The organism is Rahnella contaminans, assembly GCF_011065485.1.
Taxonomy (GTDB): domain Bacteria; phylum Pseudomonadota; class Gammaproteobacteria; order Enterobacterales; family Enterobacteriaceae; genus Rahnella; species Rahnella contaminans.
Genome location: NZ_JAADJS010000008.1, coordinates 57672 through 115342, shown reverse-complemented (window position 1 = coordinate 115342; position 57671 = coordinate 57672). Strand labels below are relative to the sequence as shown.

General features: G+C 53.4%; 53 protein-coding genes (2 of these 53 cut by a window edge). 32 read left to right on the top strand and 21 right to left on the bottom strand.

The window, feature by feature from the left end; all coding sequences use genetic code 11:
* Nucleotides 1-1076, top strand: the 3' portion of a protein-coding gene (gene sthA / locus GW579_RS22900; protein WP_152325046.1) for a Si-specific NAD(P)(+) transhydrogenase. 325 nt of this gene lie to the left of the window's left edge; only the last 1076 of its 1401 coding nucleotides appear in the window; its start codon lies off the left edge, out of view; it ends in the stop codon at nt 1074-1076.
* On the opposite strand, the gene oxyR is transcribed toward sthA, so the two are convergent.
* The gene (oxyR, locus tag GW579_RS22895; RefSeq protein WP_152325045.1) at nt 1059-1982 is read right to left on the bottom strand and encodes a DNA-binding transcriptional regulator OxyR; all 924 of its coding nucleotides are present in this window, start codon (nt 1980-1982) and stop codon (nt 1059-1061) included. The genes sthA and oxyR overlap by 18 nt on opposite strands.
* A gap of 160 nt (nt 1983-2142) precedes the next feature.
* Here oxyR and GW579_RS22890 point away from each other — a divergent pair, with 160 nt between their 5' ends.
* The 6 genes from GW579_RS22890 to GW579_RS22865 all read left to right on the top strand — a co-directional run bounded on the left by GW579_RS22890 (nt 2143) and on the right by GW579_RS22865 (nt 8297).
* Entirely contained in the window at nt 2143-2904 is a 762-nt protein-coding gene (locus GW579_RS22890; protein ID WP_165062044.1) for a glutathione peroxidase, read from the top strand.
* Nucleotides 2905-3093: 189 nt separating this feature from the next.
* Nucleotides 3094-4116, top strand: coding sequence for a LacI family DNA-binding transcriptional regulator (locus GW579_RS22885; RefSeq protein WP_165062042.1), 1023 nt, complete (start codon nt 3094-3096; stop codon nt 4114-4116).
* A 114-nt stretch (nt 4117-4230) separates the two neighbouring features.
* On the top strand, nt 4231-5616 hold the full coding sequence (locus GW579_RS22880; protein ID WP_165062040.1) for a Sapep family Mn(2+)-dependent dipeptidase: 1386 nt from the start codon (nt 4231-4233) through the stop codon (nt 5614-5616).
* A gap of 6 nt (nt 5617-5622) precedes the next feature.
* A complete protein-coding gene (locus GW579_RS22875; protein WP_152325041.1) occupies nt 5623-5943 on the top strand; it encodes a PTS fructose transporter subunit IIB in 321 nt (106 codons plus the stop codon).
* 36 nt (nt 5944-5979) lie between these two features.
* Complete coding sequence (locus GW579_RS22870; protein WP_206739027.1) at nt 5980-7215, top strand: PTS transporter subunit EIIC; 1236 nt, start codon at nt 5980-5982, stop codon at nt 7213-7215.
* Between the two features lie 14 nt (nt 7216-7229).
* A complete protein-coding gene (locus tag GW579_RS22865; protein ID WP_165062038.1) occupies nt 7230-8297 on the top strand; it encodes an aminopeptidase P family protein in 1068 nt (355 codons plus the stop codon).
* Nucleotides 8298-8338: 41 nt separating this feature from the next.
* Here the strand turns inward: GW579_RS22865 and argH are convergent, their stop codons facing one another.
* The 3 genes from argH to argC form a co-directional block, all read right to left on the bottom strand.
* Nucleotides 8339-9715: an argininosuccinate lyase gene (argH, locus tag GW579_RS22860; RefSeq protein WP_165062036.1), complete on the bottom strand. Its 1377-nt coding sequence runs from the start codon at nt 9713-9715 to the stop codon at nt 8339-8341.
* A gap of 83 nt (nt 9716-9798) precedes the next feature.
* Complete coding sequence (gene argB / locus GW579_RS22855; protein ID WP_152325038.1) at nt 9799-10572, bottom strand: acetylglutamate kinase; 774 nt, start codon at nt 10570-10572, stop codon at nt 9799-9801.
* Nucleotides 10573-10702: 130 nt separating this feature from the next.
* Entirely contained in the window at nt 10703-11707 is a 1005-nt protein-coding gene (gene argC, locus GW579_RS22850) for an N-acetyl-gamma-glutamyl-phosphate reductase (protein ID WP_165062034.1), read from the bottom strand.
* Nucleotides 11708-11842: 135 nt separating this feature from the next.
* Here argC and argE point away from each other — a divergent pair, with 135 nt between their 5' ends.
* Nucleotides 11843-12994, top strand: coding sequence for an acetylornithine deacetylase (gene argE, locus GW579_RS22845; RefSeq protein ID WP_165062032.1), 1152 nt, complete (start codon nt 11843-11845; stop codon nt 12992-12994).
* A 288-nt stretch (nt 12995-13282) separates the two neighbouring features.
* Nucleotides 13283-15928 (top strand): phosphoenolpyruvate carboxylase, encoded by a 2646-nt coding sequence (ppc, locus tag GW579_RS22840; RefSeq protein WP_152325035.1) that lies wholly within the window; start codon nt 13283-13285, stop codon nt 15926-15928.
* 84 nt (nt 15929-16012) lie between these two features.
* On the opposite strand, the gene metF is transcribed toward ppc, so the two are convergent.
* The 3 genes from metF to metB all read right to left on the bottom strand — a co-directional run bounded on the left by metF (nt 16013) and on the right by metB (nt 20761).
* Complete coding sequence (gene metF / locus GW579_RS22835) at nt 16013-16921, bottom strand: methylenetetrahydrofolate reductase (RefSeq protein ID WP_152325034.1); 909 nt, start codon at nt 16919-16921, stop codon at nt 16013-16015.
* A gap of 241 nt (nt 16922-17162) precedes the next feature.
* Nucleotides 17163-19598: a bifunctional aspartate kinase/homoserine dehydrogenase II gene (locus GW579_RS22830; RefSeq protein WP_152325033.1), complete on the bottom strand. Its 2436-nt coding sequence runs from the start codon at nt 19596-19598 to the stop codon at nt 17163-17165.
* 2 nt (nt 19599-19600) lie between these two features.
* Nucleotides 19601-20761: a cystathionine gamma-synthase gene (gene metB / locus GW579_RS22825; RefSeq protein WP_152325032.1), complete on the bottom strand. Its 1161-nt coding sequence runs from the start codon at nt 20759-20761 to the stop codon at nt 19601-19603.
* Nucleotides 20762-21090: 329 nt separating this feature from the next.
* On the opposite strand from metB, the gene metJ reads away from it, so the two are divergent.
* Nucleotides 21091-21408, top strand: coding sequence for a met regulon transcriptional regulator MetJ (gene metJ / locus GW579_RS22820; protein ID WP_004392248.1), 318 nt, complete (start codon nt 21091-21093; stop codon nt 21406-21408).
* Nucleotides 21409-21576: 168 nt separating this feature from the next.
* Here the strand turns inward: metJ and rpmE are convergent, their stop codons facing one another.
* Nucleotides 21577-21789, bottom strand: a complete 213-nt coding sequence (gene rpmE / locus GW579_RS22815) for a 50S ribosomal protein L31 (protein ID WP_152325030.1) — start codon at nt 21787-21789, stop codon at nt 21577-21579.
* Between the two features lie 200 nt (nt 21790-21989).
* Here rpmE and priA point away from each other — a divergent pair, with 200 nt between their 5' ends.
* The 7 genes from priA (at nt 21990) to rraA (ending at nt 30058) form a co-directional block, all read left to right on the top strand.
* Complete coding sequence (gene priA, locus GW579_RS22810) at nt 21990-24185, top strand: primosomal protein N' (protein WP_152325029.1); 2196 nt, start codon at nt 21990-21992, stop codon at nt 24183-24185.
* 190 nt (nt 24186-24375) lie between these two features.
* Nucleotides 24376-25404, top strand: coding sequence for a DNA-binding transcriptional regulator CytR (gene cytR, locus GW579_RS22805; protein WP_152325028.1), 1029 nt, complete (start codon nt 24376-24378; stop codon nt 25402-25404).
* 80 nt (nt 25405-25484) lie between these two features.
* Nucleotides 25485-26438, top strand: a complete 954-nt coding sequence (ftsN, locus tag GW579_RS22800; protein ID WP_152325027.1) for a cell division protein FtsN — start codon at nt 25485-25487, stop codon at nt 26436-26438.
* A 115-nt stretch (nt 26439-26553) separates the two neighbouring features.
* Entirely contained in the window at nt 26554-27084 is a 531-nt protein-coding gene (gene hslV, locus GW579_RS22795) for an ATP-dependent protease subunit HslV (RefSeq protein ID WP_152325026.1), read from the top strand.
* 12 nt (nt 27085-27096) lie between these two features.
* Nucleotides 27097-28428, top strand: a complete 1332-nt coding sequence (gene hslU / locus GW579_RS22790; protein WP_152325025.1) for an HslU--HslV peptidase ATPase subunit — start codon at nt 27097-27099, stop codon at nt 28426-28428.
* Between the two features lie 97 nt (nt 28429-28525).
* A complete protein-coding gene (locus tag GW579_RS22785) occupies nt 28526-29452 on the top strand; it encodes a 1,4-dihydroxy-2-naphthoate polyprenyltransferase (RefSeq protein ID WP_152325024.1) in 927 nt (308 codons plus the stop codon).
* 120 nt (nt 29453-29572) lie between these two features.
* Nucleotides 29573-30058 carry a ribonuclease E activity regulator RraA gene (gene rraA, locus GW579_RS22780; RefSeq protein ID WP_152325023.1) on the top strand — a complete coding sequence of 162 codons (486 nt, stop codon included), beginning with the start codon at nt 29573-29575 and terminating at the stop codon, nt 30056-30058.
* Nucleotides 30059-30122: 64 nt separating this feature from the next.
* Here the strand turns inward: rraA and zapB are convergent, their stop codons facing one another.
* Complete coding sequence (gene zapB, locus GW579_RS22775) at nt 30123-30362, bottom strand: septal ring assembly protein ZapB (RefSeq protein ID WP_013577585.1); 240 nt, start codon at nt 30360-30362, stop codon at nt 30123-30125.
* A 589-nt stretch (nt 30363-30951) separates the two neighbouring features.
* Between zapB and GW579_RS22770 the strand changes: the two genes are divergently transcribed.
* The 3 genes from GW579_RS22770 (at nt 30952) to glpX (ending at nt 34523) form a co-directional block, all read left to right on the top strand.
* Complete coding sequence (locus GW579_RS22770) at nt 30952-31800, top strand: MIP/aquaporin family protein (protein WP_152325022.1); 849 nt, start codon at nt 30952-30954, stop codon at nt 31798-31800.
* A gap of 45 nt (nt 31801-31845) precedes the next feature.
* The gene (glpK, locus tag GW579_RS22765) at nt 31846-33369 is read left to right on the top strand and encodes a glycerol kinase GlpK (RefSeq protein ID WP_152325021.1); all 1524 of its coding nucleotides are present in this window, start codon (nt 31846-31848) and stop codon (nt 33367-33369) included.
* A gap of 143 nt (nt 33370-33512) precedes the next feature.
* Entirely contained in the window at nt 33513-34523 is a 1011-nt protein-coding gene (gene glpX / locus GW579_RS22760; protein ID WP_104923989.1) for a class II fructose-bisphosphatase, read from the top strand.
* A gap of 68 nt (nt 34524-34591) precedes the next feature.
* Here the strand turns inward: glpX and emrD are convergent, their stop codons facing one another.
* Nucleotides 34592-35785 (bottom strand): multidrug efflux MFS transporter EmrD, encoded by a 1194-nt coding sequence (gene emrD / locus GW579_RS22755; protein ID WP_165062030.1) that lies wholly within the window; start codon nt 35783-35785, stop codon nt 34592-34594.
* A 308-nt stretch (nt 35786-36093) separates the two neighbouring features.
* Here emrD and fpr point away from each other — a divergent pair, with 308 nt between their 5' ends.
* Nucleotides 36094-36840 (top strand): ferredoxin--NADP(+) reductase, encoded by a 747-nt coding sequence (gene fpr, locus GW579_RS22750; protein WP_165062028.1) that lies wholly within the window; start codon nt 36094-36096, stop codon nt 36838-36840.
* A 10-nt stretch (nt 36841-36850) separates the two neighbouring features.
* Here fpr and GW579_RS22745 read toward each other — a convergent pair whose 3' ends face one another.
* The gene (locus GW579_RS22745) at nt 36851-37279 is read right to left on the bottom strand and encodes a DUF805 domain-containing protein (protein WP_165062026.1); all 429 of its coding nucleotides are present in this window, start codon (nt 37277-37279) and stop codon (nt 36851-36853) included.
* Nucleotides 37280-37437: 158 nt separating this feature from the next.
* Here GW579_RS22745 and GW579_RS22740 point away from each other — a divergent pair, with 158 nt between their 5' ends.
* Both GW579_RS22740 and tpiA read left to right on the top strand, forming a co-directional pair.
* Nucleotides 37438-38043, top strand: coding sequence for a DUF1454 family protein (locus GW579_RS22740; RefSeq protein ID WP_165062024.1), 606 nt, complete (start codon nt 37438-37440; stop codon nt 38041-38043).
* Nucleotides 38044-38170: 127 nt separating this feature from the next.
* Nucleotides 38171-38938, top strand: coding sequence for a triose-phosphate isomerase (gene tpiA / locus GW579_RS22735; protein ID WP_104923984.1), 768 nt, complete (start codon nt 38171-38173; stop codon nt 38936-38938).
* A gap of 63 nt (nt 38939-39001) precedes the next feature.
* On the opposite strand, the gene GW579_RS22730 is transcribed toward tpiA, so the two are convergent.
* From GW579_RS22730 to cpxP, 3 genes are all read right to left on the bottom strand, one after another.
* Complete coding sequence (locus GW579_RS22730) at nt 39002-39991, bottom strand: sulfate ABC transporter substrate-binding protein (RefSeq protein WP_165062058.1); 990 nt, start codon at nt 39989-39991, stop codon at nt 39002-39004.
* A 194-nt stretch (nt 39992-40185) separates the two neighbouring features.
* Nucleotides 40186-41172 carry a 6-phosphofructokinase gene (pfkA, locus tag GW579_RS22725; protein ID WP_152325016.1) on the bottom strand — a complete coding sequence of 329 codons (987 nt, stop codon included), beginning with the start codon at nt 41170-41172 and terminating at the stop codon, nt 40186-40188.
* Between the two features lie 345 nt (nt 41173-41517).
* Nucleotides 41518-42027, bottom strand: a complete 510-nt coding sequence (gene cpxP / locus GW579_RS22720; RefSeq protein ID WP_152325015.1) for a cell-envelope stress modulator CpxP — start codon at nt 42025-42027, stop codon at nt 41518-41520.
* Between the two features lie 151 nt (nt 42028-42178).
* On the opposite strand from cpxP, the gene cpxR reads away from it, so the two are divergent.
* The 3 genes from cpxR to trmL are packed head-to-tail and all read left to right on the top strand — an operon-like array spanning nt 42179 to nt 44758.
* The gene (cpxR, locus tag GW579_RS22715) at nt 42179-42880 is read left to right on the top strand and encodes an envelope stress response regulator transcription factor CpxR (RefSeq protein ID WP_013577597.1); all 702 of its coding nucleotides are present in this window, start codon (nt 42179-42181) and stop codon (nt 42878-42880) included.
* The gene (gene cpxA / locus GW579_RS22710) at nt 42877-44247 is read left to right on the top strand and encodes an envelope stress sensor histidine kinase CpxA (RefSeq protein WP_152325014.1); all 1371 of its coding nucleotides are present in this window, start codon (nt 42877-42879) and stop codon (nt 44245-44247) included. Before cpxR ends, cpxA begins: the two co-directional genes overlap by 4 nt.
* A 37-nt stretch (nt 44248-44284) precedes the next feature.
* Nucleotides 44285-44758: a tRNA (uridine(34)/cytosine(34)/5-carboxymethylaminomethyluridine(34)-2'-O)-methyltransferase TrmL gene (gene trmL / locus GW579_RS22705; RefSeq protein WP_152325013.1), complete on the top strand. Its 474-nt coding sequence runs from the start codon at nt 44285-44287 to the stop codon at nt 44756-44758.
* A gap of 59 nt (nt 44759-44817) precedes the next feature.
* On the opposite strand, the gene cysE is transcribed toward trmL, so the two are convergent.
* The 5 genes from cysE to GW579_RS22680 form a co-directional block, all read right to left on the bottom strand.
* Complete coding sequence (gene cysE / locus GW579_RS22700; RefSeq protein ID WP_101079904.1) at nt 44818-45639, bottom strand: serine O-acetyltransferase; 822 nt, start codon at nt 45637-45639, stop codon at nt 44818-44820.
* Nucleotides 45640-45726: 87 nt separating this feature from the next.
* Entirely contained in the window at nt 45727-46746 is a 1020-nt protein-coding gene (gene gpsA, locus GW579_RS22695; RefSeq protein ID WP_165062022.1) for an NAD(P)H-dependent glycerol-3-phosphate dehydrogenase, read from the bottom strand.
* Nucleotides 46746-47216 (bottom strand): protein-export chaperone SecB, encoded by a 471-nt coding sequence (gene secB / locus GW579_RS22690; protein ID WP_013577602.1) that lies wholly within the window; start codon nt 47214-47216, stop codon nt 46746-46748. Before secB ends, gpsA begins: the two co-directional genes overlap by 1 nt.
* 64 nt (nt 47217-47280) lie before the next feature.
* Nucleotides 47281-47532: a glutaredoxin 3 gene (gene grxC / locus GW579_RS22685; protein WP_101079906.1), complete on the bottom strand. Its 252-nt coding sequence runs from the start codon at nt 47530-47532 to the stop codon at nt 47281-47283.
* A gap of 53 nt (nt 47533-47585) precedes the next feature.
* A complete protein-coding gene (locus GW579_RS22680) occupies nt 47586-48017 on the bottom strand; it encodes a rhodanese-like domain-containing protein (RefSeq protein WP_152325009.1) in 432 nt (143 codons plus the stop codon).
* Between the two features lie 305 nt (nt 48018-48322).
* Between GW579_RS22680 and gpmM the strand changes: the two genes are divergently transcribed.
* The 3 genes from gpmM to GW579_RS22665 all read left to right on the top strand — a co-directional run bounded on the left by gpmM (nt 48323) and on the right by GW579_RS22665 (nt 52288).
* Nucleotides 48323-49867, top strand: coding sequence for a 2,3-bisphosphoglycerate-independent phosphoglycerate mutase (gpmM, locus tag GW579_RS22675; protein ID WP_165062020.1), 1545 nt, complete (start codon nt 48323-48325; stop codon nt 49865-49867).
* Nucleotides 49868-50039: 172 nt separating this feature from the next.
* The gene (envC, locus tag GW579_RS22670; protein WP_206739029.1) at nt 50040-51305 is read left to right on the top strand and encodes a murein hydrolase activator EnvC; all 1266 of its coding nucleotides are present in this window, start codon (nt 50040-50042) and stop codon (nt 51303-51305) included.
* Between the two features lie 2 nt (nt 51306-51307).
* Nucleotides 51308-52288: a divergent polysaccharide deacetylase family protein gene (locus GW579_RS22665; RefSeq protein WP_165062016.1), complete on the top strand. Its 981-nt coding sequence runs from the start codon at nt 51308-51310 to the stop codon at nt 52286-52288.
* A gap of 56 nt (nt 52289-52344) precedes the next feature.
* On the opposite strand, the gene tdh is transcribed toward GW579_RS22665, so the two are convergent.
* Together tdh and kbl are read right to left on the bottom strand one after the other, a co-directional pair.
* A complete protein-coding gene (gene tdh, locus GW579_RS22660; RefSeq protein ID WP_152325001.1) occupies nt 52345-53367 on the bottom strand; it encodes an L-threonine 3-dehydrogenase in 1023 nt (340 codons plus the stop codon).
* 9 nt (nt 53368-53376) lie between these two features.
* Nucleotides 53377-54573, bottom strand: a complete 1197-nt coding sequence (kbl, locus tag GW579_RS22655; protein ID WP_165062014.1) for a glycine C-acetyltransferase — start codon at nt 54571-54573, stop codon at nt 53377-53379.
* A 241-nt stretch (nt 54574-54814) separates the two neighbouring features.
* Between kbl and rfaD the strand changes: the two genes are divergently transcribed.
* The 3 genes in view from rfaD to rfaC are tightly spaced (at most 29 nt apart) and all read left to right on the top strand, a layout consistent with a single transcriptional unit that may run on beyond the window.
* A complete protein-coding gene (gene rfaD / locus GW579_RS22650) occupies nt 54815-55747 on the top strand; it encodes an ADP-glyceromanno-heptose 6-epimerase (protein WP_101079915.1) in 933 nt (310 codons plus the stop codon).
* Nucleotides 55748-55776: 29 nt separating this feature from the next.
* Nucleotides 55777-56826, top strand: a complete 1050-nt coding sequence (gene rfaF, locus GW579_RS22645; protein WP_152324998.1) for an ADP-heptose--LPS heptosyltransferase RfaF — start codon at nt 55777-55779, stop codon at nt 56824-56826.
* A protein-coding gene (rfaC, locus tag GW579_RS22640) for a lipopolysaccharide heptosyltransferase RfaC (RefSeq protein ID WP_165062011.1) crosses the window boundary here: on the top strand, nt 56826-57671 show its 5' portion. Its footprint extends 123 nt past the window's final position; only the first 846 of its 969 coding nucleotides appear in the window; it begins with the start codon at nt 56826-56828; its stop codon lies off the right edge, out of view. Before rfaF ends, rfaC begins: the two co-directional genes overlap by 1 nt.

The following is a 57671-nucleotide window of genomic DNA, read 5'->3' as shown; positions in this document are numbered from 1 at the left end:
AATGCCAGCTGTTCTCCGGCGACGCCAGTTTTGTCGATGCCAATACCATCAACATCCGCTACGCCGATAACACGCACGAACAAATCACCGCCGACAACATCGTGATTGCCTGTGGTTCGCGCCCTTACCGTCCTGCCAACGTCGATTTTGGTCATCCGCGCATTTATGACAGCGACCTGATCCTCGAACTGAGCCACGAACCCCGCCACGTCATCATTTATGGCGCGGGCGTTATCGGCTGCGAATATGCCTCTATCTTCCGCGGTCTGAACGTAAAAGTGGACTTAATCAACACCCGTGACCGGTTGCTGTCTTTCCTCGATCAGGAAATGTCAGACGCGTTGTCTTATCACTTCTGGAATAACGGTGTAGTTATCCGCCACAACGAAGAATTCGAGATGATTGAAGGCGTGGAAGACGGCGTGATCATGCACCTGAAATCCGGTAAGAAAGTGAAAGCTGACGCGCTGTTGTACGCTAACGGACGCACCGGTAACACTGACAAACTGGGTCTGGAAAATATTGGTCTTGAAGCCGACAGCCGCGGTTTGCTCAAAGTAAACAGCATGTATCAGACGGCTTTGTCGCATATTTATGCCGTCGGCGACGTCATTGGCTATCCGAGCCTGGCTTCAGCGGCTTACGATCAGGGCCGCATTGCCGCACAGGCGATGATTCAGGGCGAAGCGAAAGTGCATCTGATCGAAAACATTCCGACCGGCATTTATACCATTCCTGAAATCAGCTCCGTCGGCAAAACCGAGCAGGAACTGACGTCCATGAAGGTACCTTACGAAGTGGGCCGCGCGCAGTTTAAGCATCTGGCACGCGCGCAAATCGCCGGAATGAATGTGGGGAGCCTCAAGCTGCTGTTCCATCGTGATACCAAAGAAATTCTGGGTATTCACTGCTTTGGAGAGCGCGCTGCCGAGATTATTCACATCGGACAGGCAATCATGGAACAGAAAGGTGAAGGGAATACTATCGAGTATTTCGTTAATACCACCTTCAACTATCCGACCATGGCAGAAGCTTATCGCGTAGCGGCACTGAACGGATTAAACCGCCTTTTTTAAGCCCGCGGCTTTATCCATATAAGGTTGCATGTGCTCTTTGATGGCTTCAGCCAGTTGTTCATAGCGCCCACGCAGTGGCGAACCGGGACGATATACCAGCGCGATCGTGCGACGGGGTTCCGGTTTGTCACACGTCAGATACGTGACGCCATCGCGGCTGCGCTCATTCGGCACGGCCAGCGAAGGCAGCAAGGTAATGCCACTTCCCGCCGCTACCATATTCCGCAGCGTTTCCAGACTGGTTGCGCGGAAATGCGTATCTTCGTCCGCCCCTGCCTGGAAGCAAAAACCGAGCGCCTGATCGCGCAGACAATGTCCGTCTTCCAGCATCAGCAGCTTTTCACCGGCCAGATCCGCCATCGCCACGCGATCGCGTGATGCCCACGGATGATCGTCGTAGATCGCCAGTTTCATCGGCTCATCAAACAGCGGCACTTCAATAAAAGCTTCGCTCTCTTTGACCAGCGCCAGAATCGCACAATCGAGCTTCCCGCTGTCGAGCTGAGCCAGCAACTGATGGGTTTGCGCTTCGTGCAGATACATTTCGAGTTTAGGGAATGTTTTATGCAGTGAAGGAATGATTTGCGGCAAAAGATAAGGCCCGACGGTAGGAATTAGCCCGATATGCATCGGCCCGGACATCGCTTCGCCCTGCTGGCTGGCCATCTCTTTGAGGACTTTCACTTCACGCAGGACCGTGCGCGCCTGATCCACCAGCAGTAAACCGGCTTGTGTGAACAGCACCTTACGACTGGTTCTTTCAAGCAGCATCACGCCCAGTTCATCTTCCAGCTTACGGATTTGCCCGCTTAACGTCGGCTGGCTGACATGGCAGGAATCTGCTGCACGACGAAAATGGCGGAACTCTGCCAGTGCCACAAGATACTCTAAATCACGAATGTTCATTTTTCCTCCAGTCCCTATAAGGCAATGCGATAGCCGATAACGATAGATAAGATAGCAATCAACGATTATATCTATCAACCATTATCGTGAATAATGCCTTCCAACGAAACGGCAATGCCGAAAATAATTCATATTCTATCGATTAATTAAGAGGTTATTCATGTTTGCAAGCCAGGAAGGGAAATACGTACCGCACGTTACTTTTCACACCCGCCAGGGCGATCAGTGGGTAGATCTCAGCACCGATGAATTGTTCAAAAACAAAACAGTGATTGTCTTTTCACTGCCGGGTGCATTTACCCCGACCTGTTCTTCAAGCCATCTGCCGCGTTACAACGAACTTGCACCGGTGTTCAGACAACACGGCGTCGACAGCATTCTGTGCGTCTCTGTTAACGACACGTTCGTCATGAATGCCTGGAAATCAGAACAGAAGGCATCGAACATTACCTTTATTCCGGACGGCAACGGTGAATTCACCAAAGGCATGGACATGCTGGTCGAGAAAGCGGATTTAGGTTTCGGCCCGCGTTCATGGCGTTATTCCATGCTGGTACGTAACGGCGTGGTCGAGAAAATGTTCGTTGAGCCAAACAAGCCGGGCGACCCGTTTGAAGTGTCAGATGCAGACACAATGCTGAAATACCTGGCACCCGAATACAAAGTGCAGGAATCGGTTTCCGTATTCACCAAACCGGGCTGCCCGTTCTGTGCCAAAGCCAAACAGATGTTGCAGGAACGCGGTATTCAGTATGAAGAAATCGTACTGGGCAAAGACGCCACCACCGTCAGCCTGCGCGCTGTCACCGGCCGTGCGACCGTGCCGCAAGTCTTTATTGGTGGGCGCCACATCGGCGGAAGCGACGATCTGGACGTTTACCTGCATTCAGAAACACAAGAAGTGTGCGAAGTTGCACAATAAGCTTCACCGGAAACAGCTGTAAGAAGTAAGACGATAATCCCTGCATTACCAACAAAAAAGCAAAGTTAGACTACGTGAACTTTCGGCGGGCTTAGTGCCCGCCATTTTTTGTTTCTGCGATCTCAGCCCGTTTTTTCCCGACCTTCTCCTGCAACACTTTGCGGTCAATTTATTCCGTATGGCAGGACGATGACGGCGCAAAAGCCCCGCACAAAAATCACTCAGCAGGATGTCGCGCGTCTGGCAGGCGTTTCCGTTGCTGCGGTTTCGCTGGTGCTTGGCGGCAAAGGACGGATATCCCCCGAAGGCGTGGAGCGCATTTATCAGGCCATCGATCAGCTCGGTTACCGTTTACCGGCCACACCGTCAGTCGCACCTTTCACACGAACGGGCATTCTGCTTTCACCAGATTGCGCTTTCGCCGCCGGTTTACTCCCCGAATTGTCCTGCGCGCTGCAACAAACCGGCTTCACACTTATACCGGGCTACGCAGACACCTCAACGCTTCTGGAGCACGCCGCGCAGCTTCTGGCGCAGGACGTGCGCGGGATTTTCGTCTGCGGGAAATTACTCAATGCGCAGCCTGATACGCTGAAAGCCCTGCATGCGCGGGCGACGGCGCGGCATGTGGCGCTGACCGGCGTCGGCACGCATTTCCATACCGGTCCGCTCGCGACAATTCATCCCGACAATGCGCTGGGCGCACACATGGCAACGGATGCGTTACTTCAACAACAGCACCTGAATATTGGTTATCTCGGCGGGGAAAATCATTCGCTGGTTCGCGCCGAGCGGCTGGGCGGCCTTTCGCTCGCGCTCGGGAAAGCCGGTCTGGCGTTTTCCGCATCGTTAAGTCAGCCCTGTGCAGCGACATTTGACGACAGCTTCCGCGCAGTCACTCAGCTCATTAAACAAAGCCCCAAAATTTCCGCGATCCTTTGCGACAACCCGACGGTATTACTGGCCGCGCATCACGCGCTGGCCGAAGGTTTGCAAACCTCCCGATGGCGGCTGTTCTCGCGGCGCATCGCTCTGGCTGGTTTCGGCGAGTGCGAACATTCCCTGAAACTGGCTTTGCCTCTGGTTGCCACACGTCATACCGAGATGGCGACACGGGCAGTGGAATGCCTGCATGCGCAACTGGCCGGAGAGTCATTATTGCCTGACGACCCGCGTCTGAAGGTATCTCCGGCGTTTCTCGCTTCTGCTTAAAAAAACCGGCGAAAAATTTTACCCGTTTTATTTATCAATTCTGAACCCTGCCTTTTGACGGTTTTTCCGCCAGCCCCAATGCTGTGAGCATTGTTTTTCGGATGGTTAACGTCAATGACTGACTTCGCAGCGCATGCCCGGGATCGGGCGCAGCATTTTCTCACCTTACTCGCCCAGTGGGTGGCGATCCCTTCGCCGTTCGACGCTGCCAGCCTACAGCCGGATGCGCCTTTTGGCCGCGGCGTTGCCGACGCGCTCAGCTGGTGGCAAAAACTCGGCGACGACGCCGGGCTGAACACACTCAATGTCGACAACCACGCCGTGCATATTGAATACGGCAGCGGCGAGGAAATCGTGTATGTCTTTGGTCACGCTGACGTGGTTCCCGCCGGTGACGGCTGGCATTTTCCGCCGTATCAGCTCTCGCGGCTGGGCGACAATCTGATCGGTCGCGGCGTCGTGGATGACAAAGGCCCGATGATTGCCGCCTGGCTGGCGCTGGATATTCTGCGTGAACTGAATCTTCCTCTCTCACGCCGCATCCGGCTGGTGGCGGGCGGCAACGAAGAGAGTGGTTTCCGCTGCATTCGCCGCTATTTTGAATCGCAGCCGCAACCTGCTTTTGCTTTTACGCCGGACGGAAAATTCCCGGTGATTTACGGCGAAAAAGGCTCTTTGCTGGTCACGCTGACGTCCCCGGTTGAACAGCCTGGTTTGACCGTGTCCTGCGGCAGCGTGCTGAACACCATCCCTGACGTCGCCCGGCTGAACGGATTGTCGCTCTCCTCTGGCGGCTGGACGTTACCCGACGGTTTTACGTTGCTGGCCGAACCGGGACAAATTAATCACTGGCAGCTTTATGGTCGCGGCGGACACTCCTCAAAACCGGAGGCCTGCCTTAATCCGATTGCCGGTGCCGCGCAACTACTTCATCAACGTTTCAGCGCACGCTGGACACAACAACTTTGCGAAATCACCGCGCCGGAAACCGGCCAGAGCGGCGTGCAATTCGCGCTGGATACGCCGGGAGAATGCGGTCAGATCCTGCTGGTTCCCGTCGTACTGAACATCAAAAACGGGATGGTGTCGCTGACGCTGAACGTCCGTTATCCCGAAAACCTGACCCCGGAATACATCGCTGAACGGCTTACGCTCTGGAATCTCAGCTGGCCCGACAGCCGCATCAGCATTGAGCCGGTCAAATCACCGAGCCTTTATCCGCCGGACAGCGCGCTGGTGAAGACGTTGCACGAGATTTACACCCGTCATACCGGCGATACAAACCACCCGTCGCGCACCACCGGCGCAGGCAGTTACGCCAGCGCAATGCAAAACGCGGTGATTTTTGGCTGCGAATTTCCCGACGGCTCTTCCGGCAATACACACGGTGCGGACGAATACGGCAGCCTGAGCCGTTTTATCAGCGCCATCGGCATCTACGCCGAAGCCCTTTACCGGCTGGCAAATCTGCCCGCCGCTCCTTCCGATAACACGAGGTAATTCACGATGTCTGCAAAAAAACTGATTGCGCTGTGCGCCTGCCCGATGGGTCTTGCTCATACCTTTATGGCAGCCGAAGCCATTGAAGTCGCCGCCCGCCAGCGCGGTTATGACGTGAAAATTGAAACGCAGGGTGCCGACGGTATTCAGAACGAACTGACGGCAGAAGATATCGCGCAGGCCACAGTCATCATCCATGCCACCGGTATTACGCCGCAAAATATCGAGCGTTTTAACGGCGTCGAAGTGTATGAAGTTGAACTGAAAGATGCGGTGAAAAATGCCGGCGGACTGATTGATGAGATTGAGGCCGATCAGGCTCAGTGATCCCACTTTTGCTTTTTTAAGCGCGAGGAGTTTTCCGTGGCGATAAGAAAAAGAGTCATTAATACCGGTCACAGTCAGGCATCCGACACACCGCCTGCGGGGCCTGCAGGTAAAGGCCAGAGCCATGCCTGGAAAGAATTTAGCAAACACATCATGACCGGTATTTCCTACATGATCCCGGTGCTGATCATGGGCGGTCTGATTGGCGCGCTGTCGCAAATCATTCCTTATGTTTTTCTGGGAATGTCGCCGGACGAATCCATTATGGGTGCGCTCAACAGCGGGCGATACAGCGGCAGTTCGGTCTGGATGCTGCAAATCGCCAGCATCATGGAAAGCTTCGGTTTCACGCTTTTTGGCTTCGCCATTCCGATGTTCTCAGCATTTACCGCCAACTCCATCGGCGGAAAAACGGCGCTGGCGGCCGGGTTTATCGGCGGTTATGTCTCGATTAAACCTGTCGCCATTCCGGCTCTGATCAATGGTGAATGGGCCGCCGCTGCGCCGGTCGCTTCGGGCTTTCTGGGTGCTATCGTGATCGCGTTTGTGGTCGGGTATTTCGTCCGCTGGCTGAACAACACCATCAAACTGCCGCACAACTGGCTGGCGTTCAAAACCACATTTTTCATCCCGCTGATTTCCGCCATTGTCGCGATGTTACTGATGGTTTTCCTGATAACCCCAATCGGCGGCTGGCTGAACACGCTCATCCGTGAAGCGTTACAGGCCGCAGGCGCGGCGGGCACATATTTCTACGCCACCTTACTGGCAGCGGCGACGGCGTTTGATCTCGGCGGACCGGTGAACAAAGCCGCCGGGTTTGTGGCGCTCGGCTTTACGACGGAAAAAGTGTTGCCGATAACCGCGCGCTGTCTGGCGGTCGTTATTCCTTCGTTCGGCCTCGGGCTGTCTACGGTGATCGACAAATGGCTGGTCGGGCGGCGTGTTTACGATCGCCAGTTCAATCAGATTGGCCGCACCGCGATTTTCCTCGGTTTTATGGGGATTTCCGAAGGCTCGATTCCGTTTGCGCTGGAACGTCCGGGGTTTGTCATTCCGGTATACGTGGTGGGGGCAATTATCGGCGCGCTGCTCGGGGTTTCACTGGGTGCCGTGCAATGGTTCCCGGAATCCGCCATCTGGGCATGGCCGCTGGTCAGCAACATTCCGGCCTACCTGATGGGTCTGGCGGGCGGTTCGCTGTTTATCGCCGTGACCTGCGTGTTCTACCGTAACCGTTTAATCAAAAAAGGGCTGCTCGACGTCGCCTGAACCCGGAGAAAATAATGAGTCGTCAGCAACGTCTGGGCGTTCTGCGCCAGCTTATGCAGGAACAGCACCTACCCGCCGTGCTTCTGACCGACAGGTTCAGCAAGTACGCGGTAACAGAACTGTACAGCGCGTCGGGGTATGTGCTGGTTACGCCAGCCGACCTGTGGATTTTGGTCGATGGCCGCTACAGCGCCGAATGCCGGCAGAACAACCCGGACGTTGAGGTGCTGACGCTGACCGCCGAAAACCCGCTCGCGGATGTGATTAAACGGCTGATCCCCGGTAAACCGTTGTTTGCAGATGCCAGCCAGTTATCGCATCTTGCGTGGCAGGCGCTGGAAAAACAGTGCAACGTGACGCTGCAACACCGGGATATGTCGTTTTTGCGCGTGCATAAATATCCCGATGAAATCGCCAAAATACGTGAGGCTGCGGCAATTGCTGACCGCGCGCTGGAAAAGGTTATCCCGTTTATCAGGCCAGGTATCAGCGAAAAAACGCTGGCGGATCATCTCGAAATGGCGGTGAGACAAGCTGGCGGCAGTAAAACGTCGTTCGATACCGTGGTGGTTTCTGGCCTGCGCGGCGCGTTGCCACACGGGCGTCCGACCGATAAAAAGCTGATGACCGGTGAACTGGTGACGATAGATTTCGGCGCGGTGTATCAGCATTACTGTTCGGATATGACGCGCACTTTCGCACTGGGCAACGTCAGCGCGGAACTGAAAGCAATTTATGACACGGTACTTCTCGCCCAGCAGTCCGCACGTGACGCCGTCAGGCCGGGAATTCGTTGTCAGGAACTTGATGCCGTGGCGCGAGATATTATTGCAGCGGCGGGTTTTGGCGGGTACTTCAGTCACAATCTGGGGCACGGTTTAGGGCTGGATGTCCACGAAGCGCTGGCGCTCAGCCCGCAAAATGCGCAGCAGCTGGAACCGGGAATGATCATCACCATCGAGCCGGGAATTTATGTGCCGGGTCTGGGCGGCGTGAGAATTGAAGATGACGTGCTGGTGACGGAAACGGGCAGCGAGGTACTGACGCACAGCCCCCGGGCGTGGAAAGACATCTGTTTCTGAAGTGATTTTCTCCCCCTTCACAGGGGGAGAAGCCGGAAGGCTTAAAAACCCAAACGCGCTTTCGCGTCCGCAATGGCCTGCGCCACCTGCTGCGGAGAAACACCACCTTTGGCCGCACGTTTATCAAGACAGGATTGCAGTTCGAGAATGGCGTAAACGTCATTGCCAATCACGCTGCTGAATTTCTGCAAATCCGCCAGCGGCAATTCTTCCAGCGCTTTGCCCTGATGAATCGCTTCGACCACCGCTTCACCCACAATATGGTGCGCTTCACGGAACGGCACGCCTTTGGCAACCAGATAATCCGCCAGTTCGGTAGAATTCGCGTAACCCTGCTGCGCGGCTTCTTTTGCACGCGGACGTTTCACCTGAATCCCGTCCAGTACCAGAGATGCCATGTTCAGGCAATCCAGCCAGGTATCGAGCGCGTCGAACAGCCCTTCTTTGTCTTCCTGCATGTCTTTGTTGTACGCCAGCGGCAGGCCTTTCATGGTCATCATCATGCCGGTCAGTGCGCCCTGCACACGACCACATTTGCCACGGATCAGCTCCAGCGCATCCGGGTTTTTCTTCTGCGGCATCAGGGAAGAGCCGGACGTCACGCGGTCGGACAAATCAATAAACGCCGCTTCGCCGGTGTTGAAGAAAATCAGATCTTCGGCGAAACGGGAAAGGTGAACCATGCTGATGGCGGCGTTGGACAACAGTTCCAGCACGTGGTCGCGGTCAGACACGCTGTCGAGGCTGTTACGGGTCGCAGAGGCAAATCCCAGCCAGCCTGCCAGCTGTTCGCGATCCATAGGATAAGCGGTACCGGCCAGTGCGCCACAACCCAGCGGGCTGACGTCCAGACGAGTCAGTGTATCTTTCAGGCGGCTTTCATCACGCGCCAGCATTTCCACATACGCCATACACCAGTGCGCAAAAGTCACCGGCTGCGCGCGCTGCAGGTGGGTGTAACCCGGCATCACGGCGTCCTGATTGGCTTCGGCCGTCGCGACCAGCGCCTGTTGTAAATGATGTAACGCGTCGCCCAGTTCGACGACCTGCGCTTTACACCACAGTTTAATGTCGGTTGCGACCTGATCGTTACGGCTGCGGCCTGTGTGCAGTTTTTTGCCAAGATTGCCGACTTTATCGATAAGTTTGCCTTCGACCCAGCTGTGAATATCTTCAGCGTCGCTGGCTAAAATAGCGCGGGGATTGGCACGGACTTCTTCCAGTAAAACGGTCAGGGCTTCTTCCAGCTGGATTTGCTCGTCAGCAGTTAATACGTTGACGGTCACCAGCGCTTTGGACCAGGCAACCGAGCCCACGATATCCTGTTCTGCCAGCCGGTAATCGAAACGCAGTGAGTCATTGAGTTCTTTAAACCGCTGGTCTGCTGCCTGAGTAAAACGTCCGCCCCAAAGTGCCATTTTCCTGCTCCTGAATTAATTATGCAAAAGGGCGCACTATGCTGCGCCCTTGAAAAGCGTATACCGAATGCGCCGCCGTTGCGTTACGCCAGAATACGTGTGCCGATGGCAACGCCGTTAAACAGTGCCGGTAATTGTTCGGCGTGGCGCCAGCTGGCGATATCCACCGGACGGCCTAGAGAACGTGCGGCGTCCAGCGCGGCGTGAACTTTGACGATCATTCCGTCGGTGATAATACCCTGCTCGATAAGCTGTTCGGCTTTCTCTGCACTCATTTCCGGAATGCGCTGGCCTTTGCCATCGAGAATGCCGCTGACATCAGATAGCAGGATCAGATCTGCACCCAGCGTGGCTGCCAGCGCCGTCGCTGCCTGATCCGCGTTAACGTTCATCAGCTCGCCCGCAGCGGTAATACCGATTGAGCTGACAATCGGCAGATAACCTGCACCATGCAGAGTGTTAATCAGCGCCGGATTGCCCGCTTCGGCTTTACCCACGAAGCCCAGAGATTCATCCAGCTGGGTTACGCTGACCGTACCGCCGTCTGCCAGAGACAGGCCAACGGCATTAATGTGGTTTTTCACCGCCCACGCCAGCAGGGTTTTGTTCGCGCTGCCCGCCAGTGCGCCGGTAATGATGTCAATCTGATCGGCCGGCGTCACACGCAGACCGGCTTTTTTCACGACAGGAAGATTCAGCTTTTTCATCAGCTCATCAACCAGGCAGCCGCCACCGTGAACGATCACCAGCGGGCGATGATATTCCTGACGATAAGCCACGACCGCCATGAACAGGCGCTCAAGTGCTTCTTCATTATCCAGCAACACACCACCTAACTTGATGACTAACGGATTCATAGCTGTTCGCGCCCCGACCGGTTGAGAATGTTAATTAATAACAATGCGTTTAATTTAATCTACCATCCCTGAACGTCTGAATAAACGCTCAGGGACGCGTGTTTTCTGTTTGCTGACAATCTGAGGATTGTTAAAGCAGGGATTGCGTTTCCGGGAAGCCAAAGCGGATATTCATGCACTGCACAGCCTGCGCGGAAGCGCCTTTCAGCACGTTATCCTCCGTCGCCACCACAATCAGATGTTCGCCTTTCACCGCGAAGCCGATATCACAGAACGGCAGGCCGACCACGTCTTTCAGCGCCGGAACGCCCCTGGTGTACAGACGCACCAGCGGTTTGTCGTGATACGCATTGTGGAAAGCTTCTGCCACATCCTCCTCCGTCACACCTGCATTCAGACGGCATGTAATAGTCGCCAGAATACCGCGCGGGAAGTTACCCAGATGCGGCGTGAAAATGACCGGCACGCCAAGATGCTCGGCGATTTCCGGCTGATGGCGATGGCTAAAAAGTTTGTACGGCTGAAGGCTGACTTCACAGAAGCTGTTGCCCAGCGTGGCTTTGCGGCCTGCACCGCTGACGCCGCTGGTGGCGTTGATCACCGGCCACTGGCTGTCATTGAGCAAACCGTTTTCGATAAGCGGTTTCAGCGCCAGCTGAGAAGCGGTCGGGTAACAACCTGGCACAGCAATCAGCTGCGCATCTTTTAATTTGTCAGCCTGCCATTCGGCCAGGCCGTACACGGCTTTATCGAGCAAATCGAGATGCTGATGCTCGAAACCGTAGAATTCGGTGTAAAACTCAGGTTTGCTGACGCGGAAAGCTCCCGAGAGATCGAACACCACGCAACCCGCCGCCAGAAACTGCGGGGCCAGGTCATGGCTGACTTCATGCGCGGTTGCCAGAAACACCACATCGACACCTTTCGCTGCTTCCGCCACGTCTTTGAGCGGCAAAACAGGCAGATCGACGATGCCTTTCAATTGAGGGTGCAAATCGGAAAGCAATTTTCCTGCATCTGCACTTTGCGCTGAAACCGTTAAACCGGTTATGTTCATATGTGGGTGGCGGTTCAGATAAGCCGCGAGTTCGGCTCCGGCATAACCTGTGGCACCAACAATCAGCGTATTCAACATAGGGTCTGTTCACCTTCTCAATTTTGGGTAAGGAGCCGGATAATTATTCTGGTTTCCTTACGCACTGGCTTATTGTATTTTTATTCACAATTATTGCATGAATATGAATACTACCCTAACTAAAGGCTGTCAACAGTGAAGATGAAATTACCTCCTTTTATTGAGCTCTATCGGGCGTTAATCGCAACCCCTTCCATCAGCGCAACGGACGCTGCTTTGGACCAGAGCAATGAGACGCTAATCCATTTACTGGCAGGCTGGTTCGGTGATTTAGGCTTCAAAGTTGAAGTACAGCCCGTCCCAGGTACGCGCAATAAATTCAATATGTTAGCCAGTACCGGCGAAGGTGCCGGCGGCTTACTGCTGGCTGGTCACACCGACACCGTTCCGTTCGATGACGGACGCTGGACACGCGATCCTTTCACCCTCACCGAGCATGAAAATAAGCTCTATGGTTTGGGGACTGCCGACATGAAAGGTTTCTTCGCATTTATCCTCGATTCACTGCGCGATGTTGATCTGACCAAACTGACTAAACCGCTGTATATTTTAGCGACGGCGGATGAAGAAACAACGATGGCCGGTGCCAGCTACTTTTCCAAAAATGCGAAAATTCGTCCGGACTGCGCAATCATCGGCGAACCGACCTCGTTGAAACCGGTTCGTGCGCACAAAGGTCATTTGTCGAATGCCATCCGCATCACCGGTCAGTCCGGCCATTCCAGCGATCCGTCGCGCGGCGTGAACGCCATCGAGCTGATGCACGAGTCGATTACCCATCTGATGACGCTGCGCAATACGCTGAAAACCCGTTACAACCACAGTGGTTTTGTGATCCCGTATCCGACCATGAACTTCGGTTATATCAACGGCGGCGACGCGCCAAACCGTATTTGCGCCTGCTGCGAGATGCACATGGATATTCGTCCGCTGCCGGGCCTGACACTGGCTGATATCAACGGTCTGCTCAACGAAGCGCTGGAGCCTGTCAGCCAGCGCTGGCCGGGCCGTCTAGCTATCGAAGAACTGCATCCGCCGATCCCGGGCTATGAATGCCCGCCGGATCACCCGCTGGTTCAGGTGGTCGAAAAGCTTCTGGGCGTGGAAACGGAAATCGTTAACTACTGCACCGAAGCGCCATTTATTCAGGAACTGTGTCCGACGCTGGTTCTGGGGCCGGGTTCTATCGATCAGGCGCACCAGCCAGATGAATATATTGATACCGCGTTCATAAAACCGACACGTGAGCTGATTTCTCAGGTCGTTCATCACTTCTGTTATCACTGATCCTGAATCAGGGTTGATGAAGAAACAATCAGGGCGCTTCCGGGCGCCCTTTGATACTGTACAAATGATGGATTAGCCAAACTGATATCGTCGCGGTTGTAATTAAATTTCAGCGACATCGCCAAAAAGACCATTTTTAACGTGAGTGATCGGGTGTTTTTGGGTTAAAACAGGTGCGGTATTTAAAAAGTATGGCCAGGTTGGCGGGTGAACGGGGCATGAATGCCTGACGGGTGAAAGTTATTTACAGAATATAAAAATCAAACGAGAGAACGGGTCAGAGGTGATATGAACGAACAATATTCCGCAATGCGAAGTAATGTCAGTATGTTAGGTAAATTGCTGGGCGACACGATCAAAGATACGTTGGGAGAACATATCCTGGATCGTGTTGAAAAAATCCGTAAGTTGTCCAAATCCTCACGTGCAGGAAATGATGCAGATCGTCAGGAATTGCTGTCAACGCTGCAAAATCTCTCGAATGATGAGTTGTTGCCCGTTGCCCGTGCTTTCAGCCAGTTCCTTAATCTAGCCAACGTAGCCGAGCAATATCACAGCATTTCGCCACACGGCGAGGCAGCCAGCAACCCTGAAGCTCTGGCACAATTGTTCGATCGTCTGAAATCCAAAAATCTCTCTGAACAACAATTGCGTGACGCCGTTGACCAGCTTTCTATCGAACTGGTGCTGACCGCACACCCGACGGAAATCGCCCGCCGCACGCTTATCCACAAACTGGTGGAAGTGAATAATTGCCTCAAACAACTCGACCATAACGATCTGGCCGATTACGAGCGCAAACAAATTATGCGCCGCCTGCGTCAGTTAATTGCGCAGTCATGGCACACCGACGAAATCCGTAAGAACCGCCCTTCTCCGGTTGATGAAGCCAAATGGGGTTTTGCGGTGGTCGAAAACAGCCTGTGGGAAGGCGTTCCTGCTTTCCTGCGTGAACTGAATGAGCAGCTTGAGACATCACTGAATTACAAAATGCCGGTGGAAGCCGTGCCGGTGCGTTTCACTTCCTGGATGGGCGGCGACCGCGACGGTAACCCGAACGTGACTGCCGATATTACCCGCCACGTTCTGTTGCTGAGCCGCTGGAAAGCCACCGATCTGTTCCTGCGCGATGTCGCTGTGCTGGTTTCCGAACTCTCCATGACCGAATGTACGCCGGAACTTCGCGAGCGGGCCGGTGGCGCGGATATCCTCGAGCCGTACCGCGAAATCATGAAACAGCTGCGTACCCAGCTGACCACCACGCAGGTGTATCTCGAAGCCCGTCTGAAAGGCGAACGCGTTGCGCGTCCTCATGATTTGCTGGTGAAAAATGAACAACTCTGGGCACCGCTTTACGCCTGTTACCAGTCGCTGCTGGCCTGCAATATGGGCATCATCGCGAACGGTCAGTTGCTCGATACCCTGCGCCGCGTACGCTGTTTCGGCGTGCCGCTGGTGCGTATCGACGTGCGTCAGGAAAGTACCCGTCATACCGACGCGATCGCTGAAATTACCCGTTATCTGGGGCTGGGCGATTACGAAAGCTGGTCAGAATCCGACAAACAGGCATTCCTGATCCGCGAACTGAATTCACAACGCCCGTTGGTGCCACGCCACTGGGAACCGAGCGCCGATACCAAAGAAGTGCTCGATACCTGCCAGGTGATTGCAGAAGCGCCGGAAGGCTCTATCGCCGCTTATGTCATTTCCATGGCGCGTACGCCGTCTGACGTTCTGGCCGTGCATTTGCTGCTTAAAGAAGCCGGTTGTCCGTTCCCGATGCCGGTTGCGCCGCTGTTCGAAACGCTGGATGACCTCAATAACGCCGACGATGTAATGAAGCAATTGCTGAGCATCGACTGGTATCGCGGCTTCATTCAGGGCAAACAAATGGTGATGATTGGCTATTCCGACTCCGCGAAAGACGCGGGCGTGATGGCAGCTTCATGGGCGCAGTACCGCGCACAAGACGCATTGATCAAAACCTGTGAGAAAGCCGGTGTCGCGCTGACGCTCTTCCACGGACGCGGCGGTTCTATCGGCCGTGGCGGTGCGCCAGCGCAAGCTGCGCTGCTCTCTCAGCCGCCGGGCAGCCTGAAAGGTGGCCTGCGCGTGACCGAACAGGGCGAAATGATCCGCTTCAAATTTGGTCTGCCGGAAGTCACCATCAGCAGTCTGGCGCTGTATACCTCCGCCATTCTGGAAGCCAATCTGTTGCCACCGCCTGAGCCGAAAAAAGCCTGGGTGGACATCATGGAACAGCTGTCTGACGTTTCCTGCAAAATGTATCGTGGTTATATTCGCGAGAATAAAGACTTCGTGCCTTATTTCCGTGCTGCAACGCCGGAGCAGGAACTGGCGAAACTGCCACTGGGTTCACGCCCGGCGAAACGTAAAGCCAACGGCGGCGTGGAAAGCTTGCGCGCGATTCCGTGGATCTTCGCCTGGACGCAAAACCGTCTGATGCTGCCAGCCTGGCTGGGCGCAGGTGCTGGTTTGCAGGCCGTTGTCGATGACGGGAAACGCGATGAGCTGGAAGCCATGTGCCACGACTGGCCATTCTTCTCTACGCGTATCGGTATGCTGGAAATGGTGTTCGCCAAGGCCGACCTGTGGCTGGCGGAATACTACGATCAGCGTCTGGTCGAAAAAGAACTGTGGCCGCTGGGCGCGAAACTGCGTGAGCAGCTGGCAGGCGATATCAAAGTGGTGCTGGCGATTTCCAACGACGATCATCTGATGGAAGATTTGCCGTGGATTGCTGAATCTATCGCATTGCGTAACGTCTACACCGACCCGCTTAACGTACTTCAGGCTGAGTTGTTGCACCGTTCACGTGAGTTGGAAAAAGACGGCAAGCAGGATGCGAATGTCGAACAGGCACTGATGGTGACGATTGCCGGTGTGGCAGCAGGTATGCGAAATACCGGCTAGTTATCGCTGAAAACGTCCAAACAAAAACCCGCGAATTCGCGGGTTTTTTGCTTTCTGCATTCGGGACATTGTTTACTTATTTACTTAAGCACGAACCGGCACGGCGATGTCAGGGCGTACACCCAGCGTATGGCAAATTGCGTAGCTCATTTCAGCACGGTTCAGGGTGTAGAAATGGAAGTCCTTCACGCCTTCGCGGCTGAGGATTTTCACCATGTCCATCGCGATATTTGCGCCGACCATTTTGCGGGTTTCCGCATCATCGTCCAGCCCTTCAAACTGACTGTTCATCCAGTTCGGGACACGCACGTTAGTCATGGTGGCAAAACGCGTCAGCTGTTTGAAGTTGGAAACCGGCAGAATGCCCGGCACGATTTCAACATCAATGCCCTGACCCGCACAGCGGTCACGAAAACGAAGATAACTTTCTACGTCGAAGAAAAATTGTGTAATGGCGCGGCTGGCGCCCGCGTCGATTTTACGCTTCAGGTTGATCAAATCTGCCTGTGCGCTTTTGGCTTCCGGGTGAACTTCCGGGTAAGCCGCCACGGAAATATCGAAATCACCCACTTCCTTCAGCAGATGCACCAGATCGGTGGCATACATATCCGGTTTACCGCCGCCCGCCGGTAAATCCCCGCGCAGCGCGACGATATGACGGATGCCGCTTTCCCAGTAATCCTTCGCAATCTGACGCAGTTCATCACGGCTGGCATCGATACAGGTCAGGTGCGGTGCCGCTTCCAGACCGGTGCGCTCTTTAATGCCTTTGATGATGCTGTGTGTGCGGTCACGCTCGCCGGAATTAGCACCGTAGGTCACGGACAAAAACTTAGGCTTAAGGCTGCTGAGACGGTCGATGGAGCTCCACAACGTATCTTCCATCTCGCTCGTGCGCGGCGGGAAAAACTCGAAAGAAACGTTAATCTGACCCTGCAACTCTGCCAGATTCTGGTTCAGCGCTTCGCGCTGGTTTGCGTGGAAAAAGCTCATAAACACTACCTCATGGATCACTGCGTTTTAATTATTGGCTTATATGGTAAGCGTCTAGACGTCTAAACGTATGGATAGACAATGGAGGAAGTGAGCAAAACTGTCAACTGCAAAAATGCATATGCGTGTGATTAATCTTCACTCAAATTGAAAGAATTTCATGTTGGGGGAAAGTGCAGAGGAAGAGATGAGGATAAGTCTGTAAGCCCCCTTCCGGCAGTAGCCGGAAGGGGGTGGGTAATTAAAGCAACTGAGTCAACCGGTTAAGGTCAGATTGCAGTGCGCCAGCGGTAACATCACGCCCGGCACCCGGCCCGCGGATGACCAGCGGGTTGTCGCGATACCAGCGGCTTTCGATGGCAAAAACGTTATCGCATGGCAGCAACGCGGCCAGAGGATGGTCCTCTCGCACCGCTTCGACACCAACGCGCGCTTTACCGTTAGCATCGAAACGCGCCACATAACGCAGCACCAGCCCCATTTCGCGGGCGGCTTCCAGACGTTGCAGCATTTGCTGGTTCAGCGCTTCGCCGTCCTCAAAGAACTGATCGACGGAACCCGTTTCACATCCGGCCGGCACCAGCGATTCCACACGGACCTGCGTCGGTTCGATTTCATAACCCGCTTCACGCGCCAGGATCACCAGTTTACGCATCACGTCCTGACCGGATAAATCATCACGCGGATCCGGCTCAGTCAGCCCCTGCTGCCACGCTAAATCCACCAGTTCGGTGAACGGCAGCGTGCCGTCAAATTGCAGGAACAGCCACGACAGGGTGCCGGAGAAAATCCCGCTAATGGCCAGAATGCTGTCGCCACTTTCGCGTAAATCGCGCACCGTATGGTTGACAGGCAAACCGGCGCCGACGGTGGCGTTATACAACCAGTGGCTGTCGGTTTTGGAAAACGCATCACGGATCTGACGGTATTTATGGGTATCCGACGCGCCCGCCAGTTTATTCGCGCTGATCACATGGAAACCGTAGCTGGCGAAATCCAGATACTGATCGGCCAGTTCTGCGCTCGCCGTGACATCCAGCACCACCAGATCATCATAAGGATGCGCACGCATCCACAGGAACAGCGATTCTTCGTCGTGTGTCTGAGACTCATCGTCGAAGAAGGCCAGCGCACGGCTGGCGTCCAGACCTTCGTAATTGAGCAGGCTGCGTTTGCTGTCGACCACACCGGCCAGCACAAATTCGAAACCGCTGCGGGCTGAAATATTCTTTTGTTCACGGGCAAACAGTTCCAGCCAGCGTGAACCGATATTGCCTTTACCAAACAGCATCAGACCAATTTGTTTTTCAGCGCGGAACAGGGTTTTGTGCAGCCCCTGAATCAGATGAGCGGTCGGGCCGACGCGCAGTACAGCCACCAGGCTGATGCCGTCTTCCGACTGCCAGATGAATTCGATCGGCTGATCTTTCATTTCCTGATAGAAACGGTGGCTGTGCAGCGGGTTTTTACACACGCCCGCACCGACCAGCGCTACCATTGCCAGCCCTTCACGCAGCGTCAGGCGCCCCGGTAATGCGGCATCTTCCAGCACCTGCAAGGCGCTGCCCGCCACTTCGGAGGTATAGCAAAATTGCAGCAGATTGCGGTCAGGATGCACGCCGGTACACAGCGGTTTGATCTGCGCACGCTTGAGCAGCAACTCAACATCTTTTTGTGCCAGCGCAAAATCATGCGCAGACGGAATAGCCATTTCGATCAGGCAAATATCATCGTGGCTGGTGACAATTTTTGCGCCCGTGCCGGAAGCCAGCACGCGTTCGATACGCGTCGAGCCCTGCTCCGGTTTGTAGCTACAGCGCAGCTGTAAATCGATATCGCTGCCGGAAACCGGCTGCAAAGTGCGGGTATGCAAGACCGGTGCGGCCAGACGCGCCAGTTCACTGGCTTCATCCAGACGCAGCAGCGGCAACAGGCAGGCATCTTTCACTTTACGGGGATCGGCGCTGTAAACCCCGGCGACGTCACTCCAGATGGTAACGCGGCTGGCGTTCGCCAGTGCGCCAATCTGGGTGGCGGAATAGTCGCTGCCGTTACGGCCAAGCAGAACGGTTTCACCGGCGTCACTGCGGGCGATAAACCCGGTCACCACCAGATATTGCTGAGGATGCTGCGCGATAAGCTGTTGCAGGAGCGGATAAGAACGCCCTTCATCCACCTGCGGCTGAGCCGCGCGTTCAGCACGCAGAAATTCGCGCGCATCCAGCCAGGCGGCAGGCAGCTCCATTTTGCACAACACAGCAGACATCAGTCGTGCAGACCAGATTTCGCCATGACCGACGACTTCTGCGTAAACCGCATCGGTCATCTTGTCATCGAGCAAAACAGCCAGACGTTCGAGGTCATGAATAAAAGAAGCAATAAGCGGTTCTGCCATTTCCGGCGGAAGCAGGCCGGAAATCAAATCACTCTGATACCGGCGCAAGGCCTGCTGAACCTGATGCGCGGAAAGCCGGTCGGTCTGGCTCAGTTTCAGCCAGCTGATCAGCTGGTTGGTTGTGCTGCCCGCCGCCGACACCACCATCATGTCGCCCGGCTTTGCGTACTCAGCCATAATACCTGCGACGCGCAGATAACATTTCACGTCAGCCAGGCTGCTGCCACCAAATTTGTGCAACTGCCGGCTTCCCGCCGGCGCTGCAACCGCTATTGCATTCATACTTACCTCGTTGCCACTGACTGGAATGCGTGTTCCAGATCAGCAATCAAATCTTCGCTGTCTTCAAGACCTACAGAAATACGGAGCAAGCTGTCAGAAATCCCGGCGGCTTTACGCGCTTCCGGCGCCATGCCAGCGTGTGTCATGGTTGCCGTATGAGAAATCAGGCTTTCGACGCCTCCCAGTGATTCTGCGAGGGTAAATAACTTCAATTCTTTCAGGAAATGACGCAGCTGTGCTTCATCTCCGTTAAATTCAAAACTGATCATGGCCCCGAAGCCACGTTGCTGACGGCGGGCAATTTCATGCCCCTGGTTTTCCGGCAGCGACGGATGATACAGCTTTTTGACCTGCGACTGTTTTTGCAAATACGCCACAATCGCCAGCGCATTTTCCTGCTGTTGTTTTACGCGGACCGTCAACGTGCGCAGGCCACGCAACAGCAGATAGCTGTCAAATGCCGCGGCGGTCACACCAATATTGTTCGCCCACCACGCCAGTTCAGTTGCATGCTCTGCGGTCTTAGATATTACCGTACCGGCGACCACATCAGAATGCCCATTCAGATATTTCGTACAGGAATGTACAACTAAATCCGCCCCCAGCTTCAGCGGGTTTTGCAACGCCGGGCTCAGGAACGTGTTATCCACCACGGTTAGCGCGCCAGCCGCGTGAGACGCCGCACAAATCGCCTCGATATCGACCACGCGCAGCAGCGGGTTGCTGGGGGATTCAATCAGCACCAGTTTTGGTTTTTCCTTCAGCGCTTCGGCCAGCGCCTGCGGGTCACCCTGATCGACAAACAGCACGCGGTAAGCACCGCGCTTGCTCAGGCTGTCGAACAGACGGTAGCTGCCGCCGTAGCAATCGTGCGGCGCAACCAGCAAATCACCAGGTTTGAGAAACACCGTACACACCAGATGGATTGCGGACATCCCGCTGCTGGTGAGCACCGCGCCCGCTCCGCCTTCCAGATCGGCCAGCGCACGCTGAGCGATATCACGCGTCGGATTTCCGCGGCGTGAATAGTCATGGGCTCTCGGCTGATTGAAATCTTCAAAGTTGTAAGTGCTGGAAAGGGCGATAGGCGGAACTACACAACCATATTGCTGATCATTGTTCAGGCCACTGCCCACGGCAATGGTGGCTTGCTTGTGCGTCATAGTCGTTTCTTCCTGACGAAATGCGGAGGATGAGGGTGTAAAGAGTAACGCCCGGAATTATAGACGTCAATACATCTGGACATCTAAACTTCTTTGCGTATAGATTGAGCAACAGAGCAATACCCGCTAAAATTATGACGTTAATGAAGATGTCCGGCAGATCCGTTGCGTGAAGCAATTAAGCGCAAGGCGACAAAATGAACAATGCCGCAGGGCAAATCGTGAGGTATCCCTGTAAAATGACGACATTTATTTAGTGAGAACAGTGAAAATCGGGCATAATCACGCGGTTTTCAGTATTTTATTTTTTGATAAATTTAAGGTGTCCCATGGCTGAGTGGAACGGCGAATATGTCAGCCCTTACGCTGAACACGGTAAGAAAAGTGAGCAAGTTAAGAAAATCACGGTATCCATTCCGCTGAAAGTCCTGAAAATTCTCACCGATGAACGCACCCGTCGTCAGGTGAATAACCTGCGTCATGCGACTAACAGTGAATTATTGTGTGAAGCTTTCCTGCATGCGTTCACCGGTCAGCCTTTGCCGAATGACGAAGACCTGCGTAAAGAACGCAGTGACGAAATCCCGGAAGCGGCGAAGATCCTGATGCGTGAACTGGGTGTTGATCCTGATACCTGGGAATATTGAGAAACGCTGAGATTTTCTGACAGCCCTGTGCAATTCATTGTGCGGGCTTTGACGAGCGGGCGATCAATAGAACGTTTTGAATCACTGAAGGTTTTGTCTGGCGGGAAGTGAAACGACAGGCAACAAAAAAGGCGCCAAAGGCGCCTTTTTTTGCTCTCAAGCGTAAGCTTATTTGCTGCTTGGAACGCTGAAACGCTTGTTGAAGCGGTCAACGCGGCCACCGGTAGCGACTTCACGTTGCTTACCAGTGTAGAACGGGTGACATTCGCCACAAACGTCCAGGTTCAGATCGTGACCCACAGTTGAGTGAGTTTTGATTACGTTACCGCATGAGCAAGATGCAGTAACTTCTACGTATTTAGGGTGAATACCTTTTTTCATGGAAAACCTCTTCTTAAGGCCGCGTCGCTATCCAACCCTGTTCCGTCAGACACCACGCGTAGTGGATGATAGGCTTTAGTACGAAATGCACTAAAGGCGGCGAATCATACAGAATCTCTGAGAACCGCGCAATGATGTTCATGCATTTCGAAGGACACAGTGTACACTATCTCGTCATTTTTTTATAGTCTGGACCCACAATGCCTGTTGCCCACGTCGCGTTACCTGTTCCACTTGCCCGTACTTTCGATTACCTCCTGCCGCCTGGATTGCAGGTTTCTCAGGGTTGTCGGGTCAGTGTGCCTTTCGGTAAACGCGACGCCATTGGCATCGTGACGCGCGTCAGCGACTCGAGCGAATTTGGCCTGGATAAGCTGAAACCCGTGCGTGAAGTCCTCGACTCTTCCAGCCTGTTCACGCCCGATCTGTGGCGCATCCTGCTCTGGGCTGCCGACTATTATCATTTCCCGATTGGCGAAGTGTTGTTTCACGCGCTGCCGGTGTTGTTACGTCAGGGGAAACCCGCTGAACTGACGCCGCTCTGGCAATGGTTTGCCACCGAACAGGGGCGCGCCACGCCGCTCGACAGCCTGAAACGTGCGCCAAAACAGCAACAGGCGATGGCGGCACTGATCCAAAAACCGCTGTATCGCCATCAGGTTGCTGACCTCGATCTGACCGATACTGCTTTGCAGGCACTACGGGCGAAAGGACTGACAGATTTACGCAGCATCGCGCCTGCCACACAAGACTGGCGCAAAGATTTCTCCGTCGTGGGCGAACGCCTGCGCCTGAATACCGAACAAGCCACCGCTGTCGGAGCCATCCGCAGTGAAGATCAGCAGTTTTCTGCCTGGCTGCTGGCCGGGGTAACAGGTTCGGGTAAAACCGAAGTGTATCTGAGCGTGCTGGAAAATATTCTCGCGCAGGGCAGTCAGGCGCTGGTGATGGTGCCGGAAATCGGTCTGACCCCGCAAACCATCGCGCGTTTTCGCGAACGTTTCAGCGCGCCGGTCGATGTTTTGCATTCCGGTCTCAACGACAGCGAGCGACTTTCAGTGTGGCTGCGGGCGCGTAATGGCGAAGCCGGAATTGTGATCGGCACGCGCTCGTCGCTGTTCACGCCATTTGCACGTCTGGGCGTTATCATTATCGATGAAGAACACGACAGCTCTTATAAGCAGCAGGAAGGCTGGCGGTATCACGCGCGGGATCTCGCGGTATATCGCGCCCATGCGGAAAACATCCCCATTATTATGGGCTCGGCAACGCCTGCGCTGGAAACGCTGCACAACGTGGAACTGGGCAAATATCGCCAGCTGAAGCTGACCAAGCGTGCCGGTAACGCCAAACTCGCGCGGCAAAATTTGCTGGATTTAAAAGGGTTGCAGCTGAAAGTCGGGCTTTCCCAGCCGCTGATCCAGCGCATGCAGGAACATCTTAAAGCGGACAATCAGGTCATGCTGTTCCTCAACCGCCGCGGCTATGCGCCTGCCCTGCTCTGCCACGAATGCGGATGGATTGCTGAGTGTCAGCGCTGCGACCACTATTACACGCTGCATCAGAACCAGCGCCAGTTACGCTGCCACCATTGCGATAGCCAGCGTGCCGTGCCGCATCAGTGCCCGCATTGCGGTTCGACGCAGCTGGTGTCAGTCGGCGTCGGCACCGAGCAGCTGGAAAACGAGCTGGCGCCGTTGTTCCCCGATACGCCAATCACCCGCATTGACCGTGACACTACCAGCCGTAAAGGTTCGCTGGAACAGCATCTGAACGAAGTCCATCGTGGTGGCGCGCGTATTCTTATCGGCACGCAAATGCTGGCGAAAGGCCACCATTTCCCGGATGTCACGCTGGTCTCGCTGCTGGACGTTGACGGCGCGCTGTTCTCGGCGGATTTCCGTTCAGCAGAACGTTTTGCCCAGCTTTATACTCAGGTTTCAGGCCGTGCCGGTCGTGCAGGCAAACAAGGTGAAGTGGTTCTGCAAACGCATCATCCTGAACATCCGCTGTTGCAGGTTCTGTTGCAGCAAGGCTACGACGAATTCGCAAAACAGACGCTTGCCGAGCGCAAGAGCGTCTTTCTGCCGCCTTACACCAGCCACATTATGATCCGCTCAGAAGACCACGATAATCAGCAGTCGGCGCTGTTCCTGCAACAGTTGCGAAATCTGCTGGAATCCAGCCCGCTTAAAGATGATTCGTTGTGGATTTTAGGGCCGGTGCCTGCGCTTGCGGCCAAGCGCAACGGACGTTTCCGCTGGCAGCTCTTATTGCAGCATCCTTCCCGCCGCGTTTTGCAGCATCTGATCAAAAGTTCTCAACCGCTGATTACCAGCCTGCCGCAGGCTAAAAAAGTGAAATGGACGCTGGATGTCGATCCGATCGATAGCTAATCCGCATAAATAGTCAGGATTTCTGCGTGATGGATCGAAAAAAGCATCTGCATCACACTTTTAATGCAAATTAGGTAACAAATCCTACTCACATTCTGTTTAGAATGTGATGAGCTACACAGCATGGGTAGCCAGGTGAGGAATGTGGATGTTGTTGTGTCAGTTTGATGCTGTTGCAAGGAGAGATGCGTTGGATCACAAGAAAGAATTACCCGCCGCGACAATGAAAGATGTGGCAGAACAGGCAGGCGTTTCAACAGCAACGGTATCCCGCGCGTTAATGAACCCGGAGAAAGTCTCCGCATCTACCCGTCAGAAGGTCGATCAGGCTGTCATGGCCGTAGGATATTCTCCCCATGCCTTGTCCCGAAACCTGAAACGCAATGAATCGCGAACTATTCTGGTGATCGTCCCGGACATCTGCGATCCGTTTTTTGCCGATCTGATCAAAGGGATCGAACGCACCGCCGCCGAAAGCGGTTATCTGGTGCTGATTGGCGACTGCGCTCAGCAAAACCAGCAGGAAAAAACCTTTATCAATCTGATCATCACCAAACAGATTGATGGCATGTTGCTGCTCGGTTCTGATTTACCTTTCGATGCCAGCAAAGAAGAACAACGCAACCTGCCGCCGATGGTGATGGCCAATGAATTTGCGCCCGAACTGGAACTGCCGACGGTTCATATCGATAACCTGACTGCCGCGTTTGAAGCGGTGCATTATCTGCTGAATCTGGGCCACCAGCGTATTGCCTGTATCGAAGGGCCGAAACACATGCCGCTTTGCCAGTATCGCTCGCAAGGTTATGTGCAGGCGCTGCGCCGCAACGGGATCAGCGTCGAAAACGCATTAACCGCTCAGGGCGATTTTACCTATGAATCCGGCGCGCGGGCGGTGAGCGAACTGATGGCGCTGCCTTCTCCGCCAACGGCCATCTTCTGCCATAACGACATTATGGCGATTGGTGCGATGTTCCAGGCGAAGAAAATGGGTTTACGTATTCCGCAGGATTTATCGGTTGTGGGCTTCGATGACATCAAAGCCAGCCAGTTTACCGATCCTCCGCTGACCACCGTCGCGCAGCCAAGATTCCAGCTTGGTCGTCAGGCTATGTTATTATTACTTGAGCAGTTACAGGGAAATCCGGTACAAAACGGTTCGCTTCTGCTTGATAGTGAGCTGGTCGTACGCCAAAGCACGGCCGCCCCGAAAGCGTGAGTCAGTTTTTGATTTGTTATATATGCAGGGTTAAGTAACATGACGCACTTCTTCATTCATCACGACACAGCGAAACGATAGTGGCACAAAGAGACTATGTAAGCCGTGGGCGCTCAGGAGCGCGGCGGAAAAGTACCAGCCGGAGTAAAAAACGCAGTTCCCCAACGATCTCCAAAACCATGGTGGTGTTAGCCGTTGCGGTACTGGTGGTGTTTGTCGGTGGCCTCTATTTTATTGCGCACAATAAACATGAAGAAGCGGCGGTACTGCCGACGCATGTTGTTCGTCCGGGTAACGGATTGCCGCCTAAGCCTGAAGAACGCTGGCGTTATATCAAGGAGCTGGAAAACCGTCAGATGGGCGTCACCACGCCGACAGAACCGACGGCGGGCGGTCAGGTTGAATCCAAAACTCAGCTGACGCCGGAACAGCGACAGCTTCTCGAGCAAATGCAGGCCGATATGCGCCAGACGCCAACACAGCTGTCTGAAGTGCCGTATAACGACCCAAGTCAGGTCGCCACGCGTCCGGCTCAGACGCAGCGTCAGGTTCAGCAACAACAGCCAACTTATGCCCAGCAACAGCCGGTGCAGACACAGCCGCGTCAGGTTCAGCAGCCAACGTACACGCCGCAAACGCAGCCGGTACGCGCGCCGCAGGCTCAGGTGCAAACGCAGCCTGTTCAGCCAAAACCTAAGCCACAGGTGAAAGAACCGGTCAGGGAAGTGCCGAAAGAACAACCGAAAGCACAGCAACCGGCTGCAATCACGCAGGCAGCGCCAGAGAAACCGAAAGAGCAGGAAAAAACCCAGCGCTTTATGGTGCAGTGCGGTTCATTCAAAGGCGCCGATCAGGCGGAATCCCAGCGAGCCAAGCTGGCATTCGAAGGGTTTGAAGGCCGAATCACCACCGGTGGCGGCTGGAGCCGAGTGGTTATCGGCCCGTACAACAGCCGTTCTGGTGCTGACAGCACACTATCGCGTCTCAAAGGCGCTGGCATCTCCGGTTGCATTCCCGTCGCAACCGGGGGTTGAAAACCCGTAATCCTTCCCCAATCTATACTTTCAATATGCCCCGTAAGTTTGTGAGACACGCGAAGTGTCCCACAAGCCTGCGGGGATCTTTTCCGTCTGCAACGAGGAACCGCTCGTGACAACAATTGTAAGTGTACGCCGTAACGGCAAGGTCGTTATCGGTGGTGATGGCCAGGCCACATTGGGAAATACCGTCATGAAGGGCAACGTCAAGAAAGTACGTCGCCTGTACAACGACAAAGTGATCGCTGGTTTTGCTGGCGGTACCGCTGACGCCTTCACGCTGTTTGAGCTGTTCGAACGCAAACTGGAAATGCACCAGGGTCATCTGGTGAAAGCCGCCGTTGAGCTGGCTAAAGACTGGCGTACCGACCGTATGCTGCGCCGTCTCGAAGCGCTGCTGGCCGTTGCGGATGAAAATGCCTCGCTGATTATCAGTGGTAACGGCGACGTCATCCAGCCTGAAAACGACCTTATCGCGATTGGTTCCGGTGGCCCGTATGCCCAGGCGGCAGCCCGCGCATTGTTGGAAAACTCAGACCTTGGCGCACGCGATATCGTCGAAAAATCGCTGACTATCGCCGGTGACATCTGTATCTATACCAACCATTTCCACACCCTCGAAGAATTGTCTTCTAAAGCGTAAGGATCGAAAATTATGTCTGAGATGACCCCGCGCGAAATTGTCAGCGAGTTAGACAGCTACATCATTGGCCAGGATAAAGCGAAACGCGCTGTCGCGATCGCCCTGCGTAACCGCTGGCGCCGTATGCAGCTTGATGAAGCGCTGCGCCACGAAGTCACCCCAAAAAATATTCTGATGATCGGCCCGACCGGTGTCGGTAAAACTGAAATTGCCCGTCGTCTGGCCAAACTGGCTAATGCGCCGTTCATCAAAGTCGAAGCCACTAAGTTCACCGAAGTGGGCTACGTCGGGAAAGAAGTAGATTCAATTATTCGTGATCTGACCGATGCCGCCGTGAAAATGGTGCGCCTGCAATCCATCGATAAGAACCGCTTCCGCGCCGAAGAAATGGCCGAAGAACGTATTCTCGATGTGCTGATCCCGCCGGCGAAAAACAACTGGGGCCAGGCTGACGAAGCGCACGAGCCTTCTGCCGCGCGCCAGAACTTCCGCAAGAAATTACGTGAAGGCCAGCTCGACGACAAAGAAATCGAAATCAATCTGGCGGCTGCGCCTGTTGGCGTTGAAATCATGTCCCCTCCGGGCATGGAAGAGATGACCAATCAGCTGCAATCCATGTTCCAGAACATGGCCGGACAGAAGCAGAAACCGCGCAAACTGAAAATCAAAGAAGCTTACAAGCTGCTGGTTGAAGAAGAAGCGGCGAAACTGGTGAACCCGGAAGAGCTGAAAGAACAGGCGATTGAAGCCGTTGAACAGCACGGCATCGTGTTCATCGATGAGATCGACAAAATCTGTAAACGCGGCCAGAGCTCAGGCCCGGATGTGTCACGCGAAGGCGTTCAGCGCGATCTGCTGCCGCTGGTGGAAGGCTGTACCGTTTCCACTAAACACGGCATGGTGAAAACGGATCACATTCTGTTTATTGCCTCTGGCGCGTTCCAGACTGCCAGCCCGTCAGACCTGATCCCGGAATTGCAGGGGCGTCTGCCAATCCGCGTTGAGCTACAGGCGCTGTCGACTGAAGACTTCGAACGTATTCTGACTGAGCCAAGTGCATCCCTGACTCATCAGTACAAAGCATTGATGGCGACCGAAGGTGTGACCATTGATTTCACGGCTGACGGCATACGTCGTATCGCGGAAGCGGCATGGCAGGTGAACGAAACCACCGAGAACATTGGCGCACGTCGTCTGCACACGGTTCTGGAGCGCCTGATGGAAGATATTTCCTACGACGCCAGCGAAAGCAACGGTATCTCCATAAACATTGATGCAGATTATGTTAGAAGCCACCTTGATCAGCTGGTAGCTGATGAAGATCTGAGCCGTTTTATCTTATAATTTGCTCATACGTTCCGAAAGTGATCTTCAGGGAGGCGTTTGCCTCCCTGATTTTTTTTAGATTTCGGACTGACTGTTCACCTGAGCGAAATCACCTATGAGCACAATGACTCCCTGCACCCCGACCACGCCTGCCCGCGCATGGCTTGAAAGCCTGCGTCCTAAAACGCTGCCTCTGGCTTTTGCCTCAATTGTCATGGGTTCGGCGATTGCCAGCCTGCAAGGCGTTTTCCATCCGCTCATCGCGCTGCTGGCGTTGCTGACGGCGGGTTGTCTGCAAATCCTGTCTAATCTGGCCAATGATTATGGCGATGCCGAAAAAGGCAGTGATACGCCCGATCGCGTCGGGCCGTTGCGCGGGATGCAAAAAGGGATGATTACCGCCGCACAGATGAAGCGCGCGATTATCCTGACCATCGCCCTGACGCTCGTGTGCGGAATCGCGCTTATTGCTGTCGCCTGCCACAAACCGAGTGATGTCGTGGGCTTTGTGATCCTCGGCCTTCTCTCGATTGGCGCGGCCATCACATATACCGTCGGCACGCGCCCTTACGGTTATATGGGGCTGGGTGATATTTCCGTTTTGATTTTCTTTGGCTGGATAAGCGTCGCCGGGACATTCTATTTGCAGGCGGGATATTTTGACTGGATTGTGATGCTGCCGGCCACCGCAACGGGATTGCTCTCGACGGCGGTGCTGAATATCAACAATTTGCGCGATATCGAAACCGATCGCGCCAACGGCAAAAACACGCTGGCGGTTCGCCTCGGGCCAGTGAATGCCCGCAATTATCACACGTTTATTTTGGCCGCCGCCACACTGTGCCTGGCCATTTTTTCCGCCGTGTATTTGCGCCACTGGACCGGCTGGTTATTTATTCTGGCCGTACCGATGCTGGTGACTCACGTCATCCGCGTAAGAAAGTCCAAAACATCTTTGGAAGTGCGTCCGCTGCTCGAACATATGGTGAAAACGGCGTTACTGACTAACGTGTTGTTTGCGGTGGGTCTGTTACTCAATTGAATAAAAGTGGCCTGATGTGCGTTTATCGAGCCGCTTTTCACATTTAACAATTGATGATTTTGCCAACATCCGTCCGAAAGGGATATACTGAACACTCATGCAGCAACCAGATGAAATCCTATGAAATACGATACTTCCGAACTTTGCGACATCTACCATGAAGAAGTGAATGTCGTCGAACCCCTGTTCTCCAACTTTGGTGGCCGTACTTCATTTGGCGGGCAAATCACGACAGTGAAGTGTTTCGAAGACAATGGCTTGCTTTATGACTTGCTGGAAGAAAATGGCCGTGGTCGCGTACTGCTGGTCGATGGCGGTGGCTCCGTTCGTCGCGCATTGCTTGATGCCGGTCTGGCACGCCTGGCGTTGCAAAACGAATGGGAAGGCATTGTGATTTACGGTGCAGTTCGTCAGGTAGATGATCTGGAAGAACTGGATATCGGCATTCAGGCGATGGCAGCGATTCCGGCGGGGGCAGGCAGTGAAGGGATTGGCGAAAGCGACATTCGTGTCAATTTCGGCGGTGTCACCTTCTTCTCCGGTGACCATCTTTATGCCGACAACACCGGTATCGTGCTGTCAGAAGACCCGCTCGACATCGAATAACCTTGCGCTTTCAGCAACAAAAAAGGACGCCGTGGCGTCCTTTTTTATTTTCAGGCCGAAGTCATCAGACTTCTTCCATTTTTCCCAGCAATGCACGCAGACGGTCCTGCCACACGTGCTGTTCTTCTTTCAACTGTGCATTTTCACGCACCAGCGATTCATGATTACCACTCGCCTGCTGAACTTCCTGAGACAGGGTATTGTTTTGTTCTTTCAGTTCTTCGATTTCCATCTGCAAAAGAGTAATGGTATCGATCGCTTGCTGAACTTTAGCTTCTAATTTCTCAAATACTTCAAATGACATTTTTCGGTCCCCTTATGTTCGCAAGGCGCACATCTTATGTTCTGCCGCATCATCCGGACACGGCTCAAGAATTCCTGCACTCCGTCGATTTTGATAACGAATACAAACCAAATCCGGGTCTGAATTGCGCCAAAGTCTTGTAAAACCAGCGGGTGTCTTACCGGGTGATTGTATGTAGCCAGCTTTGCCCTGTCTAGCAAGAACCCCTTCCTGCACGCAGTCTGTTGCAATTTTACAGCGCCGGGTATCAGGAAATGCTTAAAAAGCAGCGTCACTCACCAGAAATCCCCGTTAATACCGAATAACCTTATCCGGCCTGTTGTTATGTTCGTTTCAACCGACGCGGCCCAAAAATTGTTAAATCGTGGCCTTTTTTCCGCGCGTGATGGCCTGCGAATACGCGAAATCGCTCATTTTTATGACACGACACACAAAATTTGATTTCGCTATTTCTCGTTTATGCTCGTTAACGATAAATTCACATTGCGTTCTCATTTAATGATGAACGTCAAAATCCGATTACGTTCACGTACGACATAACAGAAAAACTATAACCAATCATTAACATCATCCTTAGCAGGATCAAACTATGAGCCAAACCATGAGTTCCACATTAAAAGGTCAGTGCATCGCTGAGTTTCTGGGTACCGGGCTTATCATTTTCTTCGGTGCAGGCTGTGTTGCCGCATTGAAGCTTGCCGGAGCATCCTTTGGCCAGTGGGAAATCAGTATCGTCTGGGGTTTCGGTGTGGCCATGGCCATTTACCTGACTGCGGCGATCTCAGGCGCACACCTGAACCCGGCTGTCACCGTCGCGCTATGTTTGTTTGCAAACTTTGAAGGACGCAAAGTTCTGCCTTACATCATCGCGCAGGTCGCAGGCGCCTTCTGTGCCGCCGCGCTGGTTTACGGCCTTTACTACAATCTGTTCTACGATTTCGAGCAAACTCACAACATGGTACGCGGCAGCGTAGACAGTCTGAGCCTTGCCGGTATCTTCTCGACGTATCCAAACCCGCACATCAGCGTATTGCAGGCGTTCCTGGTTGAAACCGTGATCACCGCCGTTCTGATGTCGCTGATCCTCGGCCTGACCGATGACGGCAACGGCCTGCCACGTGGCCCGCTGGCTCCGCTGCTGATCGGTATTCTGATTGCAGTTATCGGTGCATCCATGGGGCCACTGACCGGATTCGCACTGAACCCGGCGCGTGATTTCGGACCGAAACTGTTCGCTTACTTCGCAGGCTGGGGCAAAGTGGCCTTCACCGGCGCCCGAGATATCCCTTACTTCCTGGTACCGATTTTTGGCCCACTGCTGGGTGCGTGTCTGGGTGCGGTCGGCTATAAAGCATTGATTAGTCGTCACCTGCCACACCAGATTAACGAAACAGCGGCTGACAAAGCGTCACAGCCAACCAAACAGCGTAAGGCCTGATCGGCTAAACTGTTCCACAGCTTACTCATTTGCAGGATGAAAATTATGTCAGCAGATACGACTCACGAAAAAAAATACATTGTCGCACTCGATCAGGGTACGACCAGCTCACGCGCAGTAGTGCTGGATCACGATGCCAACATCATCAGCGTTTCTCAGCGTGAATTTACCCAGATCTACCCTAAATCTGGCTGGGTTGAGCACGATCCGATGGAAATCTGGTCATCGCAAAGCTCGGTACTGGTTGAAGTGCTGGCTAAAGCCGACATCAATTCCGATCAGATCGCCGGTATCGGTATCACCAACCAGCGTGAAACCACCATCGTGTGGGAAAAAGAAACCGGCAAGCCGATTTATAACGCGATTGTGTGGCAATGCCGTCGTACTGCTGATATCTGCGAAAAGCTGAAAAAAGACGGGATGGAAGAGTACATCCGTCACAACACCGGCCTGGTGGTTGACCCGTACTTCTCCGGCACCAAACTGAAATGGATCCTCGATAACGTTGAAGGCTCCCGTGAACGTGCTAAACGCGGCGAACTGCTGTTCGGGACTGTGGATACCTGGCTGGTCTGGAAAATGACTCAGGGACGCGTTCACGTGACGGATTACACCAACGCATCACGTACCATGCTGTTCAATATCCGTGATTTGAAGTGGGATGAACGCATGCTCGAAGCGCTGGATATTCCGCGTGAAATGCTGCCGGAAGTCCGTCCTTCCTCTGAAATTTACGGCCAGACCAACATTGGTGGTAAAGGCGGTACGCGTATTCCAATCGCCGGTATTGCCGGTGACCAGCAGGCGGCGCTTTACGGCCAACTGTGCGTGCAACCGGGTATGGCGAAAAACACCTACGGCACCGGCTGCTTCCTGTTAATGAACACCGGCACCGAAGTTGTTGCATCGAAAAATGGTCTGCTGACCACCATCGCCTGCGGCCCGCGTGGCGAAGTAAACTACGCGCTGGAAGGTGCCGTTTTCGTTGGTGGCGCATCTATTCAGTGGCTGCGTGATGAGCTGAAACTGATCAGCGATGCAACTGACTCCGAATATTTCGCGATGAAGGTGAAAGACACTAACGGCGTTTACGTGGTGCCTGCTTTCACCGGCCTCGGCGCCCCTTACTGGGACCCGTATGCCCGTGGCGCAATCTTCGGTCTGAGCCGTGGTGCGAACAGCAACCACATCATCCGCGCAACGCTGGAGTCTATTGCTTATCAGACCCGCGACGTACTGGATGCCATGCAGGCCGATTCCGGTGCCCGTCTGCAATCCTTACGCGTGGACGGCGGCGCGGTCGCCAACAACTTCCTGATGCAATTCCAGTCCGACATTTTGGGTACCCGCGTTGAGCGTCCTGAAGTGCTGGAAGTTACCGCGCTGGGTTCTGCTTTCCTCGCAGGCCTGGCCGTCGGTTTCTGGAACGATCTGGAAGAAGTCCGCAGCAAAGCCACTATCGAACGTGAATTCCGCCCAAGCATTGAAACAACGGAACGTAATGTCCGCTATAAAGGCTGGCAGAAAGCGGTGGCACGCGTTCGTTCGTGGGAAGATCACGACGAGTAATCCCGTCAGTTTTACGCCAACACCTTTTATGAAACTCCCCATCCGGGGAGTTTTTTTATGCGTCCTTCCCACTGTGCTAAAATCTGCGGCACAGATGAGCCTTGCCTCACCGAACTCTTTCTTTTCTTCCAACAGGTTTTCCAATGAAACGTGAATTAGCAATCGAGTTCTCCCGCGTGACCGAAGCTGCCGCGCTCGCCGGTTATAAATGGCTGGGCCGTGGGGATAAAAACCTCGCCGATAACGCCGCCGTGCAGTCCATGCGCATCATGCTTAATAAAGTCGATATCGACGGCACGATTGTGATTGGCGAAGGTGAAATCGATGAAGCACCGATGCTGTATATCGGCGAAAAAGTCGGTACCGGCAACGGCGACGCGGTCGATATTGCGGTGGATCCGATTGAAGGCACGCGCATGACCGCAATGGGTCAGTCCAACGCACTGGCTGTGCTGGCTGTGGGCGATCAGGGTTCTTTCCTCAACGCCCCTGATATGTACATGGAGAAAATTGCCGTCGGTCCTGGCGCGAAAGGCGCTATTAATCTGAACCTGACGCTGGCAGAAAATCTGGCGAATATTGCCAAAGCGCTGAACAAACCGCTGACCGAACTGACTGTTGCCGTGCTAGCAAAACCGCGTCATGACGACGCAATCCGTGAAATGCTGACCGCCGGTGTCCGCGTCTTTGCGTTCCCGGACGGTGACGTCGCAGCAACCATTCTGACCTGCATGCCGGAAAGTGAGGTTGACGTGCTTTATGGAATTGGCGGCGCGCCTGAAGGCGTGATTTCTGCGGCCGTTATCCGCGCGCTGGATGGCGATATGCAGGGGCGATTACTGGCGCGTCATGACGTCAAAGGAGATACGCCGGAAAACCGCCGGATTGGCGAAGAAGAGCTGGCGCGCTGTAAAGCGATGGGGATTGAAGCCGGGAAAGTGCTGTTGCTTGATGATATGGCGCGCAACGACAACGTGATTTTCTCAGCGACCGGGATTACCAAAGGCGATCTTCTGGAAGGCATCAGCCGTCAGGGAAATATGGCGACCACCGAAACACTGCTGATTCGTGGCAAATCCCGCACCATCCGCCGCATCCGTTCGACGCATTATCTAGACCGCAAAGACGCCGCGCTGCACGAATTCATTATCTGATCCGCGGCCTTCCGGTCATCAAAAAGGCAGGTTTTTTTGCCCTGCCTTTTTTAATGTAAAACAAAACGTTAAACCGCATGTCCTTCATGCTGACTGCGGTTCGACATCGGCCACCAGCACAGCAAAATCAGCACAGCCATCGCAAACATCAGCAGGCCAAGACTGAACTGACCGGTTTGCGGCAACATCGCTGACATCCACGCCACCAGCCCGGATCCCATATTCTGCAAACCGCCCACCAGCGCCCCTGCAGCCCCCGCCAGATACGGGAAAGGCTCCATCGCGCCGGTCGTCGCCAGCGGGAATAACATACCCGCGCCGAAGAAGAACAAAGACGCAGGCACGATCAGCGTCCAGATATTCATAATGCCCAGCCAGCCCGGGATCCACATCAATAATCCCGCCAGCAGACAGCTGATGACCGAATGCCACATCAGTTGCTGGAAGCTTTTCTCCGTACGCCCGGCATACCAGGCACCGAAGAATGCCGCAGGGATCGGCAGGATAAACAGGATGCTGACCATCACACCGCTCAGCCCCAACACGCCGCCCATCAGCACGCCGCAGCTGGCTTCAAAGACCGCCACGCCCGCCAGCGCGCCCACCAGCATTACCAGATAGCGGCTGAAATTGCCGTCTGCCAGCAACAAACGCAGGCTGCTGAGCATTTTGCGCGGCGGATGGTCAGCAGTAAATTCCGGGCGGGTTTCCGGCAACCAGCGGTACATCGAAAACGCGACGCCCGCGCACAGAATAAGCAGAAAACCGAAACTCGCCCGCCAGCCCAGCCACGCAGCCAGCGCACCACCGATAACCGGCGCTAACAGCGGGCTGACCAGAATCCCCATGTTCAGCAAACTGTTGGCGTGGCGCAAAGCACCGCCGCTGTATAAGTCACGCGGCATGGTTCTCGCCATCACGCCCGCTACGCCGGTGCCCAGCCCCTGAACCGCACTGGCCAGGATCAGCATATTCAGACTGGATGACACCATCGCGCCCGCCGCACCAATCAGGAAAATCATCAGACCGGTGAGGATCACCGGTTTGCGCCCCACGTTGTCGGACAACGGGCCGTAAATCAGCTGCGAGCCGCCGTAGGTCAGCAAATAAGCGGCCATAACGCGCTGCACTGCCCCCGGTTTGACGGCCAGACTGGTCGCCATATCCGCGATGTTCGGCACATAAATGGTCTGCGCCATCTGACCGACCGCCACCAGCAATATCAGCATCACAAGCAGGTGAATATTTTCCAGATTTTTCATTTTTCAGTTCGTTATCAGATAAGGTGGAAAAAGTTCAGAACAAATAACCAGCAAAACCGCCGATAATACGGCGGCGCATAAGTTAACAAATTCAGATGAATAAGCGAGGGGTGCGGCAAACTCTCCTGTTATTTTGCTGGCAGCGACAGGAGCCAGATCTGTAACGCAGACTGTACAGAAATCGATACTGGCTAACGGACGCAGAACAGGCTGATAACATTTAACCGATAAGGGATCCGAAAAATTTGAAATAAAATCAGCGCATAAATTCGCTATGCATGACGAAATCAGAAACGACAGGAGTTTTTATGGCTGATTGGGTAACGGGAAAAATCAAAAAAGTTGAGCACTGGACGGACAATTTGTTCAGCATCACGGTCAATGCGCCAGTCGACTCTTTTACCGCAGGCCAGTTTGCCAAACTCTCTCTGGAAATCGACGGCGAGCGGGTTCAGCGTGCATATTCCTACGTCAATCCGCCTTCCAGCGCAGACCTGGAGTTTTATCTGGTCAACGTGCCGGAAGGAAAACTCAGCCCGCGTCTGCACGTGATGCAGCCCGGCGACGAAATTCATGTCACCAAAGAAGCCGCCGGTTTTTTCGTGATTGATGAAGTTCCTGAGTGTGACACGCTTTGGATGCTGGCAACCGGTACCGCCATCGGGCCTTATCTGTCAATTTTGCAGGAAGGAGCCGGTCTGGAGCGTTTTAAAAATATCGTACTGATCCACGCCGCGCGCTTTGCTGCCGATCTCAGCTATTTACCGCTGATGCAGCAATTACAGCGACGTTATGAAGGCAAACTGCATATTCAGACCGTCGTCAGCCGTGAAGAAATTTCAGGCTCACTGACCGGCCGTGTCCCGGCGCTGATTGAAAATGGCACGCTGGAAGGGGCTGTCGGCCTGAAGATCAACGCGGAAGACAGCCACATCATGCTCTGCGGAAACCCGCAGATGGTCCGCGATACCCAGCAGGTGCTGAAAGACCTGCATGGCATGCGCAAGCATCTCAAACGCAAACCGGGTCATATGACCAGCGAACACTACTGGTAAGTATTTTTTGTTATGCAGATTTAAATCTGACGTCTTCCGGCTCCGGGCCAAAACGATTTGTGCCCGGTGTACCGGCGAAAGCGCCGCAGTCGATAATCAGCATGATGAAAATGACCGAAGGCACCAGCCGTCCTAATACCCAGCCCCACGTCTGCGGCATCGCCGCCGCCCAGTTTCCGGCCACCAGCATCCACGCCAGCACAAACAACAATGCCCACCAGGCCGACTTATTGCGGTCATGTAACCTTTTCACCAGCACCGCCGCCGTTGGCCACAACAGGACGACCAGCGCGAAACCCGCGGTCTGATAGGTAATCCATAGCTGTGCGGCAAAGAAGAAATCGGCGGCCATCAGAATCAGCCAGCTGATCATCCAGATCCAAAAATCGCGGCGGCCCAGGCGGCCGTTAAAAGAAAACAGTGCGTGCTGTAACGTCATTGACCGTCGGTTCCCTAAAAAACAATGAGAGGAAAATGTTAAAACAGGGCGAGTGTACCTGATGCACCGTGGCCGGGAGAATGTTTACGCACTCCTTTTGACATTGCCCCCCGATCACCGCTTTAATCGGTCTGTTGAAACAAAATAAGAAACGCCCTATGACTGTTGCTAAATCGATTTTACAACTGACTTTGCCCGTATTACTGATACTCGCGGGCCAGAACACAGCCCTTGCCGATCCGCCGGCTGACCATTCCGGCGCAGAAGAGATGCCGAAAGCCCCGTATCTTCTGGCAGGCGCACCGACATTCGAAACGACGCTGATTAACTTCCGCGCCAAATACAATGAAGCGAATCCGACCCAGCAGATCGGCGAATTCCGCGCAATCAGTGAATCCGCTAACAGCTCGCTGACCCGCGCGGCCAGCAAAATTAACGAAAATCTCTATGCCTCCACCGCGCTGGAAAAAGGCACAGGCAAAATCAAAACGCTGCAAATTACCTATTTGCCGATTCAGGGCCCTGAAGAAAAAGCCGCCCGCACGCTGGCTGTCAGCTATATGGCAAATCTGATGCGTCAGTTTGATGCCACCCTTTCGCCGGAACAAAGCGTGGCGAGAGTGACGTCCCTGATTGAAAAAGGGAAAGGTCAGCAGTTTTATAAACAGGAAGTTGGGGCGGTGCGTTTTGTGATTTCAGACAATGGCGAAAAAGGCCTGACGTTTGCCGTTGAGCCGGTAAAACTGGCGCTGGCCGAGCCCTGAGATGACGGTTTTTAATGACAAAAAGCAAAGCCTTTATGGTCAATGATCTCTATACTGTTGCACAGGTAATCTGCTTGTTTGGCAGAAATTTTAATCGACACTCGCGTCCCCTTTTGGAGGAAAAAACATGCGACATCCATTAGTGATGGGTAACTGGAAGCTTAACGGCAGCACCCACATGGTTAACGAACTGATTGCTGCTCTGCGTACCGAGCTGAGCACCGTTGTAGGTTGTGGCGTTGCAATTGCTCCACCAGAAGTTTACCTGTCACAGGCTAAACACGCTCTGGCCGGCAGCCGTATCGCGCTGGGTGCTCAGAACGTTGATGCTAACCTGTCCGGCGCATTCACCGGTGAGATCTCTGCCGACATGCTGAAAGATATCGGTGCGAAATACATCATCATCGGTCACTCAGAACGCCGCACTTACCACAAAGAAAGCGACGAGTTCATTGCTAAGAAATTTGGCGTGCTGAAAGAAGCGGGTCTGATCCCTGTTCTGTGCATCGGTGAAACTGAAGCAGAAAACGAAGCCGGTAAAACTGAAGCCGTATGCGCTAAGCAACTGGACGCCGTTCTGAACACTCTGGGCGCGAAAGCATTCGAAGGCGCAGTGATCGCTTACGAACCTGTTTGGGCTATCGGTACAGGCAAATCAGCGACCCCAGCTCAGGCTCAGGCCGTTCACAAATTCATCCGTGACCACATCGCTAAACAAGATGCTGCTGTGGCTGAACAAGTTATCATCCAGTACGGCGGTTCTGTTAACGCTGCTAACGCTGCTGAACTGTTCACTCAGCCAGACATCGATGGCGCACTGGTTGGCGGCGCATCACTGAAAGCTGACGCTTTCGCAGTGATCGTTAAAGCGGCCGCAGAAGCAAAACAAGCGTAAGCCTGTTCCTTCTGAGCGCAAAAACCCCGGCTTGCCGGGGTTTTTTATTGCCTGAAAACAGGATTAACGCTTGCTGATTTGGTCGAAAATCCCGTCAGTCGCGAAGTGATCTTTCTGCGCCTGAGCCCAGGTTCCTGCAACATCACCAATGGTGAACAGTTTCAGTTTAGGGAATTCAGCATCGAATTTTTTCTCAACAACCGGATCACGCGGACGATAGTAGTTTTCAGCTGCAATAGTCTGGCCTTCCGGTGAGTACAGGTACTTCAGATAAGCTTCTGCCACGGTACGCGTATCACGCTTATCGACCACTTTATCCACTACAGAAACCGTTGGCTCTGCCAGAATCGATTCGCTTGGCGTCACGATTTCAAACTTGTCTTTTCCAACTTCCTTAGTGGCCAGCAGCGCTTCGTTTTCCCAGGCAATCAGCACATCACCAATACCGCGTTCCACAAAGGTATTTGTCGCGCCGCGGGCACCGGAATCCAGCACTTCCACGTTTTTATACAGCGCTTTCACAAAATCCTGAGCTTTCGCTTTGTCATTGTTGTTGTGATGCAGGGCATAGCCCCACGCAGCCAGATAGTTCCAGCGCGCGCCGCCTGATGTTTTAGGATTCGGGGTGATAATCGATACACCCGGTTTGATCAAATCATTCCAGTCGTGAATTTGTTTCGGGTTGCCTTTGCGAACCAGGAATACGATGGTCGACGTGTAAGGGGCAGAATTGTCTGGCAGGCGGGTGATCCAGTTTTTATCAATACGGCCGCGTTCAGCGATAGCATCTACGTCATACGCCAGGGCGAGGGTCACGACATCGGCTTCAATACCGTTAATGACAGACGTTGCCTGCTTGCCTGAACCGCCGTGTGACTGGCGAACGGTCACGGTATCACCGGTTTTGCCCTGCCAGTATTTACTGAATGCTTTGTTATATTGCTCATAAAGCTCACGGGTTGGATCGTACGACACGTTCAGAATCTGAATGTCTTTGGCAATCGCCCCGGTTGCTACCAACAGTAATGCCAGACCTGCACCCCATTTACGCATACGCATCGCACTCTCTCCCAAAAATAGTTTTTATGGATTTCATTAATTTGATTGGATGAACAGAGCGTGCCAGAGAAAAAGAAAACAACTAAAGAATAAAAGGTTTTTTTCTATTACTTTCTGGAATAACCAGAAACAGGTCGAAAAAAAACCTCCCGTAAAGGAGGTTCTTATATTCAGGCAAGAAGCTGTTTTTAGAACAGTTTTTTAGCTGTATCGTACCAGTCTTCTTTGAACTTACTTTTCTTGTTCTCAGGAGAAATACACACAGAGATCAGTTCGTGAACCATTTTCTCGTTTTGAACACCGACGCAGTAACCGCCTTTGCCGTAGTCACGACCTTCTTCCATCAGCAGGTCTACCGCGTAAGCACCCATGCGGGACGCTAAAATACGGTCATAAGCAACCGGTGCACCACCACGCTGGATGTGACCCAGTACGGTGCCACGGGTTTCACGACAGGTTTCTTTCTCGATGTATTTAGCCAGCTCATCGATATCATCTAACTTTTCAGTGATGGCGACGATAGCGTGCTTTTTACCTTTCGCGATGCCGGCTTTGATTTCAGCAACCAGATCATCACGTTTGAATTCAACTTCTGGGATGGCGATAAATTCGCAACCACCGGCAATTGCCGCAGCCAGAGTCAAATCGCCGCAGTAACGGCCCATCACTTCAACGATAGAGATACGCTGGTGTGAAGAAGAGGTGTCACGCAGGCGGTCGATAGCTTCAACCACAGTACCCAGAGCAGTGAAGAAACCGATGGTGTAGTCAGTACCGGCAACGTCGTTGTCGATGGTGCCTGGCAGGCCGATACAACGAATGCCACCTTCTTTCGTCAGCAGGTCAGCACCGGCATAAGAACCGTCACCGCCGATAACGACGAGGCCGTCGATACCGCGATCTTTCAGGTTTTGCAGGGCAACTTTCCGCATGTCCGGATCGCGGAATTCAGGGAAACGCGCTGAACCCAGGAAAGTACCGCCACGGTTGATCATGTCTGAAACGCTGTAGCGGTCGAGTTCTCGCATGCGATTTTCGTACATGCCGAGATAGCCATCTTCAATACCGAAAACTTCCAAACCTGCGGATAACGCCGAACGCACAACGCCGCGGATCGCAGCGTTCATGCCCGGTGCATCGCCACCGCTTGTCAGTACACCAATTTTTTTGATCATGACTACCTCTGAACTTGTAGATGCAATTTCTTAAGAATCTTGAGCCTGCCCGTCGGCGGATTTAACTTTTGCAGCCAAAGGGCTTATTAGCGTTTGAGCCTATAGTATAACAAAACACCGTAGCTGAATTGATTCAAGTCAGCAAGAACACGCATACAACGCTCTGTACATCGCAATTTACTGATTCATACGGCTTTTACAAGATATTTCCGGTTGGTTACGCGCAGATTTCCATCTTGTTAATTTCCGGTTTTGTGAAACAATTCCAAATTGCGGACAAAAAAAACCCCACCTTTCGGTGGGGGAAGACAGGGATGGTGTCTATGGCAAGGAAAAACAGGGATCTTACTCGGTCGTGCTGGTACTACTCGTCTTCTGGGCAGAAGGGGGTTGTAAACCAGAAAGCTGCGCTTGCATCTCTTTCATGCGTTGCTCGTGCTTCCGGTTAAGTACATCTTTTTGCTCGGGAGACAGAAGATTAAACATCTGGTTGCGGATGCGGGCCATTTCGACCTGGCGGTCCACTTGTTCCTGAGCCATTAATTCGGCTTGAGCCCTTACAGCGGCCTGATTAAATTTTTCAGCGGTCACCAGCCTGTGCATAGTTTCCATCTGTTCTACATTTACATGAGGCAAATCTTTACGGGCCTGATGCATTAGGTCGCGCATTTGTTGGCGCTGTTGCTCGGTCAGATTCACACCATCAAACAGTGTGTTGCGTTCCTGAGGCTTATCCAACAACGTGCTATCATGTTCTGCTGGCATCGCCGACACTGGTTTTGCGCCATCTGCTAAAACGACACCTGAACTCAGCGTCAGAAGCGTGGCCAAACCAATTGAAGCTGCCTTAAACATCACATACTCCTAAAGTCTTTATCGCTCATCGCGAATCATTGAAAAGCAGTCTAAACCTGCTGCTGCAAACAAGCGTCAGTGCTTGTAAAAGTACGTAAAGTCATGGAATAGCGGCAATTGATGACGTATTTTGCGTCTAGAGGTAAATACAATGAATAAAATTTTGTTAGTTGATGATGACCGTGAACTGACTTCACTTTTGAAAGAATTACTCGAAATGGAAGGCTTTAATGTTGTGGTGGCTTACGACGGTGAGCAGGCATTAGAGAAAATCGATAATACCATCGATCTTCTGTTACTTGACGTGATGATGCCGAAGAAGAACGGCATTGAAACCCTTAAAGAATTACGCCAGCGCCACCAGACGCCAGTGATTATGTTAACCGCTCGCGGCAGTGAATTAGACCGTGTTCTCGGCCTCGAACTGGGTGCCGATGACTATCTGCCAAAACCGTTTAACGACCGTGAACTGGTTGCGCGCATCCGCGCCATGTTGCGCCGTTCCAATTGGAGCGAACAGCAGCAAACCAATGAAAATAATGGCTCGCCAACGCTGGAAGTCGACGGGCTGCAACTTAACCCCGGCCGCCAGGAAGCCAGTTTTAACGGTGAAGCGCTGGATCTCACCGGGACTGAATTTACCCTGCTGTATTTACTGGCAAAACATCTCGGACAGGTCGTTTCACGCGAGCATCTGAGCCAGGAAGTACTGGGTAAACGTCTGACGCCGTTTGACCGTGCCATCGATATGCATATTTCTAATTTGCGCCGTAAATTGCCCGACCGTCAGGACGGACATCCGTGGTTTAAAACCTTGCGCGGACGCGGTTATCTGATGGTTTCTGCTTCATGATAAACAGCCTTACGGCGCGTATCTTTGCCATTTTTTGGTTCACATTAGCGCTGGTGCTGATGTTGGTATTGATGGTGCCGAAACTCGATTCTCGCCAGATTACGCCGTTGCTCGATAACGAACAGCGGCAAGGCCTGATGATTGAACAACATGTCGAAGCCGAACTCGCCACGGATCCGGCTAATGACCTGATGTGGTGGCGCAGGCTGTTCCGCGCGATCGATAAGTGGGCTCCGCCGGGCCAGCGCCTGTTGCTGGTCACCAGCGAAGGCCGCGTCATCGGTGCGCAGCGCAATGAAATGCAGATCGTGCGTAACTTCATCGGGCAGTCTGACAACTCCGATCGTCCGAAGAAAAAGAAATATGGCCGCGTTGAAATGGTGGGGCCATTTTCTGTTCGTGACGGCGAGGACAACTATCAGCTTTACCTGATGCGTCCGGCCAGCAGCTCTCAGTCTGATTTTATCAATCTGATGTTTGACCGCCCGCTTCTTTTGCTCATCGTCACAATGCTCATCAGCGCTCCGCTTCTGCTCTGGCTGGCATGGAGTCTGGCGAAACCTGCACGTAAGTTGAAAAACGCCGCAGATGACGTTGCACGGGGAAATCTCAAACAACATCCGGAACTCGAAGCCGGACCGCAGGAGTTCCTCGCGACTGGCGCCAGTTTCAACCAGATGGTCAGCGCGCTCGAACGCATGGTGACCGCGCAACAACGGCTGATTTCGGATATCTCGCATGAACTCCGTACACCGCTGACGCGACTTCAGCTGGCAACCGCGCTGATGCGTCGTCGCCACGGTGAAGGCAAAGAGTTGCAGCGCATCGAGAATGAGGCGCAGCGTCTGGACGGAATGATCAATGACCTGCTGGTGTTATCGCGCAGTCAGCACAAAAATGAGCTGTCGCGGGAAACCCTGAAGGCCAACGAATTGTGGGCTGGCGTGATTGATGATGCGCAGTTTGAAGCTGAGCAGATGGGCAAAACCCTTGAAGTGACCTCGCCTCCGGGCCCGTGGAAACTCATCGGTAATGCGGCTGCGCTCGACAGCGCACTGGAAAACATTGTGCGCAACGCCCTGCGCTATTCACATCATCACATCGCGCTGAACTTCGCTCACGACAACGAAGGTATCACCATTACCGTGGATGACGACGGCCCAGGTGTCAGTGAAGAAGATCGCGAACAGATTTTCCGTCCGTTCTACCGGACTGATGAGGCTCGCGATCGTGAATCAGGCGGAACTGGCCTCGGGCTGGCGATTGTGGATACCGCCGTTCAGCAGCACAGAGGTAAGGTTAAAGCCGAAGATAGCCCGCTGGGTGGCCTTCGCCTGATTATCTGGCTGCCGCTGCACCAGCGTTGAGTTTCTGCTATTCTGCGTCCCTCTATCAGGGGGACGCATGCTTAACATCGTTTTATTTGAACCAGAAATCCCGCCAAATACCGGCAATATTATCCGTTTGTGTGCCAACACCGGATGTCAGCTTCACCTCATCGAACCGCTGGGTTTCGGCTGGGACGATAAGCGCCTGCGCCGTGCCGGGCTCGATTATCACGAATTCGCTCACATCAAACATCACCCAAACTACGACGCTTTTCTCAGCAGCGAAAATCCGCAGCGTCTGTTCGCTTTGACCACAAAAGGCACGCCCGCTCACAGCGGCGTCAGCTATCAGGATAATGATTTTTTGCTGTTCGGCCCGGAAACGCGCGGCCTGCCCGCTACAATCCTGGATGCACTGCCTGCCAGACATAAAATCCGTATTCCGATGCTCGCAGAAAGCCGCAGCATGAACTTGTCGAATGCTGTTTCTGTGGTGGTTTACGAGGCCTGGCGCCAGCTGGGATATCCGGGTGCTTTACTCAAAGAGTAAACCGGAAGAGAAAAAATGAAATGAACGATGGCATGCAAGAACATGCCATCGGAAATCTGTCAGATACCGTCGCCAAATTCAAAACCCTGCGCGATACCGTTGAAATGCTGATCCATATCCATTGAAGGTCGTTCACTTTCTGGCCGCCCGACGATGCGTGCAGGAACGCCTGCCGCCGTGGTGTGCGCCGGAACAGATTGCAATACCACAGAACCCGCCCCGATTTTTGCCCCTGCACCCACTTCGATATTGCCGAGAATTTTCGCGCCAGCGCCAATCATCACGCCTTCACGAATTTTCGGATGGCGATCGCCGACCGTTTTGCCCGTCCCCCCAAGCGTGACCGATTGCAGAATCGATACATCGTTTTCAACCACGGCGGTTTCACCGATGACAATCCCGGTGGCGTGGTCAAACATGATGCCGCAACCAATACGCGCCGCTGGGTGAATATCCACGCCGAAGGAGACAGAAATCTGATTCTGGAAATAAATCGCCAGCGCTTTGCGATCCTGCTTCCACAACCAGTTGCCGATGCGGTAAGCCTGAAGCGCATGAAAACCCTTGAGGTAAAGCAATGGCGTGGAGAATTTGTCGACCGCTGCATCTCGCTGATGCACCGCCAGAATATCGCGGGCAGCGGAGAGGATCATTTGCTCGTCATTGCGGTAGGCTTCTTCGACCACTTCACGAATCGCCATCGCCGGCATGATTGGGTTGCCCAGCTTGTTAGCCAGAATGTAGCTCAGCGCGCTGCCCAGTGTTTCATGTTTGAGTAACGTCGCGTGGAAAAAGCTGGCCAGCATCGGTTCACACTCAGCCAGTGCTCTCGCCTCTGATTTAATGTTATTCCAGACCAGTTCTAATTCTTCTAGCGACATCACTTTTCCTTACGACTTAGCAGGTTTTGATAATAAAAAGCCGCCCTGTCGGGAACCCAACAAGGTGGCTATGCTTCATGTCGCCTTTCAGTGGCTGTGTTTTTCGTCCTTGCTCGCACGGGCAAGCAGACTGATGGCCGCTTCACGGGCATCTTTACCGCAGTACAACACCTGGTAAATCTGTTCCGTAATAGGCATCTCAACGTTATTACGCTGAGCCAGCGCCCGTACTTCTTTCGTGTTGCGATAGCCTTCAACAACCTGACCGATAGTGTCCTGAGCAGTCTGAACATCTTTGCCCTGTCCCAGCATAATGCCGAAACGACGGTTACGTGACTGATTGTCTGTGCAGGTTAACACCAAATCGCCCAGCCCCGCCATGCCCATAAATGTCGCAGGATCAGCACCGAGTGCGGAGCCCAGACGGGTCATTTCGGCCAGACCACGGGTGATCAGCGCAGTTCGGGCATTCGCTCCGAAACCAATCCCATCGGACATACCGGCACCAATAGCGATGACGTTTTTAATCGCGCCGCCAAGCTGGACTCCGATAAAATCAGGATTGCTGTACACCCGGAAACTCTTGCCGCAATGCAGCAACTGCTGAAGATCTTCAGCGAAGCTCGCATCGGTGGCAGCCAGCGAAATCGCTGTCGGCATGCCGGCAGCCAGCTCCTTGGCAAACGTCGGCCCGGATACTACGGCCAGCGGAATGGCATCACCCAGCTCTTCACGCGCAACATCCTGCAACAAACGTCCGGTTTCCGCCTCAAGCCCTTTCGTCGCCCACACTACGCGCGCATCGGCCCGCAAATGCGGTTTCAGCTGACGCAATACGTCGCCAAATACATGGCTCGGCACGACAACCAGCACATTACGGCTGGCCGCTAACGCGACAGACAGATTGGTTTCGAGCAGCAGATTATCGGGGAACGGAACATCAGGAAGGAATTCCTGATTACAACGGGCTTGTTGTAAGGCATTGATGTGGTAGGGATTGTGTCCCCAGAGCACAACGGGATGACCATTTCTGGCGAGAGTAATCGCTAAAGCGGTGCCGTAAGATCCGGCACCGATAACAGTCATTGACGCATTGACGGTTTTCATCAGGCATCCTGATGCGGTTCAGCACCTTCGCCTTCAGCTTGCTGTTGCAGATAGTTCATGAACAGAGCGTCGAAGTTAACAGGTGCCAGGTTCAGTTGCGGGAAGGTACCGCGTGAAACCAGGCTGGTGATGCACTCACGCGCATACGGGAACAGGATGTTCGGGCAGTACGCACCCAGGCAGTGTGCCATCTGGTTGCCATCGATACCGGAGATAGTGAAGATACCACCCTGTTGAACTTCACACAGGAATGCAGTTTCGTCACCCAGTGAAGAAGTTACGGTCACACGCAAGACGACTTCGTATACGCCTTCAGCGAGCTGGCTGGAAGCCGTATCAAGATCCAGTTTCACTTCCGGCTGCCAGTCCTGCTGGAAAACCTGAGGAGCATTTGGCGCTTCGAAAGAAATATCTTTGGTGTAAATACGTTGGATCTGGAAAGCCATCTCGGTGTTGTTTTGTTCTGACATGTGAGTAGTACCCTCGGGTTAATAGTCCTTTTAAACACTTAATGAAAATACGCGGCTTGCGGCATTAACCCAGTAACGGGTCAAGGCCACCACGCGCATCAAGTGCATGTAAATCATCGCAACCGCCCACGTGCTGCCCGTCGATAAAAATCTGAGGAACAGTCGAACGACCGCTGCGGGCGATCATTTTTTCACGCGTATCTGCGTCACCATCAATAGCGATTTCATCAAATGAAGCGCCTTTGCTATTGAGCAGGGCTTTCGCACGATGGCAGTAAGGACAGGTTGCCTTGGTATAGATTTCAATTTTAGCCATGGGTTCCACCTCTGGGTCGTAGATTTTAGTGCCGTTGCGACGGGGTCTGAATCTTACTTACCGCGAACTAAAGGCAGGTTTTCACCGCTCCAGCCGCTGATACCTTCTTTCAACGTGAAAACACGTTCGAAACCTGCTGCGATCAGGCCTTCTGCCGCCGTGCGGGAAGTCTGGCCGGTGGCACAGACAACGATAACCGGTTGCGCTTTGTGCTTGCTCAGTTCGCCCAGATTATTGTTTTTAATGTCTGCACTCAGCACATTTTGGGATTCTGCGATGTGGCCTTTGCGGAATTCTTCACGCGCGCGAACATCGACAACAACAGCATCTTCTTTGTTGATCAGGCGGGTAGCTTCGCCACGCGTGATCTCTTTCACTTTAGAAAAACGTGTTTTAAAGGTGGTCACAATTACTGCAATCAGTAACGCAACCCACGCCAGGCTGAGAACCGGATGCGCACTGATGAATGGCATAATATCTTGCATGGGGTGTAGCAACTCCCGTCAGTTGGGGGAAAATTCAAGGCTTCAGAGTATACCTGCGCGTCGGCGCAAATACAGCCAGTATGCGCGGGCTAATGCCACAAACTGCGGCACATCCCGAAAAATTAACACGCCTTTATGCCGAAAGTTAACTCCCGCCGCGCTCCATCTTTGATCTCCCACGGCTATTCCCCTTTCAGCGCTGGGGTAAAATCAGCCCGCTTAAATGCACTTAGCCACGCCTGTTTTTTCACATCGAGCTGGCGAGCCTATTGAGCATTTCATCTTTCAAATTGAGGTCAATTGACATGTCGAGCAATAAAAAACCGATGGTTCTGGTTATTCTTGATGGCTACGGATTTCGCGAAGAACAACAAGATAACGCGATTCTGAATGCAAAAACCCCGGTCATGGATAAGCTGTGGGCGACTCAGCCTCACACCCTGATTGCTGCGTCAGGCCTTGACGTAGGCTTGCCTGATGGTCAGATGGGCAACTCCGAAGTGGGCCATGTTAATTTAGGCGCAGGCCGTATCGTTTATCAGGATCTCACCCGCCTTGATAAAGAAATCAAAGAAGGCGACTTCTTTGATAATAGCGTACTGACCGGCGCGGTTGATCGCGCAATCAGCGCGGGCAAAGCCGTTCACATTATGGGTCTGCTTTCCGCGGGTGGCGTTCACAGCCACGAAGATCACATTATGGCGATGGTCGAACTGGCTCACCGCCGTGGCGCAAAAGCCATATATCTGCACGCATTCCTGGATGGCCGCGACACGCCTCCGCGCAGCGCTGAAGCCGCGTTAAAACGTTTCTCAGAGAAGTTTGCAGAAATTGGCACCGGACGCATCGCATCTATCGTCGGTCGTTATTATTCAATGGACCGCGACAACCGCTGGGATCGCGTGCAACTGGCTTATGACCTGATGTCTCAGGCCAAAGGCGCATTCACCGCAGATAACGCTCTGGGAGGCTTACAGGCCGCTTACGCCCGTGACGAAAATGATGAGTTCGTGAAACCGACTGTGTTGCAGGCTGCCGGCGAAGAAACCGCGGCAATCAATGACGGCGACGCGATGATCTTCATGAACTTCCGGGCTGACCGTGCGCGTGAAATCACCCGGGCCTTCATCAACACCGACTTCGACGGTTTTGCCCGCGAAAAAGTGATCAGCTTCGGCGATTTTATCATGCTGACGGAATACGCCGCTGATATTAAAGCTGCATGCGCGTATCCGCCTGCATCATTGAAAAACACGCTGGGCGAATGGCTGATGGCGCATAAGAAAACTCAGCTTCGTATCTCCGAAACTGAGAAATATGCGCACGTAACCTTCTTCTTCAATGGCGGCATGGAAGATGCGTTTGAAGGTGAAGACCGCATACTGGTGAAATCACCAAATGTCGCGACCTATGACCTGCAACCGGAAATGAGTTCAGCAGAACTGACCGATAAATTGCTGGGTGCGATCGCCAGTGGCAAATATGACGCGATTATCTGTAACTACCCGAACGGCGATATGGTCGGACATACCGGCGTTTATGATGCTGCCGTCAACGCAGTAGAAGCACTGGATCATTGTGTTGCCCAGGTTGTTGATGCCGTGAAAGCCGCCGGTGGCCAGTTGCTGATCACCGCCGACCACGGTAACGCGGAACAGATGCGTGACCCGGCAACCGGCCAGGCGCACACAGCACATACCAGTCTGCCGGTTCCGCTGATTTACGTGGGTGGCAACGCGCAAGCAATCGAAGGCGGGAAATTGTCTGATATTGCGCCGACCATGCTCTCCCTGATGGGGATGGAAATCCCGGCCGAAATGAGCGGCAAACCGCTGTTTATCGCGCGTTAATTTCCGTTAAGAAAGCGAATTTAAGGCGTATCAGCGCAGGCTGGTACGCTTTTTTTGTTTGTGCATCAGCCGGTTGATTAGTGTTACGATAAGATAAGGGACAGCCATATTGTCTATCATCCACGGTCGACAAGCGGAAAAAAGTTTGAGCAAATTCATTCATTTCAGCCTGATGAGAACCCGCCTTTCCGCTCAGGACAAGGCCGTATCTGCCTTCCCATCTCCAGCCTTATTACTTTGCGCTTCATTGTTAACCCTCTCCGTGAGTGTGCACGCTGACGAAAACAAAGATCAGCTCAAAACCATTCAGCAGAACATTGCGGAAAAAGAGAAAAGCGTAAAGCAGCAGAAACAGCAGCGCGGAACGTTGCTGCAACAGTTGCAGGCTCAGGAAAAAACCATTGCTTCAGCCAGCACTCAGTTGCGCGGGACACAGTCGACACTGGCGACGCTGAACAAAGATATCGCCGGGCTGAATGCCTCTATCGATAAATTGCAAAAACAGCAGAAAACGCAGGAAGCTATACTTGCAAAGCAGCTGGATGCCGCATTCCGAATCGGCCAGCATAAAGGCCTGCAACTGCTGTTAAGCGGTGAAGAGACCGAGCGCAGCGAACGCATCATGGCCTATTTTGGCTATCTGAATGAAGCCCGCCAGAAAACCATCGAAGAACTCAAACAAACGCGTACAAAACTGGCAGAACAGCGGGTTTCCCTGCAATCGAAAGAAACTCAGCAAAAAAGCCTGTTAGGCGAGCAGCAGGCGCAGCAACAAAAACTTGAGCAGGCTCGTTCGGCGCGAAAACAAACGCTGACGGCGCTGGAATCCTCATTACAAAAAGATGAGCAAAGCCTGACAGAGTTGCGCGCTAACGAAGCCAGTTTGCAGAATAAAATTGCCGCCGCTGAACGTGCAGCAAAAGCCCGCGCCGAGAAGGAAGCGCGCGAAGCCGCCGCCGTCCGGGCGAAAGAACAGCAGGCGAAGAAAACTGGCACCACCTATAAACCGACCCAAAGTGAGCAATCACTGATGGCGCGTACCGGCGGCCTGGGAAGACCATCCGGACAGAATATGTGGCCGGTTAACGGTTCGTTGATACATCGCTTCGGCGAACAATTACAGGGTGAACTACGCTGGAAAGGCATTGTCATTTCAGCTCGCGAAGGCAGTGATGTCCGGGCTATCGCCGACGGACGTGTCATTCTGGCGGACTGGTTACAAGGCTACGGTCTGGTTGTGGTTATCGACCACGGCAAGGGTGATATGAGTCTGTACGGTTACAACCAGGACGCACTGGTCAGCGTCGGCGATCAGGTGAGAACCGGTCAGGCCATCGCGAAAGTGGGAAACAGTGGCGGACAAGGCCAGCCATCGCTGTATTTTGAAATTCGTCGTCAGGGCCAGGCAGTCAATCCACAGCCGTGGTTGGGAAGATAGCATTGCGATATAAAAAGTCCGTTTTAGCTGCCCTTTGTGGTACTGCGTTTTTCGTTTGTCAGGTTCAGGCAGCGAAATTATCCATCCTGATTGATGACTTTGGTTATCGCCAGCATGAGGAAAACCAGGTACTTCAGATGCCTAAAGCGGTATCGGTCGCGATTTTCCCCAATGCGCCAGATTCGCAAATTATGATGAATAAGGCACATCAGCAGGGCCGCGAAATTCTGATCCACCTGCCGATGGCGCCGCTCAGTAAGCAGCCATTGGAAAGAAATACGCTGACACCGTCCATGAGTGCCGCAGAGGTGAAGCGTATTGTCGATCAGGCCATCAGTAACATTCCGTACGCGATTGGTATCAACAATCATATGGGTAGCGCAATGACCTCAAGCCTGACGGGGATGGAAAACGTCATGCAGGCGATGAATGCTCATAACCTGTTCTTTCTCGACAGCATGACCATCGGCAACACGCAGTCCATGAAAGCCGCTCAAGGCACCCGCGTGAAAGTCATCAAGCGCAATGTCTTTTTAGATGATGTGCAAAATGAAGCCGAAATCCGCCGCCAGTTCGAGCGCGCGATTCAGTTAGCCCGCAAAAATGGTTATGCCATTGCCATCGGCCACCCGCATCCGACGACGGTAAAAGTGCTGCAACAAATGCTGCCAAATTTACCGTCAGATATTGTGCTGGTGCGCCCAAGTGATTTGTTAGATGAAGCCCAGCGCAGCGCGCCTTCGGGCAAACCGGTGAATATCCCGTCTGCCAAACCATCACGCAAAGGCATCAGCCAGTGCAAGATCAAACATCCTGTCCAACCCGTTTACGCCGGCAGCCTGTTTAACGCCGTGGGAGAAAGCCTGCAATCGCTGCCAGCCATTCAGTTCGTAGAGCGGCAATATGGGGTTTGGGTCAGCTTTGTTGAGAAACCAACCGCTGCGCCGGTGGTAGCAGAGCCAACTATTGCGCCTCAAAAATAACACTTCAGGGCCTCTTTGACACAAGAGGCCCCGCACATCAGTACGAGCAACCCATACTACCAGTCCAAAATCACTTTTCCTGAGTGGCCAGACCGCATTGCATCAAACCCTTTCTGGAATTCGTCTATCGGGAAATGGTGAGTAATCAACGGCGTGAGATCTAACCCTGACTGAATAAGCGCCGCCATTTTGTACCAGGTTTCAAACATTTCCCGGCCATAGATCCCTTTGATAAACAACCCCTTGAAAATCACCTGATTCCAGTCGATGGCCATTTCTGTGGAAGGAATGCCGAGCATGGCAATCCGTCCGCCATGATTCATTGCACTGAGCATGCTGCGAAACGCCGCCGGTGCGCCGGACATTTCCAGTCCGACGTCAAACCCTTCTGTCATTCCGAGTTCTTCCATGACGTCCGGCAGGCTTTGCTGACTGACATTGACCGCCCTTGTCACGCCCATTTTTCGCGCCAGCTCCAGCCTGTATTCATTCATGTCGGTGATCACCACATGGCGCGCGCCGACGTGTTTGCAAATCGCGGCGGCCATAATCCCAATCGGACCGGCACCGCTTATCAGCACATCTTCACCGACGAGATCAAAAGACAGCGCAGTATGCACCGCGTTGCCCAGCGGGTCGAAAATAGCCGCCAGATCATCAGAAATATTGTCCGGAATTTTGAACGCATTGAATGCAGGCAAAACCAGATATTCCGCGAAAGCGCCCGGACGGTTAACCCCCACGCCCTGCGCATTTCGGCATAAGTGCGTGCGACCGCCCCGGCAGTTACGGCAATGCCCGCAGGTGATATGGCCTTCACCGGAAACCCGATCGCCGATGCTGAAGCCTTTAACTTCCTGGCCAATGCCGACAACTTCGCCAACGTATTCATGCCCTACCACCATCGGTACGGGGATCGTTTTCTGCGACCATGCATCCCAGTTATAAATATGGACATCCGTTCCGCAGATAGCGGTTTTTCGGATTTTGATCAGCAAATCGTTATGGCCCATTTCCGGTACCGGCGCATCCGTCATCCAGATGCCTTCTTCACGTTTGAGTTTTGCTAAGGCTTTCATGAAAACTCCTCAGGCGATCACGCCAAGTTTTTTGCCAATACAGGTAAAGGCTTCAACCGCCTTTTCGATTTGTTCCGTGCTGTGCGCCGCAGACATCTGAGTACGGATACGCGCCTGCCCTTGCGGCACTACCGGATAAAAGAAACCGGTGACATAGATGCCTTCCTGCTGCAAAAGCGCGGCAAATTCTTGCGCTAAACGGGCTTCGCCGAGCATGACAGGAATGATGGCGTGATCGGCGCCGGCCAGCGTGAAGCCTGCTGCGGTCATTTTTTCACGGAACAGTTTGGCATTACTGAGCAACCGTTCGCGCAGTTCACTGCCTTCCTCGAGCATGGAGAGGACTTTCAGCGAGGCGGAAACAATCGAAGGCGCTAAAGAATTGGAGAAAAGATAAGGACGTGAACGCTGGCGTAACCAGTCAATGACTTCCTGACGTGCTGCGGTATAACCGCCGGAAGCGCCGCCCAGCGCTTTGCCGAGCGTACCGGTGATGATATCTACCCGCCCCATCACGTCACAATATTCATGAGTACCGCGTCCTTCGGTACCGACAAAACCGACAGCATGGGAATCGTCGACCATAACCAGCGCATCAAAACGTTCCGCCAGATCGCAAACACCTTTCAGGTTAGCAATTACACCATCCATGGAAAATACGCCGTCGGTTGCGACCAGAATATGCCGGGCACCGTCATCTTTCGCCTGCTGTAAACGGGCTTCGAGTTCGTCCATATTATTGTTGGCATAGCGATAGCGTTTCGCTTTGCACAACCGGACGCCATCGATTATTGATGCGTGGTTAAGTGCATCCGAAATAATGGCGTCTTCCTCACCCAGCAGCGTTTCGAATAAACCACCATTAGCATCAAAACAGGAGGAATAGAGGATTGCGTCGTCCATACCGAGAAAATCAGCCAGACGATGTTCGAGTTCTTTATGGGTATCTTGTGTACCGCAGATAAAACGCACCGACGCCATACCAAAACCATGGCTGTCGAGCCCCTCTTTCGCGGCCCGGATCAGCTCCGGATGATTCGCTAATCCAAGATAGTTATTCGCACAGAAATTGATGACCGGCTTACCGCCCGCGACAGACACTTCGGCTTGCTGAGGCGTCGTTAAAATGCGTTCTTCTTTAAACAATCCATCAGCCCGCGCCTGATCAAGCTGGTCTTCCAACTGCCGATAAAACGAAACAGACATACAGTATTCTCCTGAAATGACTCATTCACGGAATACATTACTAATCTGGATATGAAATAACGATGGAACTGCTCACAATATCTTTGTTTTGCAGCATAGTTCACGCCTTACGGTCTGAAACACAAGAATGCGTGTTATCGGACACCTTCTCAATGTGAGCTTCATAATGAAGTGTTATGATATTACCCAATTACAGGCTGCGCATGGTGCGCGGTTCTTAAAATGATTAAAGGTGGATCCCATGATTATCGTCACTGGCGGTGCTGGTTTTATCGGCAGCAATATTATTAAATCGCTCAATGATATGGGATACCGCGATATTTTGGTGGTTGATAACCTGAAAGACGGCACCAAATTCGTCAATCTGGTTGATCTGGATATTGCGGATTATTGCGACAAAGAAGATTTTATTGCCAGCATCGTAGCAGGCGACGATTTGGGTGATATTGACGCCATTTTCCACGAAGGCGCCTGTTCGTCCACCACCGAGTGGGACGGCAAATACATGATGGATAACAACTATCAGTATTCAAAAGATATCCTGCACTATTGCCTGGATCGCAGCATTCCTTTCCTTTACGCCTCTTCTGCCGCCACTTATGGCAGCCAGAGCACCAGCTTTGTAGAAGACCGTAAATACGAACAACCGCTGAACGTCTACGGTTACTCCAAGTTCCTGTTTGACCAGTATGTTCGCGAAATTCTGCCTCATGCGGATTCACAAATTTGTGGTTTCCGTTACTTCAACGTCTACGGGCCGCGTGAAGGCCATAAAGGCAGTATGGCCAGCGTTGCGTTCCATCTGAACAATCAGATCAAAGCCGGTGAAAATCCGAAATTGTTCTCAGGCAGCGAAGGTTTCAAACGCGATTTCATCTACGTGGGTGACGTAGCCGCCGTGAACCTGTGGTTCTGGCAGAACGGTGTTTCCGGTATTTTCAACTGCGGGACGGGCCGTTCAGAATCCTTCCAGGCCGTTGCAGATGCCGTCGTTGCTTACCACAAATCTGGCGATATCGAATACATTCCTTTCCCGGAAAAACTGAAAGGCCGTTATCAGTCCTTTACACAGGCCGATATGACCGCGCTGCGTAACGCCGGTTACGACAAACCGTTCAAAACGGTTGCTGAAGGCGTAACGGAATACATGAGCTGGCTTAACCGCACAGTATAAGTCCGCTGATTGAGGAATGGATTAACGGTATGAAAATACTGGTAATTGGGCCGTCATGGGTCGGTGACATGATGATGTCACAAAGTCTCTACCGCACGCTGAAAGCAGCGCATCCGGAAGCGCAAATCGACGTGATGGCACCTGCATGGTGCCGTCCTTTACTCGACCGGATGCCGGAGGTGCGTCAGGCTCTGCCGATGCCGTTAGGCCACGGTGCTCTGGAACTCGGTGAGCGTCGCCGTCTGGGCATTTCACTTCGTGGCGAACAATATCAGCGCGCCTTCGTGCTACCTAACTCGTTCAAATCAGCACTGGTTCCGTTCTTTGCCCGCATTCCTCAGCGTACCGGCTGGCGTGGCGAAATGCGTTATGGCCTGCTCAATGACCTGCGTGTTCTCGATAAAGCCGCCTTTCCTCTGATGGTTCAGCGCTATGCCGCGCTGGGCTACGACGCGCCACAAATCCGCACCGCTGCCGACCTGCCGCAGCCGATTCTCTGGCCGAAATTACAGGTGTCAGAAGCGGAAGTGGCGGCGGTTAAAATCTCATTTGCCGTCAGCGATAACAGGCCGCTTGTGGGCTTTTGTCCGGGTGCAGAATTTGGCCCGGCAAAGCGCTGGCCGCACTATCATTACGCCGCTCTTGCCGAAAAACTGATTGGCGAAGGCCAGCAGGTGGTGCTCTTTGGTTCTGCGAAAGACCATCAGGCGGGCGAACAAATACGCCAGTCTCTGACGGAAGGCGCCCAGCCTTTCTGCCTGAATCTGGCGGGAAAAACGTCGCTGGATCAGGCTGTTGTAATGATTGCCGCCTGTCAGGCCGTCGTCAGCAATGACTCAGGGCTGATGCATGTAGCGGCCGCGCTGGATAAACCGCTGGTTGCTCTGTACGGGCCGAGCAGCCCGGATTTCACCCCGCCTCTCAGTCATCGGGCCAAAGTTATCCGCCTCATCACCGGCTATCATAAAGTCCGCAAAGGCGATGCCGAAGAAGGCTATCACCAGAGTCTGATCGATATTCAGCCGGAACAGGTCTATCAGGAATTAAGTCAGCTACTGAATTCGGGGAAGGAGCAGTAATGCGGGTTCTCATCGTCAAAACATCGTCAATGGGTGACGTCCTGCATACTCTCCCGGCACTGACGGATGCCATGCAGGCTATCCCTGGGATCCGGTTTGACTGGGTCGTGGAGGAAGGTTTCACTCAAATTCCCGGATGGCATCCGGCGGTAGACCGCGTTATCCCGGTAGCCATCCGGCGCTGGCGCAAAAACTGGTTTGGTTCCGAAACCCGCCAGCAACGTTGTGATTTCAAACGTGAAGTGCAGTCACGAACTTACGATGCCGTCATCGACGCACAAGGCCTGATCAAAAGCGCGGCACTGATTACCCGTGTCGCAAAAGGCGAAAAGCACGGTCAGGATTGCAAAAGTGCCCGCGAGCCTTTTGCCAGCTGGTTTTACAATCAACGTCACGAGATCGATAAAAAACAGCATGCCGTCGAACGCACCCGTGAGCTTTTCGCAAAAAGTCTGGGCTATCAAAAGCCGGCGACTCAGGGCGACTACGCCATCGCCGCACGCTTCCTTTCACATCCATCGCAAGATGCTGGTCAGTATCTGGTCTTCCTTCACGCCACTACTCGCGCTGATAAACACTGGCCTGAAGAGCACTGGCGCGAACTGATTGGCCTGCTCAGTACGCAGAATATCCGTATCAAACTGCCGTGGGGCGCGGAACACGAATATCAGCGTGCGCTGCGACTTGCAGAAGGTTTCCCTTTCGTTGAAGTATTACCCAAATTAAGCCTGCAAAATGTGGCCGAAGTGTTGGCAGGGGCAAAGGCTGTCGTTTCAGTCGATACCGGCCTGAGTCATCTGACTGCCGCACTGGATCGCCCAAATATCACGCTTTACGGCCCGACA

Coding starts and splice junctions, on each gene's coding strand:
- oxyR (WP_152325045.1), bottom strand. CDS start 1,982: ATGAACATTCGTGATTTAGAGTATCTTGTGGCACTGGCAGAGTTCCGC.
- GW579_RS22890 (WP_165062044.1), top strand. CDS start 2,143: ATGTTTGCAAGCCAGGAAGGGAAATACGTACCGCACGTTACTTTTCAC.
- GW579_RS22885 (WP_165062042.1), top strand. CDS start 3,094: ATGACGGCGCAAAAGCCCCGCACAAAAATCACTCAGCAGGATGTCGCG.
- GW579_RS22880 (WP_165062040.1), top strand. CDS start 4,231: ATGACTGACTTCGCAGCGCATGCCCGGGATCGGGCGCAGCATTTTCTC.
- GW579_RS22875 (WP_152325041.1), top strand. CDS start 5,623: ATGTCTGCAAAAAAACTGATTGCGCTGTGCGCCTGCCCGATGGGTCTT.
- GW579_RS22865 (WP_165062038.1), top strand. CDS start 7,230: ATGAGTCGTCAGCAACGTCTGGGCGTTCTGCGCCAGCTTATGCAGGAA.
- argH (WP_165062036.1), bottom strand. CDS start 9,715: ATGGCACTTTGGGGCGGACGTTTTACTCAGGCAGCAGACCAGCGGTTT.
- argB (WP_152325038.1), bottom strand. CDS start 10,572: ATGAATCCGTTAGTCATCAAGTTAGGTGGTGTGTTGCTGGATAATGAA.
- argC (WP_165062034.1), bottom strand. CDS start 11,707: ATGTTGAATACGCTGATTGTTGGTGCCACAGGTTATGCCGGAGCCGAA.
- ppc (WP_152325035.1), top strand. CDS start 13,283: ATGAACGAACAATATTCCGCAATGCGAAGTAATGTCAGTATGTTAGGT.
- metF (WP_152325034.1), bottom strand. CDS start 16,921: ATGAGCTTTTTCCACGCAAACCAGCGCGAAGCGCTGAACCAGAATCTG.
- GW579_RS22830 (WP_152325033.1), bottom strand. CDS start 19,598: ATGAATGCAATAGCGGTTGCAGCGCCGGCGGGAAGCCGGCAGTTGCAC.
- metB (WP_152325032.1), bottom strand. CDS start 20,761: ATGACGCACAAGCAAGCCACCATTGCCGTGGGCAGTGGCCTGAACAAT.
- metJ (WP_004392248.1), top strand. CDS start 21,091: ATGGCTGAGTGGAACGGCGAATATGTCAGCCCTTACGCTGAACACGGT.
- rpmE (WP_152325030.1), bottom strand. CDS start 21,789: ATGAAAAAAGGTATTCACCCTAAATACGTAGAAGTTACTGCATCTTGC.
- priA (WP_152325029.1), top strand. CDS start 21,990: ATGCCTGTTGCCCACGTCGCGTTACCTGTTCCACTTGCCCGTACTTTC.
- hslU (WP_152325025.1), top strand. CDS start 27,097: ATGTCTGAGATGACCCCGCGCGAAATTGTCAGCGAGTTAGACAGCTAC.
- GW579_RS22785 (WP_152325024.1), top strand. CDS start 28,526: ATGAGCACAATGACTCCCTGCACCCCGACCACGCCTGCCCGCGCATGG.
- rraA (WP_152325023.1), top strand. CDS start 29,573: ATGAAATACGATACTTCCGAACTTTGCGACATCTACCATGAAGAAGTG.
- zapB (WP_013577585.1), bottom strand. CDS start 30,362: ATGTCATTTGAAGTATTTGAGAAATTAGAAGCTAAAGTTCAGCAAGCG.
- GW579_RS22770 (WP_152325022.1), top strand. CDS start 30,952: ATGAGCCAAACCATGAGTTCCACATTAAAAGGTCAGTGCATCGCTGAG.
- glpK (WP_152325021.1), top strand. CDS start 31,846: ATGTCAGCAGATACGACTCACGAAAAAAAATACATTGTCGCACTCGAT.
- glpX (WP_104923989.1), top strand. CDS start 33,513: ATGAAACGTGAATTAGCAATCGAGTTCTCCCGCGTGACCGAAGCTGCC.
- emrD (WP_165062030.1), bottom strand. CDS start 35,785: ATGAAAAATCTGGAAAATATTCACCTGCTTGTGATGCTGATATTGCTG.
- fpr (WP_165062028.1), top strand. CDS start 36,094: ATGGCTGATTGGGTAACGGGAAAAATCAAAAAAGTTGAGCACTGGACG.
- GW579_RS22745 (WP_165062026.1), bottom strand. CDS start 37,279: ATGACGTTACAGCACGCACTGTTTTCTTTTAACGGCCGCCTGGGCCGC.
- GW579_RS22740 (WP_165062024.1), top strand. CDS start 37,438: ATGACTGTTGCTAAATCGATTTTACAACTGACTTTGCCCGTATTACTG.
- tpiA (WP_104923984.1), top strand. CDS start 38,171: ATGCGACATCCATTAGTGATGGGTAACTGGAAGCTTAACGGCAGCACC.
- GW579_RS22730 (WP_165062058.1), bottom strand. CDS start 39,991: ATGCGTAAATGGGGTGCAGGTCTGGCATTACTGTTGGTAGCAACCGGG.
- pfkA (WP_152325016.1), bottom strand. CDS start 41,172: ATGATCAAAAAAATTGGTGTACTGACAAGCGGTGGCGATGCACCGGGC.
- cpxP (WP_152325015.1), bottom strand. CDS start 42,027: ATGTTTAAGGCAGCTTCAATTGGTTTGGCCACGCTTCTGACGCTGAGT.
- cpxR (WP_013577597.1), top strand. CDS start 42,179: ATGAATAAAATTTTGTTAGTTGATGATGACCGTGAACTGACTTCACTT.
- cpxA (WP_152325014.1), top strand. CDS start 42,877: ATGATAAACAGCCTTACGGCGCGTATCTTTGCCATTTTTTGGTTCACA.
- trmL (WP_152325013.1), top strand. CDS start 44,285: ATGCTTAACATCGTTTTATTTGAACCAGAAATCCCGCCAAATACCGGC.
- cysE (WP_101079904.1), bottom strand. CDS start 45,639: ATGTCGCTAGAAGAATTAGAACTGGTCTGGAATAACATTAAATCAGAG.
- gpsA (WP_165062022.1), bottom strand. CDS start 46,746: ATGAAAACCGTCAATGCGTCAATGACTGTTATCGGTGCCGGATCTTAC.
- secB (WP_013577602.1), bottom strand. CDS start 47,216: ATGTCAGAACAAAACAACACCGAGATGGCTTTCCAGATCCAACGTATT.
- grxC (WP_101079906.1), bottom strand. CDS start 47,532: ATGGCTAAAATTGAAATCTATACCAAGGCAACCTGTCCTTACTGCCAT.
- GW579_RS22680 (WP_152325009.1), bottom strand. CDS start 48,017: ATGCAAGATATTATGCCATTCATCAGTGCGCATCCGGTTCTCAGCCTG.
- gpmM (WP_165062020.1), top strand. CDS start 48,323: ATGTCGAGCAATAAAAAACCGATGGTTCTGGTTATTCTTGATGGCTAC.
- envC (WP_206739029.1), top strand. CDS start 50,040: ATGAGAACCCGCCTTTCCGCTCAGGACAAGGCCGTATCTGCCTTCCCA.
- tdh (WP_152325001.1), bottom strand. CDS start 53,367: ATGAAAGCCTTAGCAAAACTCAAACGTGAAGAAGGCATCTGGATGACG.
- kbl (WP_165062014.1), bottom strand. CDS start 54,573: ATGTCTGTTTCGTTTTATCGGCAGTTGGAAGACCAGCTTGATCAGGCG.
- rfaD (WP_101079915.1), top strand. CDS start 54,815: ATGATTATCGTCACTGGCGGTGCTGGTTTTATCGGCAGCAATATTATT.
- rfaF (WP_152324998.1), top strand. CDS start 55,777: ATGAAAATACTGGTAATTGGGCCGTCATGGGTCGGTGACATGATGATG.